The organism is Vibrio sp. M260121 (genome assembly GCF_036533715.1).
Lineage (GTDB): Bacteria > Pseudomonadota > Gammaproteobacteria > Enterobacterales > Vibrionaceae > Vibrio.
Genome location: NZ_JATABF010000001.1, coordinates 173,014 through 230,684 on the forward strand (window position 1 = coordinate 173,014; position 57,671 = coordinate 230,684).

General features: G+C 46.2%; 46 protein-coding genes and 3 pseudogenes (2 of these 49 only partly in view). 25 read left to right on the plus strand and 24 right to left on the minus strand.

What is annotated here, in order from left to right; all coding sequences use genetic code 11:
- Positions 1–734: the final stretch of an extracellular solute-binding protein gene (locus QTO06_RS00820; RefSeq protein ID WP_331406533.1), read on the plus strand. It extends 1,114 nt beyond the left edge of the window; only the last 734 of its 1,848 coding nucleotides appear in the window; the start codon falls outside the window, past its left edge; its stop codon occupies positions 732–734.
- Between the two features lie 68 nt (positions 735–802).
- On the opposite strand, the gene QTO06_RS00825 is transcribed toward QTO06_RS00820, so the two are convergent.
- From QTO06_RS00825 to QTO06_RS00870, 10 genes and pseudogenes are all read right to left on the minus strand, one after another.
- Entirely contained in the window at positions 803–1,042 is a 240-nt protein-coding gene (locus QTO06_RS00825) for a hypothetical protein (protein ID WP_005431118.1), read from the minus strand.
- A gap of 148 nt (positions 1,043–1,190) precedes the next feature.
- On the minus strand, positions 1,191–1,673 hold the full coding sequence (locus tag QTO06_RS00830) for an SRPBCC domain-containing protein (RefSeq protein ID WP_045372742.1): 483 nt from the start codon (positions 1,671–1,673) through the stop codon (positions 1,191–1,193).
- A gap of 84 nt (positions 1,674–1,757) precedes the next feature.
- Positions 1,758–2,537 (minus strand): hypothetical protein, encoded by a 780-nt coding sequence (locus QTO06_RS00835; protein WP_043883398.1) that lies wholly within the window; start codon positions 2,535–2,537, stop codon positions 1,758–1,760.
- A gap of 202 nt (positions 2,538–2,739) precedes the next feature.
- Positions 2,740–3,309, minus strand: coding sequence for a PqiC family protein (locus tag QTO06_RS00840; RefSeq protein ID WP_045421557.1), 570 nt, complete (start codon positions 3,307–3,309; stop codon positions 2,740–2,742).
- On the minus strand, positions 3,309–4,955 hold the full coding sequence (pqiB, locus tag QTO06_RS00845) for an intermembrane transport protein PqiB (RefSeq protein WP_331406535.1): 1,647 nt from the start codon (positions 4,953–4,955) through the stop codon (positions 3,309–3,311). Before pqiB ends, QTO06_RS00840 begins: the two co-directional genes overlap by 1 nt.
- Positions 4,948–6,279, minus strand: a complete 1,332-nt coding sequence (locus QTO06_RS00850; protein ID WP_331406536.1) for a paraquat-inducible protein A — start codon at positions 6,277–6,279, stop codon at positions 4,948–4,950. Before QTO06_RS00850 ends, pqiB begins: the two co-directional genes overlap by 8 nt.
- A 133-nt stretch (positions 6,280–6,412) precedes the next feature.
- Complete coding sequence (locus QTO06_RS00855) at positions 6,413–7,417, minus strand: substrate-binding domain-containing protein (RefSeq protein WP_038890032.1); 1,005 nt, start codon at positions 7,415–7,417, stop codon at positions 6,413–6,415.
- Positions 7,418–7,607: 190 nt separating this feature from the next.
- Positions 7,608–10,587, minus strand: a pseudogene (locus QTO06_RS00860) (beta-galactosidase).
- A gap of 90 nt (positions 10,588–10,677) precedes the next feature.
- Positions 10,678–11,553 (minus strand): MalM family protein, encoded by an 876-nt coding sequence (locus QTO06_RS00865; protein WP_331406537.1) that lies wholly within the window; start codon positions 11,551–11,553, stop codon positions 10,678–10,680.
- A gap of 69 nt (positions 11,554–11,622) precedes the next feature.
- Entirely contained in the window at positions 11,623–12,864 is a 1,242-nt protein-coding gene (locus QTO06_RS00870; protein WP_005438917.1) for a carbohydrate porin, read from the minus strand.
- A gap of 838 nt (positions 12,865–13,702) precedes the next feature.
- Here QTO06_RS00870 and QTO06_RS00875 point away from each other — a divergent pair.
- Positions 13,703–15,820: an alpha-galactosidase gene (locus tag QTO06_RS00875; RefSeq protein ID WP_331406538.1), complete on the plus strand. Its 2,118-nt coding sequence runs from the start codon at positions 13,703–13,705 to the stop codon at positions 15,818–15,820.
- A gap of 394 nt (positions 15,821–16,214) precedes the next feature.
- The gene (gene melB / locus QTO06_RS00880) at positions 16,215–17,588 is read left to right on the plus strand and encodes a melibiose:sodium transporter MelB (RefSeq protein ID WP_005438913.1); all 1,374 of its coding nucleotides are present in this window, start codon (positions 16,215–16,217) and stop codon (positions 17,586–17,588) included.
- 102 nt (positions 17,589–17,690) lie between these two features.
- Here the strand turns inward: melB and QTO06_RS00885 are convergent, their stop codons facing one another.
- Positions 17,691–18,590: a LysR family transcriptional regulator gene (locus QTO06_RS00885; RefSeq protein ID WP_331406539.1), complete on the minus strand. Its 900-nt coding sequence runs from the start codon at positions 18,588–18,590 to the stop codon at positions 17,691–17,693.
- Between the two features lie 139 nt (positions 18,591–18,729).
- Here QTO06_RS00885 and QTO06_RS00890 point away from each other — a divergent pair, with 139 nt between their 5' ends.
- From QTO06_RS00890 to QTO06_RS00930, 9 genes and pseudogenes are all read left to right on the plus strand, one after another.
- On the plus strand, positions 18,730–19,128 hold the full coding sequence (locus QTO06_RS00890; RefSeq protein WP_005438907.1) for a hypothetical protein: 399 nt from the start codon (positions 18,730–18,732) through the stop codon (positions 19,126–19,128).
- A 66-nt stretch (positions 19,129–19,194) separates the two neighbouring features.
- Entirely contained in the window at positions 19,195–21,306 is a 2,112-nt protein-coding gene (locus QTO06_RS00895; protein ID WP_331406540.1) for a protein-disulfide reductase DsbD family protein, read from the plus strand.
- Positions 21,303–21,815: a protein disulfide oxidoreductase gene (locus QTO06_RS00900; protein ID WP_038885079.1), complete on the plus strand. Its 513-nt coding sequence runs from the start codon at positions 21,303–21,305 to the stop codon at positions 21,813–21,815. The genes QTO06_RS00895 and QTO06_RS00900 overlap by 4 nt, the downstream gene beginning before the upstream one ends.
- A gap of 113 nt (positions 21,816–21,928) precedes the next feature.
- Positions 21,929–22,684 (plus strand): class I SAM-dependent methyltransferase, encoded by a 756-nt coding sequence (locus tag QTO06_RS00905; protein WP_331406541.1) that lies wholly within the window; start codon positions 21,929–21,931, stop codon positions 22,682–22,684.
- Between the two features lie 17 nt (positions 22,685–22,701).
- On the plus strand, positions 22,702–23,136 hold the full coding sequence (locus QTO06_RS00910; protein WP_331406542.1) for a GNAT family N-acetyltransferase: 435 nt from the start codon (positions 22,702–22,704) through the stop codon (positions 23,134–23,136).
- Positions 23,133–23,657 (plus strand): GNAT family N-acetyltransferase, encoded by a 525-nt coding sequence (locus QTO06_RS00915; RefSeq protein WP_331406544.1) that lies wholly within the window; start codon positions 23,133–23,135, stop codon positions 23,655–23,657. Before QTO06_RS00910 ends, QTO06_RS00915 begins: the two co-directional genes overlap by 4 nt.
- Before the next feature lie 260 nt (positions 23,658–23,917).
- Positions 23,918–24,154 (plus strand): annotated as a pseudogene (locus QTO06_RS00920) (MBL fold metallo-hydrolase); the annotation flags it as partial.
- The gene (locus QTO06_RS00925) at positions 24,130–24,444 is read left to right on the plus strand and encodes a YopT-type cysteine protease domain-containing protein (protein WP_331406545.1); all 315 of its coding nucleotides are present in this window, start codon (positions 24,130–24,132) and stop codon (positions 24,442–24,444) included. The pseudogene QTO06_RS00920 and the gene QTO06_RS00925, both read left to right, overlap by 25 nt.
- Positions 24,444–24,755, plus strand: coding sequence for a Tir chaperone family protein (locus QTO06_RS00930; RefSeq protein WP_331406546.1), 312 nt, complete (start codon positions 24,444–24,446; stop codon positions 24,753–24,755). The genes QTO06_RS00925 and QTO06_RS00930 overlap by 1 nt, the downstream gene beginning before the upstream one ends.
- 65 nt (positions 24,756–24,820) lie before the next feature.
- Here the strand turns inward: QTO06_RS00930 and QTO06_RS00935 are convergent, their stop codons facing one another.
- Both QTO06_RS00935 and QTO06_RS00940 read right to left on the minus strand, forming a co-directional pair.
- Entirely contained in the window at positions 24,821–25,435 is a 615-nt protein-coding gene (locus tag QTO06_RS00935) for a 3'-5' exonuclease (RefSeq protein ID WP_045372684.1), read from the minus strand.
- 264 nt (positions 25,436–25,699) lie between these two features.
- On the minus strand, positions 25,700–26,884 hold the full coding sequence (locus QTO06_RS00940) for a hypothetical protein (RefSeq protein ID WP_331406547.1): 1,185 nt from the start codon (positions 26,882–26,884) through the stop codon (positions 25,700–25,702).
- 492 nt (positions 26,885–27,376) lie between these two features.
- Between QTO06_RS00940 and QTO06_RS00945 the strand changes: the two genes are divergently transcribed.
- Both QTO06_RS00945 and QTO06_RS00950 read left to right on the plus strand, forming a co-directional pair.
- Positions 27,377–28,351: a DUF1852 domain-containing protein gene (locus tag QTO06_RS00945; protein WP_331406548.1), complete on the plus strand. Its 975-nt coding sequence runs from the start codon at positions 27,377–27,379 to the stop codon at positions 28,349–28,351.
- Between the two features lie 30 nt (positions 28,352–28,381).
- Positions 28,382–29,410 (plus strand): methionine synthase, encoded by a 1,029-nt coding sequence (locus QTO06_RS00950; RefSeq protein ID WP_331406550.1) that lies wholly within the window; start codon positions 28,382–28,384, stop codon positions 29,408–29,410.
- A 1,756-nt stretch (positions 29,411–31,166) separates the two neighbouring features.
- Here QTO06_RS00950 and QTO06_RS00955 read toward each other — a convergent pair.
- Together QTO06_RS00955 and QTO06_RS00960 are read right to left on the minus strand one after the other, a co-directional pair.
- Complete coding sequence (locus QTO06_RS00955) at positions 31,167–32,186, minus strand: DUF2955 domain-containing protein (RefSeq protein ID WP_331406551.1); 1,020 nt, start codon at positions 32,184–32,186, stop codon at positions 31,167–31,169.
- 9 nt (positions 32,187–32,195) lie between these two features.
- Positions 32,196–33,260, minus strand: a complete 1,065-nt coding sequence (locus QTO06_RS00960) for an HlyD family secretion protein (RefSeq protein WP_331406552.1) — start codon at positions 33,258–33,260, stop codon at positions 32,196–32,198.
- A 114-nt stretch (positions 33,261–33,374) separates the two neighbouring features.
- Here QTO06_RS00960 and QTO06_RS00965 point away from each other — a divergent pair, with 114 nt between their 5' ends.
- Both QTO06_RS00965 and QTO06_RS00970 read left to right on the plus strand, forming a co-directional pair.
- Complete coding sequence (locus QTO06_RS00965; protein ID WP_331406553.1) at positions 33,375–34,235, plus strand: LysR family transcriptional regulator; 861 nt, start codon at positions 33,375–33,377, stop codon at positions 34,233–34,235.
- A 117-nt stretch (positions 34,236–34,352) separates the two neighbouring features.
- A complete protein-coding gene (locus QTO06_RS00970) occupies positions 34,353–34,895 on the plus strand; it encodes a hydrolase (RefSeq protein WP_331406554.1) in 543 nt (180 codons plus the stop codon).
- Between the two features lie 215 nt (positions 34,896–35,110).
- Here the strand turns inward: QTO06_RS00970 and QTO06_RS00975 are convergent, their stop codons facing one another.
- The 3 genes from QTO06_RS00975 to QTO06_RS00985 form a co-directional block, all read right to left on the minus strand.
- Positions 35,111–36,556 carry a hypothetical protein gene (locus QTO06_RS00975; protein ID WP_331406556.1) on the minus strand — a complete coding sequence of 482 codons (1,446 nt, stop codon included), beginning with the start codon at positions 36,554–36,556 and terminating at the stop codon, positions 35,111–35,113.
- 93 nt (positions 36,557–36,649) lie between these two features.
- Positions 36,650–38,002, minus strand: a complete 1,353-nt coding sequence (locus QTO06_RS00980; RefSeq protein ID WP_331406557.1) for a LysM peptidoglycan-binding domain-containing protein — start codon at positions 38,000–38,002, stop codon at positions 36,650–36,652.
- A gap of 360 nt (positions 38,003–38,362) precedes the next feature.
- Positions 38,363–39,259 (minus strand): 1-aminocyclopropane-1-carboxylate deaminase/D-cysteine desulfhydrase, encoded by an 897-nt coding sequence (locus tag QTO06_RS00985; RefSeq protein ID WP_331406558.1) that lies wholly within the window; start codon positions 39,257–39,259, stop codon positions 38,363–38,365.
- A 223-nt stretch (positions 39,260–39,482) separates the two neighbouring features.
- Between QTO06_RS00985 and QTO06_RS00990 the strand changes: the two genes are divergently transcribed.
- Complete coding sequence (locus tag QTO06_RS00990; RefSeq protein ID WP_331406559.1) at positions 39,483–40,721, plus strand: leucine-rich repeat-containing protein kinase family protein; 1,239 nt, start codon at positions 39,483–39,485, stop codon at positions 40,719–40,721.
- 96 nt (positions 40,722–40,817) lie between these two features.
- On the opposite strand, the gene QTO06_RS00995 is transcribed toward QTO06_RS00990, so the two are convergent.
- Together QTO06_RS00995 and QTO06_RS01000 are read right to left on the minus strand one after the other, a co-directional pair.
- The gene (locus tag QTO06_RS00995; RefSeq protein WP_331406560.1) at positions 40,818–42,116 is read right to left on the minus strand and encodes a sensor histidine kinase; all 1,299 of its coding nucleotides are present in this window, start codon (positions 42,114–42,116) and stop codon (positions 40,818–40,820) included.
- Positions 42,113–42,790, minus strand: coding sequence for a response regulator transcription factor (locus QTO06_RS01000; RefSeq protein WP_331406561.1), 678 nt, complete (start codon positions 42,788–42,790; stop codon positions 42,113–42,115). The genes QTO06_RS00995 and QTO06_RS01000 overlap by 4 nt, the downstream gene beginning before the upstream one ends.
- A 152-nt stretch (positions 42,791–42,942) precedes the next feature.
- Between QTO06_RS01000 and QTO06_RS01005 the strand changes: the two are divergent.
- The 8 genes and pseudogenes from QTO06_RS01005 (at position 42,943) to QTO06_RS01040 (ending at position 52,781) form a co-directional block, all read left to right on the plus strand.
- Positions 42,943–43,983, plus strand: a pseudogene (locus QTO06_RS01005) (glycosyltransferase family 2 protein).
- A 2-nt stretch (positions 43,984–43,985) separates the two neighbouring features.
- Entirely contained in the window at positions 43,986–45,392 is a 1,407-nt protein-coding gene (locus QTO06_RS01010) for an ArnT family glycosyltransferase (RefSeq protein WP_331406562.1), read from the plus strand.
- A 4-nt stretch (positions 45,393–45,396) separates the two neighbouring features.
- Positions 45,397–45,819, plus strand: coding sequence for a GtrA family protein (locus QTO06_RS01015; protein ID WP_331406563.1), 423 nt, complete (start codon positions 45,397–45,399; stop codon positions 45,817–45,819).
- A gap of 390 nt (positions 45,820–46,209) precedes the next feature.
- Positions 46,210–48,306 (plus strand): methyl-accepting chemotaxis protein, encoded by a 2,097-nt coding sequence (locus tag QTO06_RS01020; protein ID WP_331406564.1) that lies wholly within the window; start codon positions 46,210–46,212, stop codon positions 48,304–48,306.
- 552 nt (positions 48,307–48,858) lie between these two features.
- Complete coding sequence (locus tag QTO06_RS01025) at positions 48,859–49,527, plus strand: helix-turn-helix transcriptional regulator (RefSeq protein WP_045412045.1); 669 nt, start codon at positions 48,859–48,861, stop codon at positions 49,525–49,527.
- Between the two features lie 24 nt (positions 49,528–49,551).
- Entirely contained in the window at positions 49,552–49,935 is a 384-nt protein-coding gene (locus tag QTO06_RS01030; protein ID WP_045489481.1) for a RidA family protein, read from the plus strand.
- A 40-nt stretch (positions 49,936–49,975) separates the two neighbouring features.
- Positions 49,976–51,382, plus strand: coding sequence for a cation:dicarboxylate symporter family transporter (locus tag QTO06_RS01035; RefSeq protein ID WP_331406567.1), 1,407 nt, complete (start codon positions 49,976–49,978; stop codon positions 51,380–51,382).
- A 76-nt stretch (positions 51,383–51,458) separates the two neighbouring features.
- Positions 51,459–52,781 (plus strand): CoA-disulfide reductase, encoded by a 1,323-nt coding sequence (locus QTO06_RS01040; protein ID WP_029790932.1) that lies wholly within the window; start codon positions 51,459–51,461, stop codon positions 52,779–52,781.
- Between the two features lie 80 nt (positions 52,782–52,861).
- Here the strand turns inward: QTO06_RS01040 and QTO06_RS01045 are convergent, their stop codons facing one another.
- The 4 genes in view from QTO06_RS01045 to QTO06_RS01060 are tightly spaced (at most 3 nt apart) and all read right to left on the minus strand, a layout consistent with a single transcriptional unit that may run on beyond the window.
- Positions 52,862–53,815 carry a hypothetical protein gene (locus tag QTO06_RS01045; RefSeq protein ID WP_331406568.1) on the minus strand — a complete coding sequence of 318 codons (954 nt, stop codon included), beginning with the start codon at positions 53,813–53,815 and terminating at the stop codon, positions 52,862–52,864.
- Positions 53,816–53,818: 3 nt separating this feature from the next.
- Complete coding sequence (locus tag QTO06_RS01050) at positions 53,819–54,769, minus strand: hypothetical protein (protein ID WP_331406570.1); 951 nt, start codon at positions 54,767–54,769, stop codon at positions 53,819–53,821.
- A 3-nt stretch (positions 54,770–54,772) separates the two neighbouring features.
- On the minus strand, positions 54,773–55,717 hold the full coding sequence (locus QTO06_RS01055; protein ID WP_331406571.1) for a hypothetical protein: 945 nt from the start codon (positions 55,715–55,717) through the stop codon (positions 54,773–54,775).
- Positions 55,718–55,720: 3 nt separating this feature from the next.
- Positions 55,721–57,671: the 3' portion of a T6SS effector BTH_I2691 family protein gene (locus QTO06_RS01060; RefSeq protein ID WP_331406572.1), read on the minus strand. Its footprint extends 1,583 nt past the window's final position; only the last 1,951 of its 3,534 coding nucleotides appear in the window; the start codon falls outside the window, past its right edge; its stop codon occupies positions 55,721–55,723.

The window sequence follows — 57,671 nt, forward strand, 5'->3', positions numbered from 1 at the left end:
GTTTTGGCCATGGTGATTACGACGATCCAAACAACACACCGCCAAAATTTGATCCAGAAGAAGCGGTCAAACACTTCGAGAAAGCGGGCTTCGACAAAGTTGGTTCTGATGGTATCCGTGTGAACGATAAAGGTGAGCGTCTAAGCTTTGCCATCACTTACGGTTACAACTCACATACGCCGCGTATCGCGTACCTGAAAGAGCAAGCGAAGCTAGCAGGCTTAGAGTTTACTCTGAACTTGGTTGATGGTTCTTCTGCGTTCAAATACATTCTTGAGAAGAAACACCAGTTAGCGTTCTTGAACATGGGTTCTGGTGAGATCCCTGCGTACTGGGAGTACTTCCACTCAGACAACGCTAACAAACCACAAACGAATGCGCACACAAATTACAGCAGCCCAGAGCTAGACAAGTTGATCGAAGCGTATGACAACGAGTTTGAGCAGCAAAAACGTTACGACTTGTCTCGTCAGATTCAAAAATACATCGGTGATGCGAACGTGATCGTTCCTGGTTACATGGTGCCTTACACCCGTGATGCTCACTGGCGTTGGGTTAAGATCCCGAAAAACGGTATGACAAAGAATACTGAGTGGATTCTGCATCCAATGGACATTGCGAACTTCTGGATTGATAAATCTGTGAAGAAAGAGACCGAGAAAGCAATGAAGGCGGGCAAATCGTTCCCTGAAGTGACGGTTATCGACGACCGTTACAAGTTGTCATCGAACTAGTTGCTAAATAGCAAACAATAAAAGCCCCGAAACTTGAGTGAGTCGGGGCTTTTTTCATTTTCAAAAAACTAGCTTACTAGGTAGGAGGCTTCCAATAGGTAAGTCTTTACGTCACCAAGTGAAGCAAATGCTGCATCGATGGTCTTAAAACGTTCATCGATAGAGCTACTCGAAACGATCTGGCTAAATGTATTCAGCGAGAAAGCCTCGTTTGCTTTAAAAAACTGGTGTACGTTTTCCAGTTGAACTTTATGGATATGCTCGACCTTGCTTAAAGCAGCGGTAAGATCTGAAATGTTAATCGACATTGCTAATTTAACGCCTTTCTCTTGGCCTATAGGCCATAGGATTGGAATTTCTAATTTTCGCTAAGGGTATCTTAAGCGGTGTGTCTCAAATATGATTGAGATCAGGCCGAGTGCATTTATTGAGCATTGGGTTTGAAAGACCATCGCGCTATTTTTCGCAATGACCATGAGATTGACGGCATAGTTCTTCCAACCATCTGAGGTGATACTTCCTTAACCGCCTTGGCGCAAAGTACTTCGTTAACCACGTGATTCCGCCGCGCTGGGTGCTCTCTGTAATAATACAGCAACCGTGCTTCGTCGGTTCTAGCACCCAAGCATGGTAAATATCGATACTTCCTTTTTTCCCCTTCCATGCTAAGCGTTGGTTCTGTAAATACTCTACGACGGTGCACTTCACTTCAAATCCAGAGGCCTTCCAACGAAACATAGTGTTTTTACATAAGGTGTTGTCGCCATTAAGGATTTGAACCATGGTTTTTGCACGTCGCCATGCCGGCCATTCTGGCGCTCGTACTAAATGTTGCCAAACGACTTCAGGAGGCTCTGGGATTTCAATTTGGCTACGAACATGAATCTGGGCATGTTTGGGGTGGTAATAATCTGGCCAGATAACTTCCGATTTATTCATCTCGGTGGTTCCTAATAGCTCTTACTCTTATTAGCTTAGGAGAGTGTGGCGTAAAGTGCCGAAACGCTTCGCCCCACAAAGTTCTTAGAAGTAAAGCCCAAGACCGATTAAGAAGCCATGTGATGCGGTGTCGTACTCAAAGGTTCCTTCATTCACATAATCTACCCAAGTGGATTTGTAGGCGAGGTTGATGTCAGACCATGTATTCATGTGATAACGCAAGCCAATTTGAGTCGCGTAGGTGAAGTTGGTGTCGGCACCTAAGCCAGCGTCCATGCTTGCGTGAAAGCGCCAATCCTCGGTAAGGTCATTCAGCCAACGGACGCCCATTAGGAAATCAACCCAGTCTTCTTTGATATTGAGTCTATCGACGAGAATGCGATTGTCATTCCGATAAACTTTACCTTTGATGTCGTTATCCCACCAACGTAAGCCAAACATGTAATCAATCATACCAAACGAGTATGCTCTGCGCTGGAACGCCTTTGCCTCTAACACGCCTTGTCGTACGTCTAAGTCCGCGCGATAGCTGACATTAGGAAGAAGGCCAGATAAGTTATTTGCACCGCCATTTAAGTTCATAAAACTGTAATCGAGGTAGTAGCCCCATTTTTCGTTGTACACCCCTTCAAGCCTTGCCATTGCGCCAATATCCAAGTGATCCATGATGAATTTAGGATCAACATCGAGGTCCGTTGAGAAATTCCCCATAGTAGAGTCGCCATTAATATTCAGAGCCTGCATGTAGATTTCAACACTATGCTGCCAACTGCTTTGTGATGGTTGCATTTCTTCTGCGACTGCGTTCGGAGCCGCAGCAAGTAAAGAGGTAATAGCGATAAAAGGTAAGGTCATCTTAGCCATCTCAACGTCCGTATTTTCGATGTGTTTGATAGGTTGCATAAAACTAGCGTAGGGCATGGAATGAGGGAATTCAAAGTCATGCAAGATCAAGCTAGTGAGGTGACGAACTTGAGAGGAGTGAGGTTTGCGTGAAAATTCAGAATAAAGGGAGAGGAGAATTAAAATCGCCCACTCAGAGAACTGAATGGGCGAGGAGGGGAGATTATAGTTGGGCTGCGATTTGGTCTGTCAGGTTATTCAAACCCACTGACAGCGCATCGACAAGTGCGTCATAGCCATCATCTTGCAAAGGCATGTTGATTTTGACTGGTGCGCTATTTTTCACTTTGCCGTTTTCATCGACAATCAACCATTCACCTTCAATTTCAGCGTTGCCTTGATAGCTACCATTAAACTTGCTCAGTGAAAGTAAAAGTTTGCTTTCACCACTTTGGTCAAGCAGGTTATTTACTTCAACTGGCCAGTATTGGCTTTGCTTGATGCGCAGCTCGTCAATAATGCGTTGTGTGATTTGCTCAGAGATATTGTGCGCCCACTGATTGTGTTTCGCTTGAACGATTTTTGTTTCAGAGGTTCGATATACGATACCGCTGTCAGCAAGGTAGCTAGCAAGTTCTACAGGGCGAACCACCAGCTGTGGACGCTGAGCAATCGCGGTGTCACTTACCTTAGCAGAACTTGCTTCCGGTAAGACATACAAAGCACCAGAGTCTTCAGGTGCACTGCTACAACCTGCCAAAAGGGCAGAGATCAATAAAAGTCCGCGTTTCATTATTTTTGCCCTCTAACTGGGGTTGGATCGTTGACTTCATCTTCACCGAATACCAACGAGTTTGGTTTTTCATTCAACTGCTTCAGAACCGGTTTAAACTCAGTCATCACTTGCTCTAGTTCTTTCAACGTCGACTCCATTTCACTGTACATAGTGGAGTTCGGGCCATAGCCATCCAACGTTTTTTGTAACTGCTCCAAGCTCTTACGAATGTCCGCTGGAATTGCTTTAGTGTCTTCTTGGTTAAGGAGACGATCCACGCTATTCGCTACGCGTTCTGCCGAAGCCAGTGTTTTTTCTGAGTTCTTCAGTGTCTTATTCAGTGAGTTCAACGTGTCTTCCATCGGTAAACTGTTCAGCTTAGTGAGGAAGTCATTGACTTGGCGTTGAACTTGGGCGAAACCACCTTGCTTCGTTGGGAATACATCATAGTCTTCAAACTTGCTTGGCACATATGGCTCTTCATCTGGGTAGAAGTCAGTGTCGATGTACAGCGCACCGGTCAACAAGTTACCAGTTTTCAGTGTGCCACGAAGCCCCTTAGCAAACTCTTCTTTAAGCTTCTCTTTGAACCTTGGTAGTTGACTAGATGGTAGGTTTTCATAAACGCGACCGAGCTCAATACGCACAAGTACTGGGATTTTCTTCGCTGAGAAATCTTCTTCAGGTGTTGGCATACGCATCGGTACTTTCATTACCGTACCAATACGAAGACCACGATATTCCACAGGTGCTTTGCGTTTTAGGCCACGGACTGATTCTTCAAACATCATCACAAATTGGATGTATTCGTCGTACATGCCTTCGCGTACTTGCTTCACGTCATCGAAAAGACGGAAGTGCAACATGTCCTCAGTGACTTCATCACCAGCGCCTTGCCCTGGAAGGGTGTCAAAAGTGACACCGCCTGTAATGAGGCTTTCTAATGAGCCAAATTTCACTTCAAAGCCTTCTGCATTTAACTGCAAGTCTACACCTGATGTTAACCAGAAGTGGGTTTTGGTGCGTACTAAGTTGTCGTATGGTTTGAAAATAAACAGTTGGTATAGCGCACGACGAGTTTCAACATCAAAGCTGGTTGTTTCCACTCTACCTACGGTAAAGCCTTTGTAGATAACGGGATCGCCAACACCAAGTTTTCCGGCTTCACGGTGAGTTAAAACGATACGCAGGCCTTCTGCATCGGGAGAGGCTACGGGTGGAACGTCAAGCACATCAAAGTGCTCTTTTTCTACCTTGGAGTTCCCCGGTTGCAATTGAATATAAGCGCCTGATAGTAGTGTTTCTAAGCCAGAGACACCTTCGCGACCAATGCGTGGTTTCACCACCCAGAACATAGAGTCCTCACGCAGCATGCGATCGGCGTCTTTGTTCATTTGTGCGGTAGCAATGATGTGGTCATAGTCTTCGCTAAGTTTGACGTCGGTGATCACGCCCACCTTTACGTTCAATGCTTTGATTTCGGTTTTGCCGACTTCAATACCCTCTGCCGTCGGCAGCTTTAGCGTGATCTCTGGTCCTGTACTGTTGATGTATTGGAACAGCATCCACGCTCCCATCGCTAGCGCAAGGATCGGGATGATCCAAATCGCAGAGACCTGCTTTTGAGGTTTTATTTGAGCGGTTGCGTTGTTCTCATCACTCATATTTGGCTTTCTCAGTTAAGTTATTGCTCATTGGCTCCTGCGCTTCGTTTTGTGGTAATTGCCACAACAAACGCGAGTCAAAAATCATTGCAGAGAGCATGGTTAGTATGACCACTGCAGCAAATGAGAGTGCAGCTGGACCGGGGTAAATCGCCATTAGGTTTTGCAACTGTACGAGCGCAACCAAAATCGCGACAACAAAAATATCAATCATTGACCAACGACCGATAAATTCTGTAATTCGATAAACCTTTAAACGGGAAATGCTTTCTTCCGGCGGTAAGTACTGTGCTTTTTGAGCGTTATAGTAAAGCCACGCCAATGCCAGCATTTTTGCCATAGGGATAAACACGCTAGCGAAGAAGATAACCGCTGCAATAGGGTAAGAACCCAGTTGCCATAGGAGAACCACACCTTCCATGATGGTGGAACCTTCGGAATGACCAAGGCTAACGGTATACATCATTGGATATAAATTGGCAGGAATGTAGAAAATGATCGCTGCAAACAGCAAAGCCCAAGCTTTCTGCATGTTATCTTTTGGGTTGTATCTGTGCACTGGGCTATCACAACGAAGACACTTTTGGTGCTTTTTATCTTCAATTGGATTGAGTTGATGGCACGTGTGGCAACCGATGTGGTTTTCGTTATGGTGTGTGTCACCTTCTTTCACGTTTGGTAATTCAATCGCAGGAATAAAGTGTCCCCATAGCCAACTCTTGTCGACCATCGAAATACACTTCACGACCAGTACGGTGTACACACAGAATGCCCAGAATGAGCTGCCCATACCGATTTCTGCCAGCGAGGCAATCTTAATCAAGCTCACCAAAACGCCAATCAAAAATACATCAACCATCAGCCAAGGCTCGACTCGGAATAAGAGTCGACACAGCGTTTTCGCCATGCGGATTTGCTTTTTACCCAACGGATGTTTTAGTGATTTTAAGGCTTCAAGGTGAAGAAAGAGGATCAAACCAACATAGATAGCAGGCAACACGACCACCGTCGCGAGCAGCAACGCACCGAGTAGCGCGTTATGAAATTCCGCCAACATCTTCGCCGCGTGCATTAAAGTGATCTCTTGGGATAAACCTTGAACGCTAAACGACATAAACGGGAAAGAGATGCTCAAAACCAACATGATCAGACACGCAACCGACACAGCGATAACGCTTTGATACGGCTTGGCGTTGACTTTGGTTAGCGAATGCTCACAGCGAGGACATTGGGCTTTTTGACCTTGTTCAATATCGGGGATACGAACGACCAAGCCGCACTCCTCACAGGAGATCAGTTGACGTGAATTAGGTTGAGTGCTCATTCAGTTATTATTTCGTACTTTTAATAACTAAGAATAACTCTTTTTCTTCTTAGACGCTTGTTTTTGCGGGGATGTTTTACAAGCTTCTAACCTGTTTAAATGAAAAAACCAGCCTCGGAGACTGGTTTGAGCTTTATTTGATACTGCCAACGGAAGAGCGTCTGACCAAAATTGGCATGAACAATTTGTGTTCAGTACGCTCTGTCTCTTCATTATTGACCAACTGAAGTGAGAGCTTAACCGCCTCGTTTGCCATTACTTGAATAGGATAGCGAATGGTCGTCAGGCGAGGGTAAATATAGCGCGCGATATGACCATCATCGAATCCAATCACTGACATATCTTCTGGAATGCGGATGCCATTTTCCTGCAGCAAGGTCATGCAGCCCGCAGCCATGTAGTCGTTGTAGGTAGCAACAGCAGTGATGGGTGTGTTCTTCGCCATCAGGTTCACCATAGCTTGTTCACCGCCGGTTTCATCTGGCTCGCCGTACTCGATGTATTCTTCACGAATTTTGATGCCGTTATCTCGCAGAGCATCAAGATAACCGTCGCGACGATCTCTTGCATCTTCAATATCATGACCTGAGCAGATATAACCGATGTGTTCGTGTCCATTGCGAATCAAATGCTCAGTGGCAATGTAAGAGCCTTTGCGGTTATCCAAAGCAATACAGCGTGAAGCGATGTCTGGCACGATACGGTTGATCAGCACCATGCCCGGAATTTCATTGGCGAGCGTGGTTAACTCGGCATCCGTCATGCCTTTGCTGTGTACGACCAAAGATTCACAGCGGCTGTTGATCAACAAGTTGATCGCGTTGCGCTCTTTCACGGCATCATGATAGCCGCTGCCAATCAGAAGCTGTTTCTCTTGTTCACTGGCTATAGTGTCGATGGCTTTGACCATGGTGCCAAAAAAGGGCGCAGAAACGTCGTTTACCAATACCCCGATCGCGTTGGACGATTTACTGACCAGTGCGCGCGCATTGGCGTTCGGGCGATAGCCTAGTTTCGTCATTGCTTCTTTGACGGCGACAATCGCGGATTCACTGGTGTGAGGTGCGTTATTGATGACGCGAGACGCGGTTGCAATGGATACGCCAGCTTCTTTTGCGACGTCTTTGATGGTAGCCATAGGGAACTCAGGATCTGAAATTTGCTTCATTTAACAATGCACAGCGGATGAACTCAAACACCCAATTGAGAATAGTGGCGGTGTATCAAGCTTTTAAAGCAAATCGAACCTAGCTTGAATAAAAAATCCCCAAGCCGAAACTTGGGGATTAAGCCAAACTGACGTGTTTTGTGTTTACGTTATCAATCGATTACTGAGCGGGTTTAAATGTCACTTTGTAAGCGTATTGATTGTCCGTTAACTGGAATTCCTTGTGCACACTTGGGCTCCATGAGTCATCACCGCCCACACCCATGTGTTTATGGTCTAGGCGCACGTAAATCTTCTCTTCTGCGACCAAATCATTGGTGTGTTTCGCTGCGGCTAAGTGCTGCTGAGCGTACTGACTCACACTGAACTGGAAGTCACCCGAGATTTCTAACTCGTTCACCTTCAACCATTGCGTACCACAACGCAGACCGCTATCGGTTGGGAAAATGTATGGCGTGTGCATTTGCTCAAGTGTTTGGGTGTGCTGGCCGAAGCGCGCCGCTGCCAAACGGTCAGGGTAGTTTTCAAATGGCCCTAAGCCTTGCCATGTAATCGGCGCGTTTTGCTCGTTCAATGGCAGTTCAAGCTCCAAACCGATACGTGGTATTGGTGGTAAATCATCAGCCAATTTCACGTCGACAGCCAATGCCATCTCACCGTTATTGCTCAGGGTGTGCGTCCAAGTCGTGATCGCTTGTACTTCACCATTAAAGTGGTAAGCGAACGTCGAAGTCACTTTCACCGCATGCGCCAGAGTTTCACTGTGGCAAGCGACGCATTGGCGCTCCCACTGGCCGATACCCGCCATATCCCAACGACACATCCAAGCGTTTGGATCGACGTTGTCGATTTCGCTCACGCCGATGTCGTTATCCAGTGGCGCACGGAAGAAGTTATCTTGTGGTGCCGCGAGCATTTGTGCTTCGCCATCGACATGCCAATTGGTCATCAAGCCAGTTTGGCTATCCCAACGCCATTGATGTTTTTCATCCAAGCTAGACACCAAAACGGCGTTGTCTTGCTGCGTTAGCATTGGTGCTGGTTGCGTTTCCAATGTTGGCAGAGCAAGGCCTGCTGTATTGCGTAGTGACATTTGCTCAGAAGCGACGACGTGTTCTGCGTCAGCCCAAGGCGTTGCAGCAATCAGAGTAATGTCGGTATTAAAGTGGTATTGCGCTTCCGCTTTTGGCGTGAAGTTAAGGGCAATCTCAATACTTGCTTGGCTGTCGGCTTCTACGTTAAGCGCCAATGACCCCGTTTGGATAACTTTGCCATCTTCCAACAGAGACCAGTTCAATTGCTCATTATCGGTCGCGCGGAATAAGTTCTCGTTAGTCACCAACAGTGTGCAAGCTTCTTTGGTTTGTTCTTGCAGTGATACGGTGATCATACGTTGGCAGTATTTTGCTTCTTCCAACGTTGGATGAACTGTGCGATCTGGGAAGATCAAACCGTTGATGCAGAACTGACGGTCATTGATTTCATCGCCAAAGTCGCCGCCGTAAGCCCAGAAGTGTTGGCCGTTTTCATCCCATTGGCTCAAGCCTTGATCCACCCAATCCCAAATAAAGCCACCTTGTAGGCGAGGGTAATCGCGGAACGCATCCCAGTAGTCATTAAAGCTACCCAGACTGTTGCCCATCGCGTGTGCGTATTCACACAAGATCAAAGGACGAGTTTCGTTTGGTAGTGATACCCATTTCTTGATTGCCCATTTAGGCACAGCTTCGTCTTCAATGACTGTGTTCACACGCGCGTACATTGGCGCAATGATGTCGGTTGCCGTGGTGTTTGAACCGCCGCCTTCGTATTGCACTGGGCGAGAAGGATCGTAGTTTTTAGACCAAGCGTACATGGCATTGTGGATCGCTCGATAGGCGGTTCATTGGTTGCATGCCATGAGTTTCGATGTTCGCCTCATCGCACACGTACAAGCCGTATTGGTCACACAGTTCGTACCAACGAGGGTGGTTCGGGTAGTGCGCCGTACGCACCGCATTGAAGTTGTATTGTTTCATCAAGCAGATGTCACGGATCATGTCTTCTTCCGTCATCACATGACCAAGCTCTGGGTGATGTTCGTGACGGTTCACGCCGCGGATCAATAAAGGCTTACCGTTTAGCTTCAATTGGCCATTGGTGATTTCGACTTTACGGAAGCCTACAGGGTACGCTTCGCTTTCTAGGTGCGTGCCATTTTCATCCAACAGTGAAACGACTAAGCGGTAAAGGTTCGGTGTTTCCGCTGTCCATTTCTTTGGCTCGCGTACGTGCAATGTTTGGAATACCACGTCATCCCATGTGCCACGTTCGTCAATGCGACGGTTGTGTGGGCGGTCGATGCGAGGTTCTGTCACGGCTTGTTCACCATCAAACAGCTGCACCTGAACTTGGTAAGTGTCTGGCGCAGAAATCGAAGTCACAATCGACAGTGAACCATCGCGGTAACACGCGTCTAAATCCGGTGTGATGAACACATCTTCAATGCAGTGTTGTGGTTTAGACAGCAGAGTCACGTCGCGGAAGATACCACTTAGCCACCACATATCTTGGTCTTCTAGGTAGCTGCCATCACTCCAACGAATCACCATGACGGCTAGGCTGTTGTCACCCGCAACAAGGTAAGGTGTTAGGTCGAATTCAGAAGGCAGGCGGCTATCTTGACTGTAGCCAATCCAAGTACCGTTACACCAAAGGTGGAAAGCCGAGTTCACGCCATCAAAGATAATGCGCTGCGTATTGGCTAAGTCTTTCGCTGAAAGTGACACGGTAGTGCGGTAGCAACCCGTTGGGTTATCACTTGGCACAAACGGAGGGTTTACTTCGAATGGGTATTTCACGTTGGCGTAAATAGGTTTGTCGTAACCTTGCATTTGCCAGTTTGAAGGGACAGTAATCTCATCCCAGTCTTTGTCATTGAATTGTGACTCGATGAACTCGCCGTCAACTTGCTCTGGCGCATCAAACAGTTTGAATTTCCATTGTCCGTTCAGCGATTGACGCTGGGCTTGAATACCGTCGCGGGCATGGTCAATATCGCGGAAACTGGAAAGAGGGCTATGAGCCTTAAGACAGTGAATGTTCACCGATTGCGGGTTTTCCCAGTCGCGTCTTTGGAGAATTTCTGAAAATGCCTTCATGGTTTTCCTACTTAACTTTTTGTTTCTAATCTTGTTTCGCTACGGAGTTTGAGCCCGTAGCGAGAGTGTCTTTGGTCTTGTTGTGAAGCGTTATTTCGCTAATTGCTTCACGAGATAATCTTTTGCTTGGGTAAAGCCTTGCTCAGCTGCTTGGTTGGCAATCGCCGCAGCTTGTTTTACGTCGTTGTCTTTGAGCGCTGCATCGATTTGAGATTGGTACAACGTCCATTCATCTTGTGCTTCAGGCGATGCGGCAGCAGTTAACTCTGCTTTTGTAGTGTCGTTGGTTTGTGTGCCTAATTCCGCCAAAAGCGTTAATACCGCGTTGTTGTCGGAGGCACTCGCCGTGACATCAATAACGCCAAAAGGTTGGTACTGCGCTGTGAGCGGAAGCTGTTTACTGCCAATGACGTTTTGCGTTTCTGCGTAGACTTCTTCTGGGTGCTTACGAGTCAATTCGGTGCCAATCAGTGTCGAATCTGAAGCGATGACCACGTATTTCGCGCCATTAAGTTGTGGGTTCACCGTGATCACTTGTTCAACACGTTCTAAGCCGCGCATGCCCGTTGTGTGGTAGCTAAAGTCTTTTGCTGAGTAATCGGTTAGAAGCTGCCATTTCGCGTCATAAATAAGAACGTTCGCAGCAAATAACGCATTGTTATCTACATAAGAGCGAACAAGCAGCGAGAATGGCGCGTCAGAAGTGATTTGATAGCTCATCACTGGGAGCGGTTTGGATGAAGCTGAATCTGAAGAAAGTAAAACCGCACTGCTCATTCTTGGCAGATTTGCATCCATAACCACCTGCTGGTGGAAAGGAATCGATAGGGCAGTCAGAGGTAAAGCATCTAACGTTGAGCAACATTTTGGTTGGCTCAAATCAGTATTGAAGGTTTGCTCTGGTAATCCACTGCACGCGCCAAGAGACAGAGCCATGAATAGAGTTGCTAGCGGTTTTAGTTTCATCTGCGTTGTCCTTTGTGGGGTGAGCGTATTACTCACCCCGTTGGGTTCATAAATAGTAGCGGGTTTGGATTACCACCATGTTTCGACGTTAAAGCCGAAGGTGATTTCGTCGACGTTTTGTCCACCAGTGCTGCGAGCATGGCCGTAGACTTCGCCGCCACGGTTCCACTCATCGGTTTTCTCTGAGTAGGTAGCGAACAAGCGCAGTGATGGACGAGCCCAAACGCCTTTGCCTGCTTGGAACATTTGCGCCACCGTCACTTTGTACATGTCGTTGGTGCCAGCGCCGTTTTGTGCTTCGACTGATTCGTAGCCAACTTCAAGTGCGGTTGCCATGTATTCTGTCCAGCTGTACTGAGGACGAGCGCCTACGCTGAACCATTTCTCACCTTCGTTGTTATCCAGGTTTTTGTCTTGGTAAGCGATGGAGTACATCACTTGGAAATCTTCATTCACGTTAAGATCGCCAGAGTTGAAAATACGCCAGCTGTAACCATCGTGCTCAACGCCGGTGTTGTATTTACGGTTTGAGCCGCCTTCAGCACTCATCAAACCGCCCGCAAGCGCATCTGTACCGTATTGGAAAGCGAATGTGTTTGAACCATAGTTCCAAGCTTGACGGTAAAGAGCAGAAAGCATGGCGCCAGAAGTGGTGATGTCACTTTCGTCATAACTAGAGTTTTGCGTGAACACGTAGTTCAAACCGACCGTAAGATCTGCGCTGTCGCTCAATTCAATACCGCTTAAACGTGCGTCAATGTTGTGCAAGCTGCGGCCATCTGCGCTAGAGTTTGGCGCCATCCATGCGATGTGGCCTTTAGCAAAGCCAAGATCCCAGTTTTCAATACCGATGCCTGTGCTCGATGTGTCCCAGTATTTAATGTCGATCATGTGCACTTCATGACGGCGGTAAAAACGTTCGCCCGCCCAAACGGTGGCATCCGCTTGGCCTTCAAACAGGCCATGACCTGCCGACCACATTTGAATCAAGCTAACGTCGCCCCAGCTTTCGCCGCTGCCTAGGTAAAGTGTGGTATCAAAGTACGCGTCGCCTTGTTGCCAAACGTCGGCTTTGAGGCCCGCTTCCCACCAGTTCAGTTCGTTACCCAAACGGTAGTTACCGTAACCTTGACCAGCACGAATCACATCGTTGCGTTCACCTTTGCCACCATTGTGTTCATCGTTATCGGTGTAAATGTTGCCCCACTTGGCGTAGCCGAAGTAAGTGATGTTCTCCACTGCAGCCATACCAGCAAGCGGTGCTAGGGCGAGGGTTAACCCAAGCGCTCTTACAAGCGTCTTTTGTTTCATGAAGTGTCTCCATTCTATTTTTTATGGATTTATTTTTTATTGGTTTGAGTCCTAACTCGCTGCGCAGTGTAAATAAACTTTGGAAACGCTTTCATGATGAGGTTGGCATTTTTGTCGTAATGAGGGGTTTATTACTGTTTTGTGTGATTTCGATCTCTTAAATCGAGGTTTTAAGCGGGATCTTAGATTGATTTATGACCGTGTGAATTGGAATCGTTTACTTTGGTTGGGCTGTGTTTGGGGTTGGATATTTGGATTGATGCTATTTAAGGTGCTGATTTTAATTGGCTTTTAGCTAAGAAAAGAAAGTTGTTAGGAAGAAGAGGAAAGAGAGCCCAATTGAAATCAACTGGGCATGTGAGACAAGGAAGCATATACAACAAGTGGTTCGCGGGCGCACTGCACACGAGCATTTGCGGTATCGTCAAACTGGGATTTTGAGTTAGGACCCAAGAGAGACACTTCATAAAGAATCTCGAAGCCTCAAGAATACGGTTGTCGGTTAACCACTTCAAGAGGTGAGGAGTTCAACTGAGCGGTCTGTAACCTTATTTATGATTTTGTTGTTGTAAGGCCATGAATTAAATAACAAAAAATCCTTATAAATCAGTTTTGTATTTGACTTTACGTGCAGTGCTTTAAAGAACTCAGTCACCTAAGAATCTGAGGCTTTTGGAGCTGATCGCTGCGTAATATAAGAAGGAATAAGGCGTAGCGGGCGATGACACAAGTTTGAAAAATTAACTGTAAACGTTTCCATGATTTTGGTGTGGCTCACAGATTCTTTTGTTTTTTTCATTATGATGCAGCGTAATTTCCAGTTTCAAGGTAAGACAAGATGACGGACAAAACACTGATTGAGCTAACCGGTCAGCAAACTCAATTGATTGTAGAGTTGGGCGAATATGCAGAGATTCTGCATTGGGGACAAAAAGTAAGTGGTGACCTTAATGGTTTCCGCATGGCTTTACATCGTCCCGTGCCATACGGTCGTTTGGACAGCGACGTATCCATGACTCTACACCCAGAGCTTGGTCGTGGCGTTTTCAGTAGCCCTGGTGTGGAAGGGCATCGCGATGGTCAAGATTGGGCTCCAGTGTTTGTCATCTCCCATATTGAACAACAGCAAGACAGTATTGTGATTGCGAGCGAAGATGCAATCGCAGGTCTTCGTTTACAAACTGAGCTTAAGCTTGATAGCAACGATGTAGTGAAAACGCGTCATACGCTCACCAACAAAAAAGCGGGTGTTTATCATGTGAACCGTCTTGCCAATACATTGCCTTTGCCAGCTCGTGCGAATGAGTTGATGACTTATTACGGGCGCTGGGTTCATGAATTCCAGACGGTGCGCCAGCCATTGCTGCAAGGCGGCTACCAACAAGAAAACCGTCGTGGACGTACTTCTCATGAGCATTATCCTGCGCTTGTTGCCGGTACGACTCACTTTGATGAAATGAATGGCGATGTGTGGGGCTTCCATTTCGCATGGAGTGGTAACCACAGATTGCGCGTAGACGTGAAAGCTGATGGCCGCCGTTACATGCAAGCTGAAGTCATTTACCTGCCTGGTGAAGTAGCGCTAAAAGAAGGTGAGAGTATTACAACGCCTTGGTTGTACGCGAGCCACAGTAATTGTGGTTTGAATGGCATGAGTCATCACTTTCACTCTCATGTACGCGAAACGATTTTGCCGAGTGATTTCACCGAAAAACCTCGCCCGATCCATCTCAATACGTGGGAAGGCATCTACTTCGACCACGATCCAGAATACATTATGTCGATGGCAACTCAGTCGGCAGAGATGGGTGTAGAGCGCTTTATCATTGATGATGGCTGGTTCAAAGGGCGCAACGGTGACAAAGCAGGGCTAGGGGATTGGTTCCTGTGTGAAGCTAAGTACCCAAATGGCTTGCACCCGATTGTGGAACACGTAAATAAATTGGGCATGGAGTTTGGCTTGTGGTTTGAGCCAGAGATGATCAACAAAGATTCCGAATTGTTCCGTACTCATCCTGATTGGTTACTGGCTGTAAACGGTTACGATCAGCCAACTGGTCGCAACCAATACGTGATTAACCTACAAAACGATGATGCGTTTAACTTCTTGTTTGAGCGATTGGATCATTTCCTCTCGACTTACAACATTGCTTATATCAAATGGGATATGAACCGTGAAGTGGTTCAGCCAGCGCACTTAGGTCAGGCTGCGGCGCACAACCAAACTCAACGTTACTATCAGTTAGTCGATAAAGTTCGTGAAAAGCACCCGAAAGTGGAGATTGAATCTTGCGCTGCAGGTGGTGGTCGTATTGATTTTGAGGTTCTGAAACGTACGCATCGATTCTGGGCTTCAGACAATAACGATGCACTTGAGCGTCAAACCATTCAGCGCGGCATGAGCTATTTCTTCCCGCCAGAAGTGATGGGTAGTCATATTGGTGCAAGCCATTGTCATAGCACGCGTCGTCGTCACAGCATCGAGTTCCGTGGGCTTACAGCGCTGTTCGGTCATATGGGGATTGAGCTTGACCCAGTTAAAGAAGAACAAGCAGAAAAAGAAGGCTTTGAGCGCTACATCAAGCTGCACAAAATGCTGCGTCCATTGCTACATAGCGGCAGAACTTGGCGAATCCCAACGGACGATAAAGCGCATCAAATTCATGCGGTTGTCTCAAACGATCAATCGGAAGCCGTGGTGATGATTGCTCAGCTCGCGATGCCAACGAACTCTTTAAGTGGGCATTTGCGCGTACCGGGCTTAGATTCACAAGCGACATATCGAGTGACGGTATTGGATAAACCGTCTAACTACGATGACATCGTGAATTACCAACCGCCTTGGACTGAATCCGGTTGTGAGTTATCTGGCGCATGGTGTGAAGAGGTTGGCTTAACCATGCCAATCCTTGACGCTGAAAGTGCCATGTTGGTGAAGTTCGAACGTATTCACTAAGCCTTATCTATTTAGAACCTTGCCTATTTAGAGTCATAGCTATTTAGACGATTTCATCGTTTCTCATTGGTTTTCTATTGCCGTACAGACATCAGGTTTGTACGGCTTTTTGCGTTGGTTTTAATTGGTCGTTTGAAATCGTTCTCATGCTTTATGAGCGTAAAGTGTTGATAAAATGACGTAAATAACACGTTCTTCTCGCATTAATAGGCCTAAATATTGTTCGATGTCTCATTTTGAAAACTTGCCTGTAAACGTTTCCATAAAGCGGTTTTTGATCACAGTAAGGCATTCAGTGTGTGAGTAGCATTAGCATCGAAATATAAATAAAAGACGTCGACGTTATGAATTCTAGTTAGGGGAATGAATAGCAGTACGACACTAAGGAACTATTATGTCTGATAAAATTACGCTACAAACCAAGCTGTCCTACGGTCTTGGCGCACTCGGTAAAGACTTTGCCTGTGCACCTATCTACATCTTCTTAATGTTCTACTTCACTGACGTAGCCGGCTTGTCTGCTGCTTTCGTTGGTACCATCTTCTTAGCCGCTCGTATTATTGATGCGATTACTGACCCAATGATGGGTGTGATCGTGGATAACACGCGCTCAAAATTCGGCAAATTCCGCCCTTGGATTGTGATTGGTACGTTATTAAACGCAGTAGTACTGGTTGGCCTTTTCAGTACTCACATGTTTGAAGGTACTACGCTTTACATCTACGCAGCAGCGGCATACATCCTTTGGGGTCTAACGTACACCATTATGGATATCCCTTACTGGTCAATGATTCCGGCGCTATCAAGCTCTCGCCAAGAACGTGAAAAGTTGGTGGTATGGCCACGTCTGTTCGCGAGTCTTGCATGGTTCATTACTGGTACTTACGGTCTGCACATCGTGGGCGAGCTAGGTAACGGCAACCAAGGCGACGGTTTCTTCAATGTTGCGATGCTGATTGCGGTTCTGTTTGTAATGAGCGCATTCTTGATTGCTCGTAACGTAAAAGAGAAAGCAGCACCAGCTAACGCAAAACCAGCAGAGAAATTCAGCTTCAAAGACGTTTTGACTATCATCGGTAAAAACGACCAGCTTAAAGCGCTAATTGGCACGGTTCTGTCTTTCCAGATTGCAAACCTATTGGTTGGTGGCTTCGCGATTTACTACTTCTCTTACGCACTGGGTAACGCAGAACTATTCCCAGTTTACATGGCGGTTGCAGGCGCAGCAGAAGTGGCGGGTGTGTTCTTGTTCCCTCGTATTGCTTCTCTGCTACCACGTAAGCTTCTATGGCCTATCGCTTGTGGCTTCCCAATTCTGTCTTGTGTACTTCTTCTATTGATGGGCTTCATCGCTCCAGCAAATGCGCTAATGATTGGTATGGCGGGTGCGGCAATTAAATTTGGTGTGGGTATCGCGAACGCGCTGCAAACTGTAATGCTGGCTGACGTTGTGGACTACGGTGAGCACAAAACAGGTCGTCGTAGCGAGAGCGTTATCTTCTCAGTACAAACCATGCTTGTGAAATTCGCAGGCGCAGCGGGTGGCTTCATCGTGGGTGTTGGTCTGTCTGTTGTGGGTTACGTACCAAACGTAGAACAATCAGCAAGCACCATTATGGGCCTAGAATTTATGATGATTGGTCTACCTGCAATTATGATGACCATCAGTGGCGTGATTTACCAACGTTACTACCATCTACATGAAGGCTTCAACAAAGAAGAAGCTGAGCAACAAACTCAAGTTGAAAGCGTTCCAGCACAAGCGTAATCGTTACGTTTTCACTTAAGTACCCCAACTCAATTTAGTCACTAAGATAAAGCGCCTCCAGATGGAGGCGTTTTTTGTAATCAGCTTAGGGTATTTAGAGCACTAAAATTCTTGTTCAAATTTGGTTTTGACGAAATCGATGAAGGTACGAAGACGTTTAGGTTGGTAGCGATCACGATGGAAAATGGCGGACAGCGGCACCGACGGGATCTCCCATTCCGGCATCACTTTAACCAGTTGGCCTTGTTCGACTTCCTCGTCACAGTAACTCAATGGCACGCGAATAATTCCGTTACCGTGTAGTGCGCCCATCACAAGTGCGCGGCCGTTCTTGCAACGCAGATTGCCTTTCACAATTACATCGCTGTGTTCTTTCGGGTTAGCAACGTTACGATAACTCCAACGAGTGACTGAGCCCGTTAGCGTGCGATGTTTGGCCAACTCTTTTGGTGTGACCGGCTCGCCATAAGTCTTCAAGTATTTCGGGCTTGCTAGTGTCACCATATCAATCATCATCAGCTTGCGCGCGACAAAGCCTGCGTCTTCCAACTCGCCCATGCGAATCGCAACGTCGAACTGATCTTCAATCAAATCAATGCGTGGCGAAGAGAAGTCGAGATCGACCGTAATGTTCGGGTATTCCAACATGAACTCATTGACGTATTTGGCAATGATGTCTTCACCGATATAACCACCCACGCAGTTTACGCGAATCAAACCGCGCACTTCTTGAGTGTCGTCGACCGCGGCGATTAACGCTTGGTCGATATCGTGCAATGCCTTCTCACATTCTTGATAGAAACGCTCTCCGGCATGAGTCAGGCGCAGCGTTCTTGTCGTGCGGGTCAGCAAGGTCACCCCCATTTGCGCTTCAAGCCCGCTGATTTGGCGAGACACATGAGAACGCGACACCGAAAGGGCTTCTGCCGCTTTGGTGAAGTTACCCAGTTGAGCGATCAAAACGAACGAGCGAATATCAGCAAGATTAACTTTATTGAGCATGTTGAATTATTTACGGAAACGGTAGTCATAAGACTATCATAATTAGTTACCAATGAGAGCGACGCAAAAAATCATACCACTTGAGGTTTATGCTAACTTGCGTATGATTTCCGGCGTTTCCATATTTATCGAAGTTAGAATGCATTCATCCACCTCACAATCTGCTGCGTCACGACAACAGGGCAAATGGCTCCTAGCGTTAATTGGCTGGGTGATTGTGGTGTGTCTGATGAAAAATTCTGGCTTGATGTTCAGTTGTGCCATGCAATATGACGCGAGCTCTACTTCTGCGGTCGTTGGCGATGAAGTCAAAATCGTAAAAGCAGAGAGCGGACACAAATCTGGTAAATGTGAGTTGTCTGAAAAGCTGATTCAATTTGCTCAGCAACAACTGGAAACCTTGGTCGTTGTTTTGTTTGTTGGCATCCTCGCGCTTGTCGTGTGGCGCTGTTGTGCGTTCGCCAGCAAAAGACAATGGACCGAACCGATAGCCCGAAAGTATCGAGTCCATCTCACCCTGTGTGTATTCCGCGAATGACAAGTGATTTCTGACGAGTTTCGAATCGTCAGTCTTTTTCTACACTTGTTTTAACTAGGAATAACTATGAACCACATGAAAAAAACGACTCAAGCCGCGTTGATGCTCATCATGACGCTGGCACTGAGCTTATTCTCGCTAATTGCCCAAGCACAAACGACAGACACGGGATGGCTGACCAACCCGCAGCATCCACCTGTGCAGACACGCTTTGTCTTAACCGGACAGCAAGATCCAAATACCAACACACTCACTGGTTACCTTGATGTCAAACTGACCGGTGATTGGAAAACTTACTGGCGTTCGCCGGGTGAGGGTGGCGTTGCGCCATCTATTGATTGGGAAAAATCACAAAACCTCACCAAAGTGGATTGGCAATGGCCGTACCCGCAGAAATACGAGCTGCTTGGTATCGAGACGCTAGGCTACAAAGGTGACACCGTCTTCCCAATGACGCTGCACGTCGAAGACATGAACAAACCAGTGACGATTGATGCGACACTGACGCTGTCTTCATGTACAACGATTTGTGTCCTGACGGATTACCACATTCAACTGTCTTTCCTACCTTCCGATCTACAAGTCGATGAAGGTGTGATGTTCACTTACGCGCAAGCGGTCAGCAGTGTGCCTCAAGCGTCGCCATTTGTTGAAGTGACAGAAGCGAACTGGGATGCAAACCAATCTAAGTTACAAATCAAACTGACTAACTCACAAGGTTGGCAAAAACCAGAAGTGTTGGTTGATGGTATCGACGAAGCAACCAGTGATTACAGCTTCAAATTGGAAGGGCTGCATCAAGAGGGCAATACGCTTACTGCCAACTACCTAGTGAATACTTGGTTGGGTGACGTAGAGCTGGATAACCAATCGGTTTATGTCTCAATCAAAGACAACAACTTACTGGCGCAAGAAACCGCGCAAGCCAAAGCCGGTGTGATCACCGAAGCCTTGCCAAGTACATCACTGGTGAACATTTTCTTGTTCGCGTTACTCGGCGGTTTGATTCTCAACATCATGCCTTGTGTATTGCCAGTTCTAGGCATGAAGTTAAGCAGCATCGTAGCGGCACAAGGCGTTGAGCGTCGTCAAATTCGCACTCAGTTCGTGGCTTCTTCGCTTGGTATTCTGACGTCGTTTTGGTTACTGGCTGGCTTTATTTTAATGTTGAAGCTCACTGGTAATGCCATCGGCTGGGGCGTTCAATTCCAAAGCCCTTGGTTCTTAGGTCTAATGCTGTTGGTGACCGGATTGTTTGGTGCCAACATGCTTGGTTTGTTTGAAATTCGCTTGTCTTCGGGAACGAACACTTGGTTGGCTTCAAAAGGGGATAACTCACTGCTTGGGCATTACGTGCAAGGTATGTTCGCGACTCTGCTGGCAACGCCTTGTTCTGCACCTTTCCTAGGCACTGCAGTGGCGTTTGCACTGGGTGCAGACGTAGTGACTCTGTTTGCTATCTTCACTGCGTTAGCGCTGGGTATGGCACTGCCTTGGATCTTAGTGGCTATCTTCCCGGGGATTGCACTCAAGCTACCAAAGCCAGGCCAATGGATGAATGTCGTGAAAATCGTATTCGGCATCATGATGTTGGCAACCAGTGCGTGGTTGTTGTCATTGATGGCGAATCACTTGCCGGTATTTTGGGTCATTCTGATTGGCCTAGTTGCGTTCATCGTCATCATGGCGCGTGTTAAGCGCATTTATGGCAATAAAGCGTTGGCGATTTCTGGCACGGTTTCATTGATTCTGATTGCTGGTGGTTTGGTACTAGGCAGTGTGACTGCAAATCATTGGGCGACGCCATTGCCAGAAGATTTGGCTTGGGAAAAACTGTCAAACGAAGCGATTACAGACCACGTGAAGAATGGCCGTGTGGTGTTCGTCGATGTGACCGCAGATTGGTGTGTGACTTGTAAAGCCAACAAGATCGGCGTGATCTGGCAAGATCCGGTTTATTCACTGTTGCAAAGCCCGAATGTGGCGACACTGAAAGGCGATTGGACACATCCGAACGGCTCAGTGACCGACTTCTTACGTGCGCACGGTCGCTTTGGTGTGCCATTTAACATCGTATATGGCCCAGCAGCACCAGAGGGGATTCCTCTGCCAGTAATTCTGACTGACGATGTAGTGGTGAAAGCAATCGAACAAGCAAGTGGAGGCGCGATTAAGTGAACACAGTAAAAAAGCGCAAGTCGCTCAAATACTGGCTCAGTCAAGCGCTACAACTCGTCCTTATGGTGACCGTGATTTCGGTCGCCATGGATTGGTATCGCACCAAAGACATCCCTAAAGAGCAAGCACCGCCTCTGAGTGCGATCATGGCCGATGGTGAATTTGTCGATGTGATTGCCAAAAGCCACGAAGAACCCGTCGTGGTGTACTTTTGGGCAACGTGGTGTCCGGCATGCAAGTTTGTTAGCCCAAGCGTGAGTTGGTTAAGCGATTACTACGAAGTGGTTGCTGTATCTGGCGCCTCTGGCCCGCAAGAACGGGTGCAAAAGTTCATGCAGTCTAAAGACTACCAGTTCGATAACATCAATGACCCGAAAAGCGCCATCATGCAAGAATGGAGCATTAGCGTGACTCCGACCATCTATGTGTTAAAAGATGGAGAGGTGAGCTCAATTACCACAGGCGTCACAACCCCAATGGGCATTCTGGCAAGGATCTGGATGGCCTAAATCAATGCGTAGCACGTCGACTTTTTTCACGCTTTTACAATGACATAAGTGTTCAGGTGAGTATGGCGTGCTACATTTGGGCTCTTGATGTAGATAATAAACAAGGACTGTTTTTGAAGACACAAGATCTCAGTGAGTTTGCATCAGGCATGGTATACGATGCGCAGTATGATAAACATTACGAAGATGATATCGCACTGATACAAAAGCACATTACCGCGATGTGTGCTCGAAGTTTACTGGATGTGTGTTGTGGCACGGGTATTGTCACGATACGCATCGCGAAGAAGCTCGATAATGCTGTCGGTATAGATATTGCCGAGGGGATGTTAAAACATGCTAAACGAAAAGCGCAGGGATTAGATAACCTTTCTTTCTTGCAACAGGATGCCACTCAATTCTCTCTCGATAAACGCTTCGACATGGCGATTATGACGGGCAACGCTTTCCAAGCTTTCCTCTCCGATGAGATGCTAGTTGGCGTCCTTAATTCGATTTCTAATCACCTCAATAGAGGTGGGCGTTTTATCTTTGATACCCGTTTACCAACGCCGGATAACTTGGAAATTGATGCTGAAATGTCCCTGTGGCAAACCTATGAATTGCCCGACAAAGGCGAAGTAAAGTACATGGGAATGAGCGAACGTTATGACGCTGAAAGTGCAATCCTTTATTTGAAGAAAAAACGTCACTACCAAGATGGGGCAACAACACACTCAAGCATTGATTTGAAGTATCGAAAGTTATCTGAAATTGAAGCGTTTCTTGCTCTGGCGGGGTTAAGTATTACCGAGAAATACAGTTCTTGGGCAGAAGAGAAGTTTTCTGAAAATTCAAACAACCTAATTTGCGTCGCAGAGAAGCTTTGATTTATTGGGAGAACACTATGCAAGGATATCGCATCAGTACCGCCATTGAAGACATGGATCTTGATTGTATTCACCAGTTCATTTCACAGAGCTACTGGGCGAAAGGAGTGCCGAGAAACACGCTAGATAAAGCGGTGCGAAACTCCTTTTGCTTCGGAGTGTTCACTGAGTCGAATCAACAAGTCGCGTTTGCTCGCCTAATCACAGACAAAACCACCTTCGCATATCTTGCCGATGTTTTCGTGCTCCCAGAGTTCCGTGGGCGGGGCATTAGTAAGTGGTTGGTTTCTGAAATTGTGGCTCATCCAGAGCTTGAAGGTTTACGAAGGATGATGCTTGCAACGCGCGATGCTCATGGTCTGTATGAACAGTACGGCTTTAAACCTATCGAGCCCGTCGAGAATTTTATGCAGATATGGAACCCAGACGTGTATCAAGGTGAGAGCCAATGAGATTAGAAGCGCAAGATATAGCAATAAGATATCTTGAAGAAACAGATGCCGTTCCTTTGTTTGAAAACTACCTTGGTGATGAGCAAACGTGCTTGTATCTCAATCGACAAGCACATCAAAGCTCAATTCAAACGTTACAAGCGATCGGTCGATGGCGAGCTCAGTACGACTTGGCTCACCCTAATATCTTGGTACTCGCAATTGAAGAAAGCGCGACACACGTTCCTATTGGTTGCTTGGTCTTAATCCCTGAAAGCAGTCATAGCGAAATTCACTTTGGGATCTCTAGAAATTATCAGGGTAAAGGGTATGCGACTCAGGCGTGTAAGCTCGGCATTGAGTATCTGAAAAGCATCGGAGTCGAGGAGATTCACACAGCTCCTCATATTGATCATCACGCCAGTATTCGCGTGCTCGAAAAATGTGGATTTAAGAAACAAGCCGTGTTGAAAGAGTATGCGGTATTTCCCGCGTTCGGCGCCAATCCACAAGACTGCCTAGACATGTGGTTGGAAGATTAACAAAGCCCAAAACAAGTGTTTTGGGCTTTGTTATTTAGGCGTTATTGAACTTGCTCGTCTGGATGCCCCACATCAATGGAGCAGAAAAAGGTCCCTTGATGGACGAAGTGGATTAGAAGTGGAGTAAGAATCGAAGGTGATTAAAAACTGATATCGTAAACCTCTGTGTAATCGCACAATTACCATTACTTTTTTCTACAAGCATCAAACCTCGTTATTGTCTCATCCACTAAAGCTGTTCAACGTCATTAGGAGACACCATGATCGTTACCACTCTCGTTGATAATTCTCGTGTTGAGGACAGAACCGATCTCTGTGTTGAGCGCGGTTTATCACTGCATATCGATACTCAAGGAACCAAACTGTTGTGCGATATGGGTAGTGGGCGAACATTTTGCGACAACGCGCCTTTACTAAATATTGATATTCAGGAAGTGGATCTCGCCGTTATTTCTCATCGACATCATGACCATTGCAACGGAGCGTCTCACTTCTTGAAGCAGGTTGGCTAAGAAGCAACAACATCGAATCACCTTACCGAGAACTTGGTGCATTATCACGTGTGCATGGGCAAACAAGCCGTAGCCGAAATGGTGCAGCAGAGCTTGCGGCGAAGATCGTTGATAACGGCCCTAAAACATCGCTATTGAAGAAGTTCGGCCTTGAAGGTCCAAGTAATGCGCACGCCGTTGCCGCCGCGGTTGATGGGGAAAAAGTAACCTTCTTTGACCCGAAATTCGGCTTATCGGGAGAATTCAGCATCGTCAACTTGGAGGCTAACCACTAATGACAACCACATTCGATCACCTAGTTAAACACTTTTTCGAAAAGAACGGCCTAGAGAACCCAACCGCGCAAGATGGTATCTACAGCCTGTTGATTGACCAAAAGTATCAACTTCATTTCACGCATCAAGAAAACAGCGCCGTTCTATGGTCGCAACAACCGATGGCGATGCTAAATGTCGCAGCGTTAGAGGCGTGGACAGAGTGCTTTATTCAAGATCTTATTGAAAAGCAGGCGGCGATTTCTGTAGTAGAGCCAACGCCAGCAAGCGCAGAGCCAACCAATATCCGACCTCATATGATCTCGGTGTAAACCCTAGATCTAGATTTATAGGGCACAAGTAACGCCCGCATGATTGGGCGTTACTTGTTTGTGGTTTAAGCGCGGCTTTTAGCCAGTAGCTGATCCACTTTTCCTTTTGCTGTCTTACTTACCGTCTGCATAAACTTAAAGCTTGGCGCGACAATGCCCGATTGCTCAAGCTCTTCCACCATCAGCAACCACAGTTTTGCTGTTACCTGTGCATCGGCTAACGCGCGGTGGAATACACCGTCGTTTTCAATGTTCTTGTAACGAACCAACTCACCCAGCTTGTGTGATGGTGCATCTTGAATAAGACGTCGCGCTACCAATAAAGAACACGCGAACTCACCAGAGTAACCACAGTCGATTCGCTCTAATTCAGCATCAAGAAATCGCTTATCAAAAGACGCGTTGTGCGCGATAAGATTCTCACCCGCAATAAACTCACTAAACGAAGCCATCACTTCATCGCAGCTCGGCGCTGTGCGGAGCATGTTATTGGTAATGCCTGTGTAGCCCTCAATAAATGAGCTCACACGAAAGCCAGGATTCATCAGTTGTTGAAAACTATCGACAACCTCGCCATCAACGATCTTAACCGCACCGATTTCAATCGCGCGATCACCCATATTCGGAGACAGACCTGTGGTTTCAAAGTCGAGTACGACAACGGAGTTAGCTTGAGGCATGACGTTTTCCAACTGAACAATAAGACGCAGAGTATCGTTGAAAGTGTGGGAAAAGGGAAGGAGGGGGGGAGCGTTAGTTGCGTGAGAAATCTGGGTAAGTCGAGATAAACAATAAATGTCTCGTTTCGTGCCAGTGACGCTCAACCTCACAAATCATAGTGAGGTGGTTTGGTCTACTTTCCCTTATCTGTGTAGTGTCTAGTAAGTCTAAGGACTATAACCTTGTATTTTTATTTTTTGGACACTCTATGGTTTTAAACACCGTTAATTTTCATACGCATCAAGCGCTTGCAGCAGCAAAGGTTTTACGGCGGGGTAGATTTGATTTAAACGCAACTGGTAAAAATCATACGCTTCTTTCCAATACTCTTCTTTTTGCCAGTCAAGAGTGATTGCGGGGAGTGAGATTTTTAGCTTATCCGTCACAAATTCGGCCCCCTCAGGCAATAGTTGCATCAATGATTCTCGCCTATCACACAGGTACTCAAACAAGTATTGCCCAAGTGTGTCATTTCTGAATTTCACAAAGACACCCACCTTATTGGGTTTAGCGCGGTAAATTGTTATCCAACTATTGTGCGCCTTTGGTGGTAACTCGAACCATAAGTGCCCCTGAGTCGAAGGGGTTGGCAACCTAACACTAGAGTCTTCAAGCTCAAGGTAATCAAGCAATGCACTCCAATACTCATAGGATTGACAAGAACCCTTATTTGTGACTGATTCATTTTGATCGTTGGTGGATTCCAGCTTTTCAGTAATTTCACTACTTACCTGATTAATCGAAATGACTCGGCGCTCAGTAATTTCAGTTTTGTGCATAACTTGAGGATTCACGAGCAGTTGTTCGCCTGGCATGTGGAAGATCTGTATCTCAACCATGGCAAAGGAAAACTCCATTGATGCATAGGTATTAAGAAAGTCCTTTATCTCAAAAGCCCCCTCTCGAATACCATCGCCCACTACCAATAATAAGAAACGGCCTTTTGAGAGGTTTCTCTGGACCGTATCAATGAATGAGGCTTCTAATACTTCATGACCTTCCGCCTTAACCAATTCAAAAAGCGACAGACCACCGTTAACTGCACAAACCTTAGTATCAAGTTCGTCGTAGCTCCAATTCATCAAGTCTTTAGCATAATCAAGTATCTGCCCAATCACTTCTCTACGAGATTGAGGATTTCGATAGAGTTTGGTTTCCGCGATGACCAATCGGCCCGATGGCGTCACATAGATGCAGTCCACTCGGCCCGACTTAGTGGCAAGCTCCATACACACAGGTACTGCACCGGTATAGTCAGCATCAACCTCATAAAAGGGTAATAGGTCAGCGTTAGCAAAGATAAGTTGCTGTAACCACTTCTCATCGTAGATACCTGTTGTATGCAACTCGACTCGTTGAAGCCTCTGAACGCTGCTTTCGGGAGTTACGATGATTGGACCATTGCTCATGAAAGAACTCCGTTGCTAACTAAAAATGCTGAGGATAACAAACCGTAAGGTTAGCTGAAGTCATGACTTTACGGCGTTTACCAAGTCTCATTTTCCTACTTTGATTTGCTTACTTCATTAGTCAGCGAGCAGTGCAGTATGCCCATAAGGGCAAGCTATTGCTGTCGGATGGAAAGGTGTGTTGGCTAACTCACTTTTGTCCAAATATAAGTTTGTGGCTCAGGAGCTGCTGCATCGTAATGCCTCCTTGTTCAAACCATGAAATTCCTTCATGTTCAACGTGAAGTATTACCAATGTTATTCAAGTAACGAAGCAAGTATAAAAAACAGACTGCTCTGGTGTTAGGCACTGTGACAGCTGTTTTTGAACTGAATTTTCGAAGTAAACGCTGCACACACTGACGATTGGGAAAATCAAAAAACACAACCATCCCAAGAACAGAGTTAGGAATCAGTCAGCGTTTATCTAAGGAAATAGGATACCAACTCACCATGAATAACGATTTCAACTTTGCTATTAAGAGCATCCGTTTTGATGAGAACTACCAACCATCAGACAGCACGCGCATCACGACCAACTTTGCCAACCTAGCTTGTGGTGACAGCCGCCAGAATAACCTTCGCAATGCACTGCGCATGATAGACAATCGTTTTAATGCCTTGGCACATTGGGATAACCCAAATGGCGATCGTTACAGTGTCGAGTTGGAAATCATCTCGGTGGATATGGATATTCAAGGCAGTGGTGAAGCGTTCCCTTCTATCGAAGTGCTTAAAACCAACATTGTTGACCGCAAAACCAATGAACGTATCGAAGGCATTGTGGGTAACAACTTCTCTTCTTATGTGCGTGATTACGACTTTAGCGTTCTGCTGTTAGACCACAACAAAGACCAGCCTCAATTTAGCATTCCTGCTGATTTTGGTGAGTTGCACGGCAAGCTGTTTAAAGCGTTCGTGAAGTCGGAATCGTACCAACAACATTTCCAAAAGCCGCCAGTGATTTGCTTGAGCGTGTCGGACAACAAGGTTTACCGCCGTACTGATAACCAACATCCGGTGTTGGGTTTTGAATACCAGCCAAACGAATCGTCACTGACTGAGCAGTACTTCAAAAAGATGGGTCTACAAGTGCGCTACTTTATGCCGCCAAACAGTGTGGCTCCTTTGGCGTTTTACTTCTTCGGTGACTTGTTGAATGACTACTCTAACCTAGAGTTGATCAGCACCATCAGTACCATGGAGACGTTCCAAAAGATTTACCGCCCAGAGATTTACAACGCGAACGCGGTAGCCGGCCAGTGTTACCAACCGAACTTAAAGAATCTCGATCACTCGTTAACCCAAATCGTTTATGACCGCGAAGAGCGCAGCCAGCTTGCGAAAGAGCAAGGGAAGTTTGCTGAGGAGCATTTCATCAAACCTTATCAAGCGATCCTTGAACAATGGTCTGCAAATTACGCGTAATCAATAACGAGAATCTAAAAGGGAATGACGATGAAAACACTATTACCGACCTCAACGGCGGGCAGCTTACCTAAGCCTTCTTGGCTTGCTCAACCAGAGACGCTTTGGTCACCGTGGAAACTGCAAGGCGATGAACTGGTTGATGGCAAACGCGATGCGCTACGTGTCTCTTTACAAGAGCAAGAACTGGCAGGGGTCGATATTGTCAGTGACGGTGAACAAACTCGCCAACACTTTGTGACGACCTTTATCGAGCATTTAAACGGCGTAAACTTTGAGAACCGCAAAACCGTGACCATTCGTAATCGCTATGACGCGAGTGTACCGACGGTCGTTGGCCCAGTAAGCCGAACCAAACCTGTGTTTGTGGAAGATGCGAAGTTCTTGCGTCAGCAAACCAAACAACCGATCAAGTGGGCGCTTCCGGGGCCAATGACGATGATCGACACACTGTATGATGATCACTACGGGAGCCGAGAAAAGCTGGCTTGGGAATTCGCAAAGATCCTTAACCAAGAAGCCAAAGAGCTTGAAGCGGCAGGCGTCGACATTATCCAATTTGATGAGCCCGCATTTAACGTGTTCTTTGATGATGTGAATGAGTGGGGCATTGCCTGTTTAGAGCGCGCTATTGAAGGACTCAAGTGCGAAACCGCCGTGCATATCTGCTATGGCTACGGCATCAAAGCCAACACGGATTGGAAGAAAACATTGGGTACTGAGTGGCGACAATACGAAGAGGTGTTCCCGAAGTTGCAGAAATCCAATATCGATATCATCTCGCTTGAGTGCCATAACTCACGCGTACCTATCGAACTATTAGAACTTGTCCGCGGCAAGAAGGTGATGGTTGGCGCAATTGATGTGGCAACCAACGAGATTGAAACACCAGAAGAAGTTGCAGAAACTCTGCGCGAAGCTCTTAAGTACGTCGATGCCGACAAACTTTACCCATGCACTAACTGCGGCATGGCGCCTCTCTCTCGTGAAGTTTCAACTGCTAAGCTTAATGCACTCAGCGCAGGCGCAGAGATCATTCGTAAAGAGTTGGCGGGCTAGTATCGAAATTGATCTTCGATACAGAAACTTAAGACAGGGTCATTCCAGCGAGTCTAGACGAGACTAGGAATCTTCTCACCTCTCGCTGGGAAGTGGCGATAACCTCAGACCTTAATAGCACTTTGCGGGTAGATCCTGAATCACCTCGTCCCTCGTTGTTCAGGATGACGGACGTTGTTAGGTTCGTTGCTCGCGATATTCTTATATTGGGTATGTGTCCAAAGTTGGGTCATTCCAGCGAGTCTAGACGAGACTAGGAATCTGCTCACAACTCGCTGGGAAATGGCGATAACCTCAGACCTTCACAGCACTTTGCGGGTAGATCCTGAATCACCTCGTTCCTCGTTGTTCAGGATGACGGATGTTGGTAGATACGTTGCTCGCGATATTTTTATATTTGGTATGTATACAAAATTGGGTCATGCCAGCGAGTCTAGACGAGACTAGGAATCTGCTAACCACTCGCCGGGAAATAGCGATAGCCTCAGGACTTAACAGCACTCTGTGGGTAGATCCTGAATCACCTCGTCTCTCGTTGTTCAGGGTGACGGACTTTGGTAGATACGTTGCTCGCGATATTTTTATATTTGGTATGTATCCAAAGTTGGGTCGTTCTAGCGAGTCTAGACGAGACTAGGAATCTGCTAACCACTCGCTGGGAAGTGGCGATAACCTCAGGACTTCACAGCACTCGATGGGGAGATCCTGAATCACCTCGTCCCTCGTTGTTCAGGATGACGGGCGTCGGTAGATATGTTGCTCGCGATATTTTTATATTTGGTATGTATCCAAAATTGGGTCATTCCAGCGAGTCCAAGCGAGACTAGGAATCTACTAACCACTCGCTGGGAAACGGCGATAACCTCAGGACTTAACAGCATTCGGTGGGTAGATCCTGAATCACCTCGTCCCTCGTTGTTCAGGATGACGGACGCTAGTAGGTACGTTGCTCGCGATATTCTTATATGTGTAGTGTATCCAAAGTAGGGTCATTCCAGCGAGTCTAGACGAGACTAGGAATCTGCTCACCTCTCGCTGGGAAAATGGCGATAACCTCAGACCTTAACAGCACTCGGTGAGTAGATCCTGAATCACCTCGTTCCTCGTTGTTCAGGATGACGGGTGTCGGTAGATATGTTGCTCGCGATACTCTTATATGTGGAGTGTATCCAAAGTTGGGTCATTCCAGCGAGTCTAGACGAGACTAGGAATCTGCTAACCACTCGCTGGGAAGTGGCGATAATCTCAGAACTTCACAGCACACTGTAGGTAGATCCTGAATCACCTCGTCCCTCGCTGTTCAGGATGACGGATGTTGGGAGATGCGTTACTCACGTACCCAATTATTTGGTTTGTATCTAAAGTTAGGGTCATTCAAGCGAGACTAGGAATCTGCTAACTACTCGCTGGGAAATAGCGATAACCTGAGACCTTCACAGCACTTTGCGGGGAGATCCTGAATCACCTCGTCCCTCGTTGTTCAGGATGACAGACGTTGGTAGATACGTTGCTCACGTACTCAACTATTTGGTTTGTATCCAAAGTTGGGTCATTCCAGCGAGTCTAGACGAGACTAGGAATCTGCTCACCTCTCGCTGGGAAGTGGCGATAGCCTCAGGACTTAACAGCACTCTGTGGGTAGATCCTAAATCACTTCGTTCCTCGTCGTTCAGGGTGACCGGTTCTAAATAAAAATGCCGCTCCTAGCAAGGTGAGCGGCATACTTCGCTTCCCGTTTCCCGTTTCCCGTTTCCCGTTAATTCAATTCCACATTCTTCATTTCTGGATGCTTCAACAACATCACGCGAATCCAGTGGTGTACTACCCACATCACCATTGCGGTCAGCAGCACTGCCACGAATATCGAACTGAATCGGTACAAGATGGAGAAGAACGCGTCTTTCTGCTCAGGCACTAATGATGTGGTCAGTGGAACGGAGAGGGCAGACATCGCCGAGAACGCAATGGCGGCTTTGACTTGTCCTTTCGTTAGCCACAAACAGAATGGCCCCATAGCGATGGTAAACGCCAGCCAGAACAGCAACCCATGACCAAACCAGCTGCCTAAAATTAACTGTACCACCATACCCGCGATACAACCCAGCGCTGTACCGATGATGCGGATTTTCGCCATGGCCATTGAACCTGCCAGTGTCATTGGCGTTAGGATGATCAGTATTGAAGCCTGCGCCGAAAGCGAGTCGTACAAATCGCCCACTTGGAACACCAAAAATGCCGCCATTGCTACCACCCAACCCATAGCAACTTGGCTAATGTAGTCGATGTCGCTTTTTACTGGCGTGGTCATTTCTGTTTGTAAGATCTTCGATTCCGGCTCTGGGAATAACCAATAGGCAAGGGCACAAACAAAGATATTACTGAACGAAATCACCCAAAGGTTGACGTTGAACTCTTCGATATCCATGAAATCGTAACTCGCGAAGTTCAGAACGATCGAGCCAACCAGCAGTCCCATGTAACCAAACAAGTAGGTTTTAGGGTTCATCATCGCGATGCATTTAAACAGCATCATAATGCCCACTGCCGCGAACATCAGAGTAGGATGGAACTGCAAGTATTCGAGAATAAAGGTGGCTTGAACCGTGGTCCAAACCGCCGAGAACAGCACCATCAAGACGAGTGGCAGACTGAAGTGGTCCATGCGGCCGAGCACGAACAGTGGCAGCATGACGGCAAAGAAACCGTAAGACCAACCAAAGATCATGCTCAACGCCAAACCCATTGAGCAGCCAAACCAAATACGTAAGGTTTTCATCGCAGCCGCCTAGTAGATAAAGTGGAACCAGCTAGCAAGGTAGATTTGAACTTGTGCCATCAGTGACCAAAACGGACTGTTGTCTGGGTAAAGCACGATAGTGGCACGAGAACCAACGAACAGAGAGGAAGGCAAGGCTTCTTCGCTGGTCAGGTTCACGCGAGTTCGCTGCGCATCACGTACCCAACGGTTGTTCACTTCGACTTTGGTTAGTGCGCCGTTTGGAGTTTGTTGCGCGGCCGCAACACCGTAATCTCGGCTCGATAATTCGAAGTCGTACACAGAACCTGGATTTGCATCGAATGCCACCATGGCGTGGTAGTCTTTGCTTACTCCTGCCACAGACTTCTCTCGGAAATCCGCTGCGACCCACATTGAGCCTGTTGGTACAAACGTCAGCAATGGCATGTTGGTGTTTGCCATGGTGCCGACTTCCAATTGTAGGTTCGTCACCACACCATCACTTGGAGCAAGAACCGCGGTGTTGGTTAGGTCTAGTTGTGCCTTCTCAATGCCGTTTTGAGCAATGCGTACTGCGGTGCTTTGGCCTTTTTTGTCCCCAAGTTGTGCTTCAATCACTTTCAAGTTTTGTTGTTCTGCTTTCAGTGCCGCACGAGAAACTTGGTTTTGTGCGTAGGCACTGTCTAAATTGGATTGAGAAATCACTTTTTGCTTCGACAGTTTTTGTAGACGTGAGTATTCACTGTGCGCATTGTTGTAAGTTGCTTGAGCACGAGCAATGTTTGCCAACGCCGCTTCTCGTTGCGAATACAGTGTTGCTTCTTTCTCGTAGGCGGATTGCAGTGAAAGCTGCGCTTGTTCTAAAGCGATCTTGTATTTGCGGTCGTCGATTTTGAACAGCACATCGCCTTTGTGCACCGCTTGGTTGTTTTCGACCAGCACGTCGGTCACTTTGCCAGACACTTCTGGCGCGACTTGCACCACATAACCTTGTACGCGACCTTCGGTGGTGATTGGCGCGTGACGGTCAGCAATGATGATGTAGAAAAAGAGTACAATGAACAGGACAATAAGTGTTCGCATCCAGTGTTTGAATTTATGATCCGCTGTCATAAGAAATTCCTGAATTTATGGCGCTCGCAAGCAAATAAGATAACGAATTATAGAGAAGTCGATCACAATTCAGTAGAATGACAATAAGTGCATGAATGACCTAAAAGTAGGACAATGAACGTAAGTTTTGATGATCTTCACCTGTTTAGCCAAACCGTCGTGTACGGTGGCATTAGTGCAGCGGCAGAGGCGAACCAGTTGCAACGCTCTAAAGTGAGCCGACGTTTGCAAGAATTAGAGAAAGCGTTGGGCTGCCAATTGCTGATTCGTACTACGAGAACCATTGAGCTTACCGAGCACGGCAAGCGCCTGTTTGAGCTGGTGGGGCAACCCATAGAACATATTCAGCAAGGCTTGAAAGTGATGCACGAATACGAGCAAGAATTGACAGGCAAAGTCCGCGTCGCGATTCCTTCTGCTTTGATGAGCTCGGCTGCGTTCAACTGGATCATCAACGAATACACCACGCGTTATCCGGATATGTCGGTAGAGATTGAGAACCACCAAGAGAGTGTCGATCTTAAGCGTCAAGCGTTCGATCTTCAGCTTCTTCCTAGCGTAGCCAAAGTCTCGGACGACAGTTATGTTCAGTTCAGCTTATTGCCTTATCGCAGTCATTTTGTCGCTTCCCAAGCTTACCTCGATGCCCATTCGCCATTAAAAAGTATGGATGATTTAAAACACCATCGCTTACTCACCAACCGATACAACGCAGGGTTATTGGACCCAGAATTACACGTCGCGGTTAGGTCAGACGATTTAAACTTGCTGCGGTTAATGGCGATTGCAGGCAATGGCATCGCATTCATTCCTCAAGTGCACTCCAAGCCCGCTTTGGAAGACGGCCAACTGGTGGAGGTGTTGCCGGAGTTCACCCATCCTAAGCAACATCTGACGTTGATTTACCCATCCAATCTGTTTTTACCGAACAAGGTCAAAGCCTTGATTGAGCTGTTTCGGGAAAAATTCCAATAGCGTGAGCGGACAATAACTTTGCGAATTTGCTCATCTGAATAGTCGGCAGTTCTGGTACATTCTCTTTATTCAAACGCTTGAGTATATTCACCTTCATGCGGCTCATAGGAGATGAGAATGTTATCGAAAAATTCCACCGGTCTGATTGTTGTCGATGTGCAAGGTAAGTTGGCAACGCTCATGCACGAAAGCGAAGCACTGATTGAAAGCACCACCAAATTAGTCAAAGGAGCGAAAGCACTTAACTTGCCCATCCTATGGCTGGAACAAAACCCAGAACGCTTGGGGCCAACGGTTGAGCCGATCCGCGAAGTGTTAGCGAAGGACCATTTGCCGATCGCTAAACACACTTTCGATGGTTGCAAAGAACCGACATTCAAACTCGCGGTAGAAAACGCCAAAGTCGATACTTGGCTAGTTTGTGGTATTGAGGCGCACATTTGCGTGTATCAAACCGCGGTGTCACTGCGTCAAATGGGCTACCGAGTGGAACTGGTGACGGATTGTGTCTCTTCCCGAACGTCAGCAAACAAAGCGTTAGCGCTGGCAAAACTGACTGCGAATGGTGTTGGCCTAACAGGCGTTGAGATGTGTTTGTATGAAATGGTAGAAGATTGCCGAGCACCAGAGTTTAAAGAGATCTTAGGGCTCATTAAGTAGAGAATAACGGATTAGAACGCCAATCACGGTAGAGGTAAAGATGTAACTGAGAGCGTTTGTAACTATTTATTTTAAAGCTATTTTTCCGCCTATCTTTCTCCCCGCCTATTTCGTAGTTCGCTCCCTTTGAAATCGAGCTCGCTCCCTTGGCAATCGAGTGCCAAGGGACGCATAGCTTTTGACTGCTGAGCTTTCGTCTTTTGACGTGTTTGGCCCTAGCGGCTGTTATCCGCGCTGTCATTCTCCGGGAAAAGTGCCGCTTGCGTTTCTTCCAGCCCTTCAGGGGTGTATTGATAACCTTTGTCCATACTCATGTTTTTGTATTTCACCAGCATCTTTTCAATGATCAGAGATTGAATGCGAAGAGCATCTTTCCCAAGCTTTGCAGCAATAAATTCACTGAGCGCTTTCACCGTCACTTTGTGCTTTTGCGCGTTTGATTCGGTTCCGGTTTTGACTTCAATCACCATGTTCTGCTCTTGCTGAGCAATTTGGGTCAGATGTGCTGTGAATCGCTCGTTGTAAACCTGAGATGTTGGGCTTAAACGGAGCTTGTTGATTCTTGGATACTGACTCGCCAATTCATGCTTAAGTTTTTGGTGCAGCTTTAGGTCTTTTAGAGCAATCGACTTTTGCTGATTGATGCTGTTGAAGAACTTCATATCGTTAGAGACATCAATGTCTTCGGAAGAAGAGATAAACGCAGGGTCAAACAACACATTGCGGTTGAGCATGGTGAACTGCTCGATTGGTCGGCCTTTCACTGCGCCCTCGTTGAGCAACCCTTTCGGTGCTTTTGAGCCTTTTTCGTAGGTGTCTCCACTTGTCACACCAAGCGAGATGTACAAGGTGGTGTCGTCTTTTACTTCCGATGTGGCTTCTTCCGCCGCGGAGATAAGATCCATTTCAGACATCAACACATTGCAGTCCATCATGGTGACTTTTTTGAGTTGCTTGAGTTTGCAAAAATCGACGACGGCCTTTCTTGTTGCACCAAAACCAACGGTGCCGGACTCGAACGCCCATCCAACCAAACCTACGCCAGCCGCTTGAAGTAGTGTCCCTATTTGCTCGTGATATAAGTTCAGCTCGCTTTGGTGCACAAACAAGTACACGGGTCTATCGCTGCCTTCTGTGTACCAGTACAGCTCTTCCAGTTTTTCTTTGATCTTAAACTCTTTCGGCATACCGACGGAGGGAACGATTAAAGCAGTGCCCGTGGTGGATTGAGGCACGATTCTTACTTCAAAATGAGAAGCGCTTGGTGACGTTGATTGCTGGCTTTGTTGTCGAGTTTGCACCGGGCTTGGATCGTGGATTTGTCGGCGGTAGTAAACTCGTTCTAATTCGCGGTAGTTATTCAAAACCTGATCGACGCTGACAGGTTCATACTTGAGCGCACCTGTGTTGTCATTAACAACGTAGCGGTAGTTAAAGCGTATTAGCGCTTCAGCGGCCTGGTCTGCGACGGTGAGGTTGTTATCTTCAACGTGGTTTTGCCAATCTCGTTGAAATGCTTCCCACTTGTCGGCATTTTCTCTGGTCTGATCCTCTCGCGAGCGCTTAGTTGCTGAACCTCCTTGTAAGGAGTTGGAGGCATCATTCTTTCTTTTTTTCGCTTGGCTTGAGGAAGCCGCCGAAGTATTCGTTTCACCGTACATGCGTGTGTTCACTTATTTTGAATATGAGTGATGAGGAAGACTCTCCCTCAAGTGGGATCTTGATTTGCCTTGTCAATCAGCAAGCCATAAAAACTAGACCGAAGATAGGCTGGTTATGTGCGTCAACTGTATGTCGTCCTCGACGAAAGAAACGGCCACTCGTAATACGCGGCTTTCAATTTTTTGCACATTCAATACTGGCGTGTTTTGCGACAATCCCGAGTGATTAAATATATTGATCACTGAAGAGGGCTGCGTTAAATCCGAGTACTCACCCCATACATCGCGTTTTGCGTAGTTTCCCCAAACGTCTCCGAGCGGGTAGGCTTGGCCAACCGCAAAGGCCTCTTGAGGGCAGGTTTGCTCAGCATTGGTCGCTTTTTGTGGTTGCTGAGCCACACTGACATTCAACACATCACCAACTTTGAGTGCGATAGGATCGCTTTCGTAGCTTGGATTAAGCTTGAGCAATGCTTTTGCAGACAACCCATATTGAGGCGCAATATCCGTCCAGAGTTCCGGTGTCCCGTCGTCGTTGGTACTGACTTTATGGGGCTTCGCTTTGTTTGTTTCGCTGTTCGATTGTGTCGCTGTATTTTCTCTTGGTAACAAAGACTGCTTTACAATCGCTTTAAGGGCTGCGATATCAATGAGCGTTGCATTTTGCTTTAACCAAGCCGGGTTAATCTCTGCAAGCTCTTCATTGGTGAGCTTCTCTTGGCGGTAGAAAATATGCTGGGGTGCGGCCTTCTTACCCTCGATTGCGACCGGCACCAGTACGGTGTTGAATGTTTTGGAGCTGGCCAGTATTTCTGTAATGCTATGGACGTTGGAAGTGGTCATTTGCCAAGAAAACTTGTCGTTACCAAGAATGGCCATTTCATGCATTAACTTTCCATCATAGAAATAATAGTAAAAGCCTTGTGCTGCCCAACCCAGTAAACCTTTGGTCTCGACGACGGGAATAAATGGAATGAATTCAGCATTAGTATATTCGCTACCGAGCGGTTTTGGCGTGACAATGTATTTTTGTTGTAAGCCGACGTCTTGAAAAAGTTCGTGTAAAAGGGTTTTGTCTTCGGCTTCGAAACATTCTGCTGATAATACGGTACAGGGCGACGGTTGGTTTTTCTCTAATTTTCCCCAGCGTTTAATAAGCGGTTCTTTTAGCGTTTTCGCCAGAGAAAAAACACCCGGTCGAAGTGTGTTTAAATCGTCTTTTGGCGCATGGATTTTAATTCGACATTCAAATTTCGCCTCTGCCTGAGATTGATAGTCATGGACTAACGAGCTGTAGCTTGCTGGCGCACTGTTTTGTGGACGTGATTGGTTACTTGTGTACGAATGACGGCTAGTGGATGAGTGCTTATTTGACGTAGTTGGCGTGGATTCGATAAGCGGCGAGTAGCCAGCTCCCCTCACACGTGTTGATGTTGGACGCTTCATTAATATCGCCTCTTGGATTTAATTGGTGATAGCTTAGCGGCAAATAAAAGAACGCACTATAGACAAAACAACCAATTCTTTTTGCTTAGTTACTAAATCTATAGTCAGAACGAAAGTCACGCAGAATAAGGTATTTAATGATAATAATGTTTTTAAAGCGAGAGGATGGTGCAATAAATAATATTAATGCGAAGGGTAGGTAGATATATTGATGACTTATTTTAGGAAAGTGTGAAGCGCTAATTACTGATTATTGATGACAAAAGCTTAATAACCAGCAGTTAAGAACTGACAGTTGATAACCGATAGCCAACCATAACCATTAACCAGCGCCGTGCTCTATTGGAAGAGCCAATAAGCTTACTCAAACTCTCTTTGGTATCTCGGCAACATGGATTCATTGCCAAGTAATCCACCTTGATGGATGTAAATCAAGGTTTTATCTTCATTTTCTGCCAACCACGGCTGTAAGCATTGCCACATGTAAGGGTCATACAGTAGGTCGAACTCTAGGTTGGTTTGATCGTAGAGCGCGTTCCACGTTTCGTAATCGCTTTGATACAAACGTCCGAAATGATGCTTATCGCGGACAGAGAGAATGGTTGGGTGATTTTCTGTTTCTAGCGTGCCGAATTGTTCTGTGAGGTACTGGGCATCACCGACACAAGCACAGGTAACAACCTCGATTCCGTGTGGCTTCAAATGTTTACTTAAGTAAAGCGCAGTGGTTCCGGTTCCTGATGGCAAGGCCACAACAAACTGTTTTTTGCCTTCAAGGCGAGTCCAATCAAGAAGCTCGCGCGCTAATTGCTTTACTCCAGCTTCGGCAATTTTTGCTTTACCGCCTTCTGGAACCACCAAGGTCGTGTCGTCCAAACCACGAACCTGTTCGATGTATTCGGTTGGATGCAAAGTAGATTCGATGTCCTGCATCGCTGTGATACTCATACCCAAATCAAGCGCACCACGATAGTTGCCGATAGGGGAGTCTTTAAGCCAAGACGGAATATGTTGAACGTAGAACTCGAAGTTCCAGCCTTTGATTTGCGCCAGAGCGGCAAGCGAGTACATCGCGTTGGATTGAGCAGAGCCGTAACTGATGAGGGTCTTGATGTCGCTGTTCTGCGTTTCCATCAACGCCATAAACTTACGTGCTTTGTTCCCAGAAAAGTGAGAATGCAGCATGTCATCACGCTTAAGGAAAAAGGTATGACCGTTGAAGTTGTGTTGAGTTATCGGGCTTTCAGAGAGTTTCATGCTACTGCTGACGTGTCCAACCACGCGACCTTGCCGTTAAAAAGGGCGCGTAGTGTAACGCCATTAAACCCAGATAAAAAGTCTGGGTTTCAGTACATCCATTTCGGTTATTCCTGATGTTTTAGCTGTTTTGATTTCAGGGGATTCAATTCCACGGCTCGCCTTTCTGCTTCAAGCCACGTAGACTACGCCGCTTATTTCAACTCAATCAGAAGGCTTGGTTTTGCAAACTCTAGAACAATTAAAAACAGGACAATTAGTAGGAACGAAACAACTGAAGTTGGCGGAAGGGCTAACTGAGTTTCCTATGGAAATTTTAGAGCTTGCAGAAACGCTTGAAGTGTTAGATTTATCTGGTAACACACTGTCAGATTTGCCACCAGAACTGGAACAGTTGACCAAGCTAAAAATCATCTTTGCTTCCAACAACCAGTTCACCCATCTGCCAGAGGTCTTGGGTAAATTGCCAAACCTTGAGATGGTTGGGTTTAAAACCAACAAGATTAAAGTGGTGAGTGAAGCCTCACTACCAACTCAGTTACGTTGGTTGATTTTGACCGACAATGAGATTGAAGTTCTGCCAAACAGTCTGGGTGAAAGACCACGCCTAAGAAAGCTTGCATTGGCGGGCAATCGCATCAAGCAACTGCCAAACAGCATGGAAAACTTGGTCAATTTAGAATTGATTCGCCTCTCTGCGAACCAATTAGAGCACTTCCCGGATGTGCTGATGAAGCTACCTAAATTGGCATGGTTTGCGTTCGCAGGTAACCCATTCTGCAAACACCCATCTTCGTTAGACAGCGTGCCGAAAGTGACCACAAACAGTTACTCACTTAACCATGTACTTGGCCAAGGTGCGAGTGGTGTTATTTCTCATGCTAACTGGATTGACACTCAATACGACTTCCCGAACGAAGTGGCGGTGAAAGTGTTCAAGGGCGAAGTGACCAGCGACGGCTACCCACATGATGAACTTGAAGCATGTTTGCAAGCCGGGCATCACAACAACTTGGTGAAATCCATCGCGCAAGTGGATGACGGCAATGAGCTTGCTTTGGTGATGGAGCTTATCCCAAACAGCTACTACAACTTAGGTTTGCCGCCAACATTGGAAACTTGCACCCGAGATACATTCCCTCAAGGGGTTACGCTGACGGTCGAGCAAGTTAATTCCATTGTGGAGCAAATGGTGGACGTGTTTAATCACCTGCACGACAACAAGGTATGCCATGGTGATTTGTATGCGCACAATACTTTGGTGAATGACCAAGGTGAGATGATCTTCGGCGACTTTGGCGCCGCAAGCATCTACGGTTACTTATCAGACGAGCAGCAAGCGGCAATCCGAACCATTGAATCCAGAGCGTTGAAGTACTTTATCGAAGATATGTTTTCTGTGTGTGAAGCGTCGGAATTGGCATCGCAAGCATTCAATCGACTAGCTGCGCTTGCAGCATAAGATTTCATTCAATCGAAATTAGAAAGAGGTATCGAATTGCTTGTTTTGAGACTGAGCAAAGTAGATACCTCTCAATTGAATTAAGTGCTGAGGAAGTTACTCTGAGCAAGCCTCTTGATGCTCTAACGCAAGATCAATTACTGCCTCACAACCACCTTCTGGATGTGTACCAATCTTAAATTGCCAGCCATAGCGTTGGCACAAATCGTCCACAATCATCAAACCTAACCCGTGCCCATCAGAATGTGGAATGGTTGAAAAACCTTCGCCTTCATCGCGCACCGAGATGGTGTTTTCATCCATATTGATATGAATTGCTCCCGATGGTGTCGCGGCGATGCCGTTGCGAATCAGGTTGCCAAGAATAATGGTCAACACAGCATTGGTCGCGCGCGTTCTTGGGTTGCCGTCGATCTGCACATCAAAGCTGAGTGCTTTCTCATCCGCCTGAGCTTGGCTTTGGAAGATGATTTGGTTGAGTTCTTCTTCGGTGATGCTGCGTACTGGTGAATCATCTGCATTACGCTCGTAACGCACTAAGCCGAGTAGGGCATCCACCATGGTCGACATCTGCTTCGTTGCATCCTGAATTCGGTTCACTTGGCGGGTTTGGAAATCCGTGTTCGCACTTCTCGCCAGTAAGCTACTTGAGCCTTTCATCACGGTTAACGGCGTACGCAGTTCATGGCTTGCGTATCGTGCAAAGGCTTGCTCGCGCTTGATGACTTGGCTGATTTTGAGGCGATACTCATTCAACTCATCCGCAAGAGTTTGGAACTCTTTGGCCGAGCCTTCTGGCACACTAAACGTCTGCGTGGCATCGCCTTGGTGATGATCGAGTTGAGTTTTAAGCGCATTGACGGGTTCAATTAAGCGTTGTGATAAGCGCAGTAGCAGGCTACCAAACAGGAACACTAGCACGGCGACAATGGACAGCACCATAGCGACGACGAGAATGAATTCCTCTGAGGTGATCTCTATTTCATCAATCAAGGAAACCAGAATCACCGGGTGCTCAACGCCTTTGTAGGTGTAAGTGCTCATGTAAACCATGCGCGAGTATTCACCGTCTTCTACTTCATCAAGAAAGTGCTTTTGACCAATCAAGTATTTTTGATAGCGCTCGGCAACCAATGAGATGTCGTTGTAAGCGGTGGTGAGCAGATCAAGCTGAATACTGCCTTGCTCTGGGTGGGACTGGAAATGTTCAATCGCTTCTTTTTTGTCGACCATAATACGACGCTCACCCACGCGGTCTTCAGACCAAAGCAGGGAGCCAGTAATCAACAAAAAGCAGAAGATGCCAATCACGACAGACACAAAAGAGAAAAACAGAGCGAGTCGCCCTGTCATACTTTGTGTGCTTTGCGTGCTAGCAAGTAAGCGATTGATCATGCGCCTGTCTCCAAGCGGAAGCCAACTTTCGGCACGGTGATCAGCACATGTTGTTCAAATGGCTTATCAAGTTGGTTACGCAGTTGGTAAATGTGGCTGCGCAGAACGTCGTTGTTTGGCTCGTTCTCTTGCCAAAGTTGGAAGGCGATTTCTTCGCGTGTTACTACGTCTGGCGCGCTTTTCACAAGCATTTCCAGAATGGTGTAAGTGGTTGGGTTTAGCGCCAGCAGTTTATCTTGGCGGTAAGCTTTATGCGTTTTTTGGTCGATAGACACTTCACCGTATTCCAATTTACTCGAAGCCACGGTGCCACGGTAACGGCGGATCAGCGCCATCATGCGCGCTTCTAGAATATCCAAGTCGAAAGGCTTGGTTAGATAGTCATCCGCACCGTGTTGGAAGCCTTTGAGCATATCGTCGCGGCTATCGAGTGCCGTCAGCATAAGCACTGGTGTGTTGTTGCCCGCATCGCGAAGTTTATTACACATGGTTAGGCCATCCATGCGTGGTAGCATGAGGTCGAGCAAGATGATGTCGAAGGTGTTTTCCATCGCTAACTTCAAGCCCAGCTCGCCATTGTCCGCGTAATCGAGTTCCATACCTGCACACTCAAAATAATCGAACAGCATGCCTGCAATTTCTCGATTATCTTCGACCAAAAGTACGCGTTTCATGTATTTCTCTCCAAGTGGGCGGGTTTTCGAAAATAAGACTTCGTCTTAACCGAGCATTATTCACTAAGAACGTGAAAAAGATGTCAACAACATCTCTTTCACATTGATGTTTGTAGACTGGATTCATTCATCGAGTTTAGTGGAAGAGTAGCATGTCAACTTTCAACATTCACGCTGCAACCTTTTCAAAGGTGAGCCAACACACTGAGCCTAAAACAGTTTTGTCTGTTGTGGTGCCATTCTTTAACGAGCAAGAAGTCTTGCCTGAATTTCATCGTCGTTTAGCCGCCGTTTTGGATGAAATGCCAGAACGCTGTGAAATCGTTTATGTGGACGACGGCAGCAAAGATGACAGCCTAATGATCGCGCAAAACTTTTCTCAATCTTCTAGCGACGTTCGTTGTATTGCATTAAGTCGTAACTTCGGCAAAGAGTCAGCCATGAGTGCGGGCCTGGAACACTGCCAAGGTGAAGCGGTGATCGTGATTGATGCCGACTTGCAAGACCCGCCGGAGTTGATCCCGAAAATGGTATCAAAATGGCGTGAAGGGTATGACGTGGTGAACATGCAGCGTAGTGAACGCCACGGTGAAACCTGGTTCAAGCGCTTCTCAGCCGCCTGCTTTTACAAAGTGCTTAACAGCATGGCGAAATTGGATGTGCCTGAGAACGTGGGCGATTTCCGTTTGTTGAGCGCAAAAGTGGTCAAACACATCAATGCGCTACCAGAGCGTAACCGATACATGAAAGGCATTTTCTCTTGGCCGGGTTTTAAGCAAGTGACGGTTCAGTTTGAGCGTGACGCTCGTTTCTGTGGTGAAACCAAATGGAATTACCTCAAGCTGATTGGCCTTGCAATGGACGGCATTACCTCGTTCTCGATTCGTCCTTTGCGTTTAGCGACGTTAGCGGGGGCGTTAGTGGCGTTCAGTGCCTTTCTTTATGGCGCATTCATCGTGATGAAAACCGTAGTATTTGGGGAACCTGTGACGGGTTACCCATCCATGATGGTGGTTTAACTCGCATTGGGAGGCGTTCAACTGCTGTCGATTGGCCTTTTGGGCGAATACATCGGGCGTATTTTTGTCGAGACCAAGCAGCGTCCTCTTTATCTTATCCAGTCTGTTTACGAGCAGCCTGCGAAACATCAATCCATCCAAACCATAAAGTTTAAACTAGGAGAAACCGCGTAATCATGAGTATTAATAAAACCCATCTGTGGTTGTTGTTGGCGTTTGCGCTTTTACTCCGTCTTATTTCACTTGCGACTTACCCTTTGATGGATACCACAGAAGCCCGCTACGGCGAAATGGCACGCTTGATGGTGGAAACGGGTAATTGGCTCACCCCTCAGTTTGATTACGGTGTCCCTTTTTGGGGTAAGCCGCCGCTGTTCACTTGGATGAGTGCTTATGGCATAGAACTGTTTGGATTGAATGAATTCGCGGTGCGTGCACCACACTGGTTGGCTGGTGTTGCGACGATCTTCTTTATTGCCTTTATGGCTTATCGAGCGGGTACTAGCGCGTTGATCGCAGCGCTAGTACTGGCGACGTGTGGCATCTTTTCCATTGCGGCGGGCGCGGTGATGACCGACATGGCACTGACGTTGGCAATGACGATGGCGATGGTCGGTTTTTACTATTGCTGGCTCGGCAAAGACAAATACAGCCGTTTGTGGGGTTACCTCGGTTTCTTTGGCTTGGCTTGCGGGCTGTTAGCAAAAGGTCCGGTGGCGATCGTGATCATGGGCATCGCAGTGTTTCCTTGGCTTGTGATTCAGCATGGTTTCTTCGGTGCCTTCAAAGCGCTGTGGCAGCGTTTTCCAATTGTATCGGGTTTGGCGCTCATGCTGGCGATTGCTCTACCTTGGTACATCATGGCTGAAATGGCGACACCTGGATTTATTGATTACTTTATTGTTGGCGAGCACTTTAAGCGTTTTGTTGTCAGCGGTTGGGAAGGGGATCTGTATGGCTCTGCTCATGATCAACCACGTGGGATGATCTGGGTATTCTGGCTGCAATCGGCTGCGCCTTGGTCAATTGTATTGCCTATCTTGGCGTGGAAACGTCGTAAGGTGCTCAAAGCCATTGAAACTGATCATCAAGGTTTGTTTAGCTTCCTGATGTGTTGGCTGATTTCCCCAATGATCTTGTTCACCATGGCTGGGAATATTCTGCCTGCTTACGTACTACCGGGTGTGCCTGCATTGGGTATTTTGATTGCAATTCTGGTGGATAAACACGATTTCAAATGGTTGACCGGAACGGCAGCGGTGTTGCCAGCTCTGCTTATGATTGCGATGTTGGTTTTAAATATGGGCAAAGCAGATAGCCGCAGCGACCGCATAATCTTCGAGCAAATTGATGACAGTGCACCTGTATTCTACATTGGCAAACGACCGTTCTCTGGCCAGTTTTACAGCCATGGCCAGGCGAAAAAGCTTGAAGATAAGAATGACTTAAACAATCTGAAGAAATTCCACCTGATTGGTAAATCGCAGCAAGTGGATAGCATGATTCATGAAAATGCGTTGAGTTGTACCAACGAGTTCACAGCAAAATCGAAACGCTCACTCTACACCTGTGTGGTTGGATAACGGAATGCGCAAATTACCAAAATTTGCTTCGTCAGAAAGGCTTGCTTCGTTAACAAGGTTTGCTCTGGTAGGTGGTGTCGGCTTTATGGTCGACACCCTTATCTTTTCTGTGTTGTTCCATTGGTTTGGTCTCGAGTTGATGCTGGCTCGTGGGATAGCATTTTTGTTTGCAGCAACCACGACGTGGCTTGGCAATCGCTGGCTGACTTTCTCTCAAGCAGAAAAAACCAACCCTTTCGCTCAATGGCAAAAATTTATGGCGAGTGCTTGTATCAGTGTTTTGCCGAACTTTATTGTGTTCAAAGGCGTAACGCTCGCCCTAGGAACGCAAGGGTTGATGGTCTATTTGGCTTTGAGCTTAGGCATATTGGCAGGCATGGTGAGTAATTATTTGCTCAGTGCAAAATGGGTGTTTCACCAAGGGTAAGTAGGGGGTGGTTGTCGAGAGTGACGATAATTCCATTTAAAACAGGGAGATGAATGAAATTTAAGTGTGATCTATATCACGTATTGAGTAATCTGTCTCTTTCTATCCGTGCGCTCTGATATCTCTCTATTTTCATATAAAAACCATTTTATTATTAAGGGGTAAGTTCTATAAATACAAGAGCTTAGGCTTTCTTCTGATGCACTTTATTTATTGTGCAGCTCATGCTTCGAAAATATAAAACCGCCCTCCGCCGTAACTCTGTTAATAATGCAGATCTTTCTGTTCTCTTTCTGTTCATATTTTGGCGTCTTCTATTCACTTCTGTTGTTTAAAATCCACGAAATTTCAAAAGCTAACGCCAATTTATCATCAGTCATAGAGGCTAATATGTTTAACAGTATACGTACGCGAATTGCAGTGAGTGCGGGTGGAGCAATGGCTTTCACTTTGTTGATTGCAATGGGCATGACCACCAACGCTTTCACGGATGTGAACAAGCAAATTAACGAAAAAGTGAAAGCGCAATTGACCGATGCGACCAACACAGATCTGCAAAATACTGCGATTCAGCAAGGTTTGAATATCGCTAACCAGCTTGATCCTGTTTTGGCAAACCTAAAGCAAGCGCGCTCTATTATTGAGTTAAGCGCAGAACGTAACGCAAGCGCAGACCTTATTGTTAAACAGTTTACTGCCGCGCTAGAGGCTCAGAATAAAGCCGTATTTGCTGGCTACATGGTTTGGCAAGATAAAACATGGCCACAGCAAGTGACGTTCAACGCAGAAGATGGGTTTAACAGCCAAGGTTATCTTGCGCCGTTTTTCTCGCCTAACGAGCACGATAGCTTTGATGCGGTCGCCATGGAAAGCTTTAGCAATACAGAACTCAACAGCAATGGCGAGCGCAAAGATGATTGGCACCTTATGCCTTACGAAACGGGCAAGACGTTTGTCATGGAGCCTTACTTCTATCCAGTACGAGGCAAGCAAGAGCTGATTACGACCATCAGCCAACCAATTAAGCAGGATGGCAAAATCATCGGTTCTTTGGGCTTCGATTTGTCGCTGCATGAGTTGCAAAGCCAGAGTGAACGTTTTGCGCGTGACCTGTTTGATGGCGAAGGCAAAATACTTATCACATCTTGGAAAGGCATTACGCTTGCGAACAGCCGTGCAGCGGAAATGGTAGGTAAGAAAGTCTCGTCTGAGCTTGCTGCAGAATGGTCAAACATTCAGTCTATTGCGAAACGTGATGGTGCAGGTTTGGTGACTTTTGGTGGTGATGAATACGCGATCACAGCTATCGATACGAGCGATGCTCCATGGGTAGTCATGGTGTCAGTTCCCAGCAACCACCTTACAAAAAGCGTCGACGACTACCAACAATGGAGTGATGACCAGAATTCAGAAGCGCTTGAAAAAGGTATCTGGGCGGGGATCATCGCTGCTCTTCTAGGCATTGCTGCAATGGCATTTATTGCAAGCTCGCTTGGTAAAGTTCTGAACAACTTGGTTGAACGTTTCAAAGACGCTGCACAAGGTGAGGGTGATCTGACTTACCGTATTGAAGTGAAAGGCAAAGATGAAACCGCGCAACTGGCGCATTGGTTCAATACCTTCCTATCACGTATGCAAGAGATGCTGCTGACTGTGATGGCAACGGCAGACCAAGTCGATAAGAACGCCACAGAAGGCCAAACACGTGCCGCGGCTTCTCGTGATCAATTGAATGCTCAAGTAAATGAGGTGAACTCGTTAGCAACCGCGATCAATGAAATGAGTGCCACAGCGCAAGAGGTCGCGAACTCAGCGGTTCAAGCGGCAGCAGCTGCAAGCCAAGTACAAAGCAACAGCTTGAACGGCATGACACGCATGGATAACGCCGCAAATGCGGTAGATAGCTTGGCAATGCAAGTGAACGATGCGCAGCAACAAACACAGAACTTGGTCGATTCCAGCACGGCGATTCAAGGCATTCTGAGCGAGATCGGTGGTATTGCAGAACAAACCAATCTGTTGGCTCTTAACGCTGCGATTGAAGCGGCTCGCGCAGGTGAGGCAGGCCGAGGCTTTGCGGTCGTTGCCGATGAGGTTCGTAATCTGGCCAATCGTACTCAAGGCTCGACAGAAGAAATCCGCGCTATGCTGGCTCGACTAGAGCAAGAGACGCAATCTATCGTGGTGTTGATGGAGCAAAGCCAAAAACAAGCCATTGATACTAAGGGCGAGACTCAAGCAGCGCATTTGGCTCTGTCTGAAATCAACCAAGCGATTGAAGTCATCAATGACATGAACAACCAAATCGCTTCGGCAGCAGAAGAGCAAAGCTCAGTATCGGAAGAGATTAACCGTAACGTTGTGATTATCAACGACACGGCGGTAGAGGTGATGGATACGATGACTTCTTCAGTAGAAATCAGCAACGAGTTGACGGTAAAAGCGAGCGATCTTCACGGCGAATTGAGTAAGTTCAGGCTGTCTTAATCGTCTCTTTTATTGAGTCTCCCTTACAAGCCGAGTGCATTATGCGCTCGGCTTTTTTGTTGGGGCCAATAACACTAACCCAAGGTATTCAATTCAACTTTTTCTTCTTTCGCTGCGTCTTTTTGAAAATGGCTTCGTCTTAAAGGCATGGAACGGAATTAAGTGATGTACGCATGGTGATGCTTTATTCATCTAATGCCTTTTTGAGAGCGCTGTCATTGACGTCGATTTTATAAATCGAGTTGCGCTTCAAATCGATTGTTACCGTATGCGGTTTTTACTGAGTTTCAGAACTTGTTCTAGATCATTAAAGTGTTCAAAAATGCAATCTTTGGTTTTAAATATTTAAACTTTGATGAGGTTTAAGAAATTAAACCCAATTCATATGTTTTTGGTGATCGTGCTCAACTATTGTGCGTGGTTTCGATCAATTCTTGGATTTTTGGCGGTGTTTTAAGCGCATTTTTTAGGTTTACAGAAGTTTACTATGTATTGCTGAACTCACTCGAAAGGAGTACTTTTCAGTCATTGAGTTCAAAAATGTAAACCGAAATGATGAGTGTAAAGCAAGTTCGATTCACCGACGAAGACAGAGAATGTTTAAGCAACTACTTTCGTTTAGCAGACACGATTGCCGATTTGATCGGACCGTACTGTGAAGTGGTTATTCATTCATTTGAAAGCTTAGAAAATTCAGTCGTGAAGATCGTGAATGGGCACCACACTGGCCGCGAAATTGGCTCGCCTATCACCGATTTGGGTCTACGTATGTGGAGCACATTCGAGAAAACGGGCGAGGTTTCTCCGAAGAGTTATTTCACCAATGCAGCTGATGGCTCGCTACTGAAATCGACCACATGCATTTTGGCGGGCCCTGAGCAAAAGCCGATTGGCATGCTTTGCATCAATATGAACTTATCTTTCCCATTTCCAGAAATCGTCAAGACGCTGATGCCACAGTGTCACGTATCGCAAACCTTGGTCAGTGAAACCTTCAGCAATAACGCGAACGACGTGATTAAGCAGGCATTGAGCGCTGCCATGAAAGAGGTGGATCAAGACGAGACGGTCTCCGCAAAAGGTCGTAACAAAGCCATCATTCGTTGTTTGTTTGATAACGGCGTGTTTGAGCTAAAAGAGACGACCACACAAGTATCAGAGCAACTTGGGATCAGCCGTCAGGCGGTTTACAAGTTTATCCGAGAATTTAAATCAGAATAAAATTAATCACTTAGGAGTTGTATCGTGAAAAAAATCATTGCCACTGAACAAGCACCAGCAGCTATCGGTCCTTACTCTCAAGGCACAGCTTACGGCGACATGGTTTACACATCAGGTCAGTTGCCACTGGTTCCAGAAACCATGCAATTTGTTGAAGGCGGCATCAAGGAGCAAGCTCGTCAGTCTCTAGAAAACTTAAAAGCGGTTCTAGAAGCAAGCGGTGCGGGTCTAGACACAGTATTGAAGACGACATGCTTCCTATCAGATATGGAAAACTTCGTGGCATTTAACGAAGTGTACACAGAGGTATTTGGTACAGAAAACGCACCAGCTCGCTCTTGTGTTGAAGCAGCAAGACTACCAAAAGACGCATTGGTTGAAGTTGAAGCCATTGCATACAAAAAGTAACCGATTTTCGGACATAAATGGGTATCAATAGGAGATTCTCATGAGCGTTTCATTTATTGGATTAAGCATCCTGTTCTTTGGGTTCTACGCATTGCTTGCGAACTTCAAAAAACAAAAGAAAAGCTTTAACTTCCGCGTACTGAGTGCGCTTGCTGCTGGCCTGTTATTCGGCGGTGCGATTCAGCTAGTATTTGGTGTAGGCAATGTTGCAACGGCAGGTTTTGCTGAACTGATTTCTGTGTTCGGTAAAGGCTACATCAAGCTTCTACAAATGATCGTAATCCCGCTAGTATTTGTGGCGATGATCTCTTCGATCATGAACGTAGAAGGCGGTGGTGCACTATCGCGCATCGCACCAAAAATCATCGGTATTCTACTTTTCACTTGTGCTATCTCTGCGGCAGTGGGCATCGCAAGTATTTACCTATTCGGTATCGATGCTAACGCGCTAGTCAGCACTATCGGCACTAACAGCGCTATCGAAGCGCGTGGTGACTCTCTGATTGCAACGCAAGATGCAATGGCGAGCAGCGGTCTGTCAGGTATGGCGCTGTCTATCATCCCAACCAACATCTTCGACATGCTAACGGGCTCTGAGCGTACATCGACACTATCGACAGTATTGTTCGGTATGTTCCTTGGCTACTGTATCCTGCAAGTGAAAAACCGTAAGCCTGAGAAAGTGCAAAACTTCGTTGATTTCATCAACTCTGCAAAAGAAGTGGTACTTTCAATGGTACGTGAGATTCTGAAGCTGACGCCTTACGGTGTGTTCGCTTTGATGACTACGTTCATGATGACAAACGATTTGTTTGCACTAGCAGAAATGGGTCGCTTCCTACTAGCAAGCTACGTGGCAATCGGTGTAATGTTCGCTATCCACTTCATGATGGTGTCTATGTTCGGCCTGTCTCCTGCGAAGTTCATGAAGAAAATCTGGCCAGTGCTAGTATTCGGCTTCGGTTCTCGCTCAAGCATGGCTGCAATCCCACTAAACGTTGAAACTCAAACTCAACGTCTAGGTGTGGACGAAGAAACAGCAAACATGTCAGCAACATTCGGTACCAGTATCGGTCAGAACGGTTGTGCGGGTATCTACCCTGCAATGCTAGCTATCATGGCGGCTCAAGTAATGGGTATGCCAGTAGATCTAGGCTTCATCGTACAACTGATTGCTGTAATCGCGATTGCTTCATTCGGTATCGCAGGTGTTGGTGGCGGTGCAACGTTCGCAGCAGTAGCAGTACTGACTATCATGGGTCTAGACATTACGGTTGTGGCGATTCTGGTTTCTATCGAAGCACTTATCGACATGGCTCGTACCGCGCTTAACATCTCTGGCTCAATGTTGTCAGGTGTACTAACCGCGAAGAAGAATGGCTCACTAAACACTGAGCAATACAACGCTGATGTTGCTGCAACAGTAACAAAAGAAGCAGCAGTGTAATTTCCAAACTTAATAAAGAGCACCCAACGCGGGTGCTCTCCGTTTTTCCTGAGTTCAGGTTATTTAGGTAATAAATATGAAAGTTGTTGTCGTAGGCGGTAGCGCTGCAGGTATGAGTTTCGCAGCGAAATACAAACGTAATCAGCCATCAGATGAAGTGATTGTGCTGGATAAGCGCGATTACATCTCGTTCGGTGCGTGTGGTTTGCCTTACTTTGCTGGTGGCATGTTTGATGACACTGAGCGCATGATTTCTCGTACGCCAGAACAAGCGATTAAATCTGGTTTAGACGTGCGCATTGAAACTGAAATGGTGGCACTAGACCGCACAGAAAAGCAGATCAAAGTTCGTCACCAAGGCGAAGAAAGCACGATCAATTACGATATGTTAGTGATTGCCACTGGCGCACGTCCAATCGTGCCATCGTTTGGTGAGTTCAACCCAGAGCATGTATACACGCTAACCAGCATGGAAGATGGCTTGGCAGTAAAAGAAGCGCTTAAGGACAGCAACAAACAACGCGTTTGTGTTATCGGCGGTGGCTTTATCGGCCTTGAAGTGTTCGATGCCGCGCACCTACTGGGCAAACACGTCACTATCATTGAGCGTGAACAACACGTGATGAGTCGTCAGTTCAGCCCTGAAATGATTGAAGTGGTAGAAGGCGCGATTCGTGAATCTGGCGCTGAGCTTAAAACCGGTTGCAGCGTATCAGCCATTCGCGACGCAGAGCAGGGCGGTTACATCGTAGAAACCGACAACGGCAATGTTGAAGCAGACGTTGTGATTATGTCGCTTGGCTTCAAACCAAACACAGAAGCATTCGAGTTACCGAAAGCAGCGAACGGCGCACTACTCGTAGATGAGTTTGGCGCAACAGAAGATGCACACATCTACGCTGTTGGCGACTGTGCAGTGGTTCACCACATGGCGCTAGGCAAATCAGTGTATGTTCCACTTGCAACCACTGCTAACAAACAAGCGCGCATGATGGCGGATAAACTTGCAGGCAAAGACACTTACATGAGTGGCTTCTTAGGTTCATCTTGTTTGAAAGTGCTGGACTACGAACTGGCATGCACAGGCGTATCGGAACTTCTAGCTAAAGAACACGGTTTGGAAGTGAAGGTTTCAACCATTTCAGATAAGAACCAAACCGATTACTACCCTGGTCAAGAAGACATTAAAGTGAAGTTGGTTTACCACCCAGAAACCAATGTACTGCTTGGTGGCGAAATCGTTGGTAAGAAGGGCGCAGTAGGCCGAATCAACGCACTCGCTGTTGCTATCACTGCGAAGATGACAACACAGCAACTAGGCTACATGGACTTCTGCTACGCACCACCATTCGCACGTACATGGGATGCACTAAACGTTGCGGGCAACGTAGCGAAATAATGTAGTTATCCAAGTCAATTCAGACAAAACAAAAGGCCTCCAGAGTTGTTTCTGGAGCCCTTTTTAATGCTTGTTGCGAACTACGAAGCGGGAGTAGCTTGCTGTGCACCTTCCGCTTTTAAGCGTTCAATTTCAGATTCAGTTTGCCATTTTCCGTTGTAGAGGTATTTACACTCTGGAAGTGGCGCCTTCGCACCCCTTAAATCAAACACTTCATTGGTAGGGTATTCTCGATAACAAGCAGGAGTCGTAAAAAGTCTAGGTTCAGGCTTCGCTTCAAACAGCTTTTTATGATCATTGACCTCTTTACAATCCAGTTTGTAGATATTTGAAAGTTGCGTGACCATGGATTCTAAGTCTGCTTCACTTTTAAAGAAAATGTAACAATAGAATCGCCCCTGTGAGCGAAAAGTAACCTCATGAGCAGTATCTTGGTATTCGCACCTGTCATACTTAAAAAAGAACTTAATTACTTTTCTTTTCTTATTGTAATCAGCAAAGAGCCAGTCTTCTCGCTCCCCAACTCTCACTTCTGTTGGTTCATCAGGCTGACGTTTTAACATACCAAATGAAAGCAAAATAAAGGCACCTGCTCCCGCTAATGCCATCGGACCTACCAGTGCTACCATCACCACACACACCACCGCGCCAATCCAGCCAACAGCTTGCGTAGCGGTATTTACCCATTTTGGCATATTGCGACGCTTTTTCATCACAAAGCCTTTACCTGAAAAAATGTAGTCATAGCGATAATCGAGGCCAATCGTAAGGTAAAAGACTCCGGCCATCATCACTGCCAAAATGAAGGAAAAAATGGTTGCACCAAGCGTATCACTTGTATGTATAAAAAAAACCATTAGGAATGGTGCGATCACAAATGGAAGCGCAGTTAACTTGTAATGGTAGCGAAAAGGCTCCTCTACATCATACTTATGCCATGTTGTTAAATTGTCCCCTGTGAGAATCTCTTGTTCTTGCGCTTCTTGATAAACCGCCAATTCTTCTGGGGTGATATAAAACGGTGAATATGCCAAGGGTTACTCCTTGGTTGTTGTTAGTTCAGGTTTAGATTTTTCAATCTCAGATTCGGTTCGCCACTTGCCGTTGTAAAGATACTTACACTCTGGGAGTGGCGCTTTCGCACCCCTTAAATCAAACACTTCATTGGTAGGGTATTCTCGATAACGAGCAGGAGTCGTAAAAAGTCTAGGTTCAGGCTTCGCTTCAAACAGCTTTTTATGATCATTGACCTCTTTACAATTCAGTTTGTAGATATTTGAAAGTTGCGTGACCATGGATCCTAAGTCCGTTTCATTTTTAAAGAAAATGTAACTATAGAATCGCCCCTGTGAGCGAAAAGTAACCTCCTGAGCAGTATCTTGGTATTCGCACCTGTCATACTTAAAAAAGAACTTAATTACTTTTCTTTTCTTATTATAATCAGCAAAGAGCCAGTCTTCTCGTTCTCCAACTCTCACTTCTGTTGGTTCATCAGGCTTGCGTTTAAGCATACCAAATGAAAGCAAAATAAGGGCACCTGCTCCCGCTAATGCCATCGGACCAACCAGTGCTACCATAATCACGCACACCACTGCACCTACCCAGCCAACTGCTTGCGTAGCGGTACTTACCCACTTAGGCATATTGCGACGTTTTTTCATCACAAAGCCTTTGCTAGAAAAAATATAGTCATAGCGATAATCGAGGCCAAATAATAGGTAGCTGAGTCCGTACCCCATTATTAGTACACCAACAGCAACATACCCCATCAGAGGGTCTTGGCCTAAGGTATACCAAAATAAGAAAAGAACCACTGACATAATGGCAATTGGAACTAAGCTGTCAAATATATATGCAAAACGATTCGTTTCCTCGATATCATATTTACGCCATGTTGTTAAATTGTCTCCTGAGAGGATCTCTTGCTCTTGCGCCTCTTGATAAACCGCCAATTCTTCTGGGGTGATATAAAATGGTAAATAAGCCAAGGGTTACTCCTTGGCTGTTGTTAGTTCAGATTTAGATTTTTCAATCTCAGATTCCGTTTGCCACTTACCGTTGTAAAGGTATTCACGCTCAGGAAGCGGGGCATTTGACGCCCTTAAATCAAATACCTCATCTGTTTTATATTCTCTATTACAAACAGGAATGTTAAACAGTCTAGCTTCTGGTTCCGATTCAAATAGCTTTTTGTGGTCATCTACCTCTGTACAATCCAGCTTATATTCCGTAGCTAACTGATTTACCACAGATTCTAAGTCTGTTTCTGTTTTGAAAAATACGTAGCAATCAGATCTACTATGTGAACGGACAATGGTGTTATGTTCCATATCGATATATTCACACTTATCCTGCTTAAAGTAGAACTGGATCACTTTGCGCTTTTTGTTATAGTCGGCAAACAACCAATCTTCACGCTCTGCAACTCTCACTTCTGTTGGTTCATCGGGTTTGCGTTTTAACATACCAAAAGAAACCAATATAAAGCCACCAGCTCCGACAAGAACCATGGGTCCAGCAACCCCAACCATCACGACACAAACTATTGCTCCAATCCAGCCCATGACTTGAGTTGCAGAGTTTACCCAATTCGGTAAATTACGTCGTTTTTTTATAACTAACCCGCGATCGGACAAGGTGTAATCATAACGATTGTCCAACCCAAATGTCAGATAAGATACACCAGACATGATTATCGTCAGACCCGATAAAATGTAAGTTAAGATCATGTCGCTGTTGTCATGTAGGAAATAGGTAAGGAAAAATAATGGACTGACAGCGGCCATAGCAATCGATAGGTATAAGTATCGAAAAGGCTCTTCAATATCGTGCTTGTGCCAGATTGTGAGATCTTTCCCCTTTAGAATCTGTTGCTCTTGTTCTTCTTGGTAGGCCGAAAATTCTTCTGGCGTGATGTAAAAAGGTAAATAAGCCAAGGGTTACTCCTGTAAGCTAAGTTCACTAGTATCTGAAGTTAATGAACTGCTGATCGTTGCTTGTTTAGTATTGTCTGAAATCGCCGTATAAGTTGCACGCTGTTTTGCATTATTTTGGAACCAGTACTTACGGCTTAATTCGTTTTTATCATCAAGGATGTATTCAATCTCAAATGCTAGATAGTTAGCTGAGTCTTTCATTGGTAGAGTCAATTTATAGACGCTTTGAGAATCTGAGGAATCCGTTGAACTATTCAACGTTTCTAGGTCTACTCCAGTGTGCCAAGCTCCCGACATCAGCCCCTCCTCTGTTACAGAAGTATTTGTCCGAAGTTTTATGCCATCTCTTGCTGTATTGGTGGGAACTTGAATATGTAGCTCAATACCAAACAATTCTTGTTTTGCTGCTGGATACTGTGTTGTTGAATTCGGAACGGTACGCATCAATGGTATTTGGCAGATCAAAGGTTTATCCATTATGGTTTTTAACTCAAAAAGAGCCTCTTGTACCAAAGAAGAATTATGCTTTTCTCTCTCTACCAAGCTTGAGGATTGACTCCAACGTACTTTATTCGAGTGATATCCCCAAGGAAGTTTATCTAACCATTTTTGATAATCGTCTTGTTTGAACTTGCTCATTACATAGTTGCTCAAAAGGTAAATTGCAGTTAGCCCCATAATGACAAACATGATTGGCCCACCGAAAAGAACGTTTGCTGACCATACGCCAGTTATTCCTCCTACAGCTTGAAAGGTCCCTACTGCTGTAAGTCCAACTAAAGATGCAAAGTTGAAGTACTCCACAACTCTAGCTGTTCCATGAAGGTTGTCTATTTTCTGCCATGAGCGATAGGCCTCTATACCTGAAGCAAGAACACCAATAACTCCGGTTACAGCTAGCCATTTATTGAATACCTTTAGGTCATTAAGGTTTAAGTTTTTAAAAGTGTCTTCGTTTCTATTCACTAACTTCTTTAAGACATTATATGAATGTGACCTTAATCTAGGATCACCCTTTACTCTCTCCCATAACTTACCCGTACGAATTCCCGTCCAAGCGTTTGCTGTATAAAAAAGCTTTTGCTGAATATCCAAGAATTCATCTGAGGACATTAACCCTGTTTCTTGAATACTGTTCATTGCATCAGCAAGTGCGAGGCAGTTGAAAATCAGAGCTAAGAAGCCCAGACCGCCTACATCTTCAAACCGTTTATTAAGGTTGTTTAATCTGTTATCCCATATGTCTTTACGCATTTGAATTGTTGCCTCAAGTACGTCATCTGGGAGTTCTATATACTGTGGATATTCCAACGTCGCAACGGCTAAGCTTTTTTGAAGGTGCCGCTGTTGCTGGAGAGCCTTCTTATACTGCGTGTTTGATATAGTTTTATCACCCTTGTTGAAGGCTGCTAACACTTCCTTGTTTTGGTTGGATGCGATGAGTTTTTTATCATGATTGGATTTCCAAGAACCAAAATTTTGTGCGTAGCCTTTGTTGACATTGAGTGGAGTATCTATCGATAAACGTTCTACAACGGCAGCTCTTATGTAAAAACTTGTTCGGGTGAGCGGTTTTGACAATAGAGATATCATTAAGATAGACGCTTGGGCTGTTAGGCTAACGCCAACCTCTATTGCCCCCTTCAATAAAGCGCTGTTCGTCGCTTTGAATATGGTATCTAGCCCATCGAATCCTTTTGCTATATCTCTTAGAAACTCGGTTTCTGCAGTATTTGGGTTAGAAATAAAGTCCATGACTTTTGAATACATACCCACACGGTTACTTGCTGCCGAAACGTAGTCCATAAATTGTTTGTCTGAGCTTTCAGTGTCTGGAGCAATTTTGGCGACGTCTACTTCACCTACCTGATTTGAAACTTGTTCAGGAATTAACTTCTCCACTTGTTTAAAGAGGCTACGACTAAACCCGGAAGTGTAGAGAGCAAGTAAACTG

What these genes read in the sequence shown, in the direction of transcription:
- QTO06_RS00825 (WP_005431118.1), bottom strand. Translation starts at nt 1,042, where the DNA reads ATGTCGATTAACATTTCAGATCTTACCGCTGCTTTAAGCAAGGTCGAG.
- QTO06_RS00830 (WP_045372742.1), bottom strand. Translation starts at nt 1,673, where the DNA reads ATGAATAAATCGGAAGTTATCTGGCCAGATTATTACCACCCCAAACAT.
- QTO06_RS00835 (WP_043883398.1), bottom strand. Translation starts at nt 2,537, where the DNA reads ATGGCTAAGATGACCTTACCTTTTATCGCTATTACCTCTTTACTTGCT.
- QTO06_RS00840 (WP_045421557.1), bottom strand. Translation starts at nt 3,309, where the DNA reads ATGAAACGCGGACTTTTATTGATCTCTGCCCTTTTGGCAGGTTGTAGC.
- pqiB (WP_331406535.1), bottom strand. Translation starts at nt 4,955, where the DNA reads ATGAGTGATGAGAACAACGCAACCGCTCAAATAAAACCTCAAAAGCAG.
- QTO06_RS00850 (WP_331406536.1), bottom strand. Translation starts at nt 6,279, where the DNA reads ATGAGCACTCAACCTAATTCACGTCAACTGATCTCCTGTGAGGAGTGC.
- QTO06_RS00855 (WP_038890032.1), bottom strand. Translation starts at nt 7,417, where the DNA reads ATGGCTACCATCAAAGACGTCGCAAAAGAAGCTGGCGTATCCATTGCA.
- QTO06_RS00865 (WP_331406537.1), bottom strand. Translation starts at nt 11,553, where the DNA reads ATGAAACTAAAACCGCTAGCAACTCTATTCATGGCTCTGTCTCTTGGC.
- QTO06_RS00870 (WP_005438917.1), bottom strand. Translation starts at nt 12,864, where the DNA reads ATGAAACAAAAGACGCTTGTAAGAGCGCTTGGGTTAACCCTCGCCCTA.
- QTO06_RS00875 (WP_331406538.1), top strand. Translation starts at nt 13,703, where the DNA reads ATGACGGACAAAACACTGATTGAGCTAACCGGTCAGCAAACTCAATTG.
- melB (WP_005438913.1), top strand. Translation starts at nt 16,215, where the DNA reads ATGTCTGATAAAATTACGCTACAAACCAAGCTGTCCTACGGTCTTGGC.
- QTO06_RS00885 (WP_331406539.1), bottom strand. Translation starts at nt 18,590, where the DNA reads ATGCTCAATAAAGTTAATCTTGCTGATATTCGCTCGTTCGTTTTGATC.
- QTO06_RS00890 (WP_005438907.1), top strand. Translation starts at nt 18,730, where the DNA reads ATGCATTCATCCACCTCACAATCTGCTGCGTCACGACAACAGGGCAAA.
- QTO06_RS00895 (WP_331406540.1), top strand. Translation starts at nt 19,195, where the DNA reads ATGAACCACATGAAAAAAACGACTCAAGCCGCGTTGATGCTCATCATG.
- QTO06_RS00910 (WP_331406542.1), top strand. Translation starts at nt 22,702, where the DNA reads ATGCAAGGATATCGCATCAGTACCGCCATTGAAGACATGGATCTTGAT.
- QTO06_RS00915 (WP_331406544.1), top strand. Translation starts at nt 23,133, where the DNA reads ATGAGATTAGAAGCGCAAGATATAGCAATAAGATATCTTGAAGAAACA.
- QTO06_RS00930 (WP_331406546.1), top strand. Translation starts at nt 24,444, where the DNA reads ATGACAACCACATTCGATCACCTAGTTAAACACTTTTTCGAAAAGAAC.
- QTO06_RS00935 (WP_045372684.1), bottom strand. Translation starts at nt 25,435, where the DNA reads ATGCCTCAAGCTAACTCCGTTGTCGTACTCGACTTTGAAACCACAGGT.
- QTO06_RS00940 (WP_331406547.1), bottom strand. Translation starts at nt 26,884, where the DNA reads ATGAGCAATGGTCCAATCATCGTAACTCCCGAAAGCAGCGTTCAGAGG.
- QTO06_RS00945 (WP_331406548.1), top strand. Translation starts at nt 27,377, where the DNA reads ATGAATAACGATTTCAACTTTGCTATTAAGAGCATCCGTTTTGATGAG.
- QTO06_RS00950 (WP_331406550.1), top strand. Translation starts at nt 28,382, where the DNA reads ATGAAAACACTATTACCGACCTCAACGGCGGGCAGCTTACCTAAGCCT.
- QTO06_RS00955 (WP_331406551.1), bottom strand. Translation starts at nt 32,186, where the DNA reads ATGAAAACCTTACGTATTTGGTTTGGCTGCTCAATGGGTTTGGCGTTG.
- QTO06_RS00960 (WP_331406552.1), bottom strand. Translation starts at nt 33,260, where the DNA reads ATGACAGCGGATCATAAATTCAAACACTGGATGCGAACACTTATTGTC.
- QTO06_RS00965 (WP_331406553.1), top strand. Translation starts at nt 33,375, where the DNA reads ATGAACGTAAGTTTTGATGATCTTCACCTGTTTAGCCAAACCGTCGTG.
- QTO06_RS00970 (WP_331406554.1), top strand. Translation starts at nt 34,353, where the DNA reads ATGTTATCGAAAAATTCCACCGGTCTGATTGTTGTCGATGTGCAAGGT.
- QTO06_RS00975 (WP_331406556.1), bottom strand. Translation starts at nt 36,556, where the DNA reads ATGTACGGTGAAACGAATACTTCGGCGGCTTCCTCAAGCCAAGCGAAA.
- QTO06_RS00980 (WP_331406557.1), bottom strand. Translation starts at nt 38,002, where the DNA reads ATGAAGCGTCCAACATCAACACGTGTGAGGGGAGCTGGCTACTCGCCG.
- QTO06_RS00985 (WP_331406558.1), bottom strand. Translation starts at nt 39,259, where the DNA reads ATGAAACTCTCTGAAAGCCCGATAACTCAACACAACTTCAACGGTCAT.
- QTO06_RS00995 (WP_331406560.1), bottom strand. Translation starts at nt 42,116, where the DNA reads ATGATCAATCGCTTACTTGCTAGCACGCAAAGCACACAAAGTATGACA.
- QTO06_RS01000 (WP_331406561.1), bottom strand. Translation starts at nt 42,790, where the DNA reads ATGAAACGCGTACTTTTGGTCGAAGATAATCGAGAAATTGCAGGCATG.
- QTO06_RS01010 (WP_331406562.1), top strand. Translation starts at nt 43,986, where the DNA reads ATGAGTATTAATAAAACCCATCTGTGGTTGTTGTTGGCGTTTGCGCTT.
- QTO06_RS01015 (WP_331406563.1), top strand. Translation starts at nt 45,397, where the DNA reads ATGCGCAAATTACCAAAATTTGCTTCGTCAGAAAGGCTTGCTTCGTTA.
- QTO06_RS01020 (WP_331406564.1), top strand. Translation starts at nt 46,210, where the DNA reads ATGTTTAACAGTATACGTACGCGAATTGCAGTGAGTGCGGGTGGAGCA.
- QTO06_RS01025 (WP_045412045.1), top strand. Translation starts at nt 48,859, where the DNA reads ATGATGAGTGTAAAGCAAGTTCGATTCACCGACGAAGACAGAGAATGT.
- QTO06_RS01035 (WP_331406567.1), top strand. Translation starts at nt 49,976, where the DNA reads ATGAGCGTTTCATTTATTGGATTAAGCATCCTGTTCTTTGGGTTCTAC.
- QTO06_RS01040 (WP_029790932.1), top strand. Translation starts at nt 51,459, where the DNA reads ATGAAAGTTGTTGTCGTAGGCGGTAGCGCTGCAGGTATGAGTTTCGCA.